The organism is Streptomyces sp. NPDC101227, assembly GCF_044767545.1.
Classification (GTDB): Bacteria; Actinomycetota; Actinomycetes; order Streptomycetales; family Streptomycetaceae; genus Streptomyces.
In genome coordinates this window covers 182448-239299 of sequence record NZ_JBIWOD010000003.1, presented here as the reverse complement: position 1 = coordinate 239299, position 56852 = coordinate 182448, and the positions used below count along the sequence as shown (strand labels likewise).

Here is a 56852-nt window from a genome sequence, read left to right as displayed (position 1 = left end):
GAGCTGCGTCCGCATCCGAAGGATCTCGTTGGCGGCGATCTCCAGGTCGGAGACCTGACCGCGACCGGTCTCGCTGTAGGGCTGGTGGATCAGGACGCGGGCGTTGGGCAGCGCCATGCGCTTGCCGGGCGTGCCGGCGGCGAGCAGCACCGCGGCGGCCGAGGCGGCCTGGCCCATGCAGACCGTCTGGATGTCCGGCTTGACGAACTGCATGGTGTCGTAGATCGCCGTGAGCGCCGTGAAGGAGCCGCCGGGCGAGTTGATGTAGATGGAGATGTCGCGGTCCGGGTCCATCGACTCCAGGCACAGCAGCTGCGCCATGACGTCATTGGCCGAGGCGTCGTCGATCTGCACGCCGAGGAAGATCACGCGCTCCTCGAAGAGCTTCGCGTACGGGTCGTACTCGCGCACGCCCTGCGAGGTGCGCTCGACGAAGCGCGGCACGATGTAGCGGGACTCGGCACGCGGGCCGGAAAACTCGGACTGCGCGCCCTGGTACAGGCCGCTGCCGGGGAAGTTGTTCATCGTGGTGTTCACCGTCCTGGTGGCGATCAAGTGGGCTGGGGTGGCTGTGGGGCGAGTGGTACGGGGCTCAGGCCCCGGTGCCGCCCCCGCCCGGAACGCCGGTGGCGGAGCCCATCACATCGTCGATGAGGCCGTACTCCTTGGCCTCGTCGGCGGAGAACCAGCGGTCGCGGTCCGAGTCATGGGTGATGCGCTCGACGGTCTGACCGGTGTGGAAGGCGGTCAGCTCGGCCATGCGCTTCTTGGTGTGCAGCAGCCGCTCGGCGTGGATCTTGATGTCCGAGGCGGAGCCGGCGAGGCCCGCGGAGGGCTGGTGGATGAGGATCTCGGCGTTCGGCAGCGCGAAGCGCTTGCCCGGGGTGCCGGCGCTCAGCAGGAACTGGCCCATGGAGGCGGCCAGGCCCATCGCGATCGTCACCACGTCGTTCTTGATGTACTGCATGGTGTCGTAGATCGCGAGGCCGGCCGAGATCGAGCCGCCCGGGGAATTGATGTAGAGGAAAATGTCCTTGTCCGGGTCCGCGGCCAGGAGAAGCAGCTGCGCGGTGATCTTGTTGGCGATGTCGTCGTCGACCGGCTGGCCGAGGAAGATGATCCGCTCGCCGAGCAGCCGGTTGTAGACCTGGTCGCCGAGGCCACCAAAGGTCGGCTCAGCGGCGGCGGAAGGCATCGGGATCGTCACGTGTCCACCTGCTCGTTGTCGGACGGTTCGCGACCGTCTCAGCGTCGTCTGCCGGGGCGCGGGGATCTGCGCCGTATCGTGCGCGGCGCGGTTTCAGGGACTCCCCTGCCCTCGTATCTACGGACCCTAACGCGCAGGTCGGACAACGCCATCCCGCATTGAGAACTGTTCGCTGTGAGCGCAGGCTCACCGGTCCGGTATGACTTCCGTACTGCGCGGGGACGACCACGGGCCCGAACACGCGGACGTGCGTGTTCGGGCCCGTGGTCAGGAATGCCGTGGGACGGCGGAAGCTCAGGCCTCGGGCTTCTCGTCGGCGGCGGCCTCGTCGGCGCCCTCGGCGGCCGCGACGACCTCCTCGGCAACCGTCTCGGCGGTCTCGTCCTCGTCGTCCAGGTCGATGACCACGCCGTTGGTGTCCTTGACCGTGGCGGCCTCGACGACCACCGCGAGCGCCTTGCCGCGGGCGACCTCGCCGACGAGCATCGGCACCTGGCCACCCTCGACGACGGCCTGGGCGAACTGGTCGGGGGACATGCCGGAGGACTGCGCGCGGCGCATGAGGTGCTCGGTGAGCTCCTCCTGGCTGACGTTCAGCTTCTCCTTGTTGACCAGCTCATCGAGGATGAACTGGGTCTTGATGCCCTTCTCCGCCTGCTCCTTGGTCTCGGCGTCGAACTCTTCCTCGGTCTTGCCCTGGATCTCCAGGTACTTGGCGAGGTCGAGACCCATCTGGGCGAGCTGGTGGTTGACCAGGTTGTGCTTGCGGGTCTGGATCTCGTCCGCGAGCAGCTTCTCCGGCATCGGCACCTCGACGAGCTTGAGCAGCTCGTCCAGGACCTTCTCCTGCGCCTGGGTGGCCTGGTCGTACGTCTTCATCTGCGCGAGGCGCTTGCGGCTGTCCTCGCGGAGCTCCTCGAGGGTGTCGAACTCGCTGGCCAGCTGCGCGAACTCGTCGTCCAGCTCGGGAAGTTCGCGGGACTTGACCTCGGTGACCTCGACCTTGACCTCGGCCTCCTTGCCCTCGGCGGAGCCGCCCTTGAGCTCGGAGGTGAAGGTGGCCTCGCCGCCGGCCTCGAGGCCCTTGACGGCGTCGTCGATGCCGTCGAGGAGCTCACCGGAGCCGACGGTGTAGGTGACGCCCTGGGCGACGCCGTCCTCCAGGACCTCGCCGTCCACCTTGGCCTCGAGGTTCACCGTCAGGACGTCGCCGTCCTCGGCGGCGCGCTCGACCGGGGAGGTCGAGGCGAAGCGCTCGCGCAGCTGCTCGACGGACTTGTCGATGTCCTCTTCCGACACCTCGACGGCGTCGACCTCGACCTCGATGCCGGAGTAGTCCGGGATCTCGAGGGCCGGGCGGATGTCGACCTCGGCGGTGAAGGCCAGCAGCTCGCCGTCCTTCAGCTCGGTGATGTCGACCTCGGGCTGGCCGAGGACGTTCAGCTCACCCTCGTTGACCGCCTCGGTGTAGAACTTCGGGAGCGCGTCGTTGACGGCCTCCTCCAGCACGGCGCCACGACCGAACCGCTGGTCGATGACGCGGGCAGGGATCTTGCCCTTGCGGAAGCCCTTCACCGTGACCTGCTGGTTGATCTTCTTGTACGCCGCGTCGAGGCTGTCCTTGAGCTCCTCGAAGGGCACCTCGACAGTGAGCCGAACCCGGGTCGGGTTCAGGGTCTCCACGGCGCTCTTCACGGTTCGGTCTCCTTGGGGGCTGACTTCTGGGGTTTTGCCTGAGATCTTCCGTGCCCGCTCTTTCGGGGCCCGGTCGATCGCGCCCGGATACAGAGACACACGGGCACGCAGCTTGCATAGTAACCGCAGGGAGGATGACGCCCACAATGCGATCTTGAAAGGGTCGCCGATGGCCCGTCGTCGCGCGGGCGTGCTGCCGTGAGGCCGAAGGTTCTTACCGAAGGTTCGGCTGGATCATGCTGGTCGGGGTGGCCGGATTCGAACCGACGACCTTCCGCTCCCAAAGCGGACGCGCTACCAAGCTGCGCCACACCCCGTCGGTGCGAGACGTAGGGTACATGGCTACAGGCCGTACGGCTGCCAGTTATTCGGGATACCGGATCCGGCCGACGGATGATCGATGCGCCACGGCGGGCGATGCGCGACGTGGTGTGCGGCGGACCCCCGTGACCCGCTACGATGCAGTGCGTGCCGCGGTCCGACGACCGACCGGCGGCGCTTGCGGGCGTAGCTCAATGGTAGAGCCCTAGTCTTCCAAACTAGCTACGCGGGTTCGATTCCCGTCGCCCGCTCCATACGACTCAGGGCCAGGTCGGAGGGTCACCCCTCCCATCTGGCCCTGAAGCGTTTTCCGGGGCCGGTGGGCCGATCGTCAGGGCCGTTCGTGCCTCGTGGGAAGGCGCGGGCGCCTGGTACGTCTCCGTCGAGGGCCCGGAAGCTCGGAGGGGCGGCCGGTGAGGGGGCTGCCCGGTTAGGTGGTGCCGGTGAGGTGGCTGCCGTTCACTGCCATGGCCGGGCGCGCGGTCCGTGCTTCGGCGGCGCTGCCGGCTTACCTAAGGTGGCGGCATGGAGATCTGGATCAATCCCGCGTGTTCCAAGTGCCGTTCCGCCGTGAACATCCTCGACGCGGAGGGCGCGCAGTACACCGTGCGGCGCTATCTGGAGGAGCCGCCGACCGCGGATGAGCTCCGTGCCGTACTGGAGCGGCTGGGCCTGGAGCCGTGGGACATCACCCGGACACAGGAGGCCGAGGCCAAGGAGCTGGGAGTCGGGTCCTGGGAGCGTACGGACGCCGAGCGTGGGCGGTGGATCGAGGCCCTGGCCGCGCACCCCCGGCTGATTCAGCGGCCGATCATCACCGCGGACGACGGATCGGCGCTGGTGGGACGAAGCGAGGCGGCCGTACGTGACGCGCTGGCGCGGAACGGGGACGGAGAGCCCGCCTAGAAGGTGATGTGGTTGATCGTGTCCGCGAGGGAGTTGAGGAACCGGTTGATCGACGGCGCCATCCCCGTGGAGGCGAGGAAGAAGCCGAAGAGTATGGCGATGATCGCCGGACCCGCCTTGATCGCCTTCTGTCTGACCAGTACGACGAGGATGATCCCCAACAGCAGCACCACTGACAGTGAAAGAGCCACAACAGATCACACCCTTGGTCGGAACGCCTCACCGGCCCGGGAGCACGCCGCGCACACCCCCTGGCCCCATCGTGCCACCAACTCCTTTCCCAGCGCAGGCGGGTGACGAATCATCGGCCAACGCTTTGCCCGATTCCTGCCCCTTGCTGCGGCGCGGTCCGGCCAGGGGGCGGCGGCCGAGGGCGAGCGGGCGACATCCGGGGGCGTCGGGGCGGGGCAATTCAGGGTCCGATCGCAATAGGCGCCCCGCTCCGGTAATTCCGGCGATCATTTTCGCGCACCGATCCCGGCGCCGCATCGCTAAGCCCGATCGCCAATCGATGCGGTGAATTCCTCATTCATGGCGTGCGTCACGGCGATTCCATGGGCATCACGGGCATATCGGCCATGAAGTGGACATTCCTTCCAAGACGCCTGCGGGGTATATCGACCCGTTTGGGATACCTATTCGGGACAAATCGGAGCGGAGGGGCGACCGTTACCGAGGAGCGGGGAGGGGGCGCGGCGGGGCTCTGCGAGAAATCTCACGGGTGATTGCGGGCTTTATCCGCAACGTATGCACGGCCGCACCTGGGGAAATACCGAATATCGCCGATGCGGTTTTACGCATTCGCCGTGCGCCGCTATCGTGCCTCAGATGTTTCCCGCTGCCCCCACACCGCGACGCGAGCTCCCTCCGGCCACGGAGGCGGCCGCCGCGGAGGACACACCGGCACCGGCGCCGGCACCGTCATCGTCACCCAAGACCGGCCGGGACGCGTTCTTCGACAACGCGAAGTACCTGGCCATCGTGCTGGTGGCGATGGGGCACGCATGGGAACCGCTGACCGACGGCAGCCGCGCCGCCGAGGCGCTGTACATGACCGTCTACACGTTCCACATGCCGGCGTTCATCATCATCTCCGGCTACTTCTCGCGCAGCTTCGACATGCGCAAGGACCGGCTGCAACGGCTGGTCACCGGGGTCGTGGTCCCGTACGTCCTCTTCGAGACGGCGTATGCCTTCTTCAAGCGCTGGGCGGACGACGACCCGGGGCATCCGATCAGCCTGCTGGACCCCTGGTTCCTGACGTGGTTCCTGATCGCGCTGTTCATCTGGCGGCTGACCACGCCGCTGTGGAAGGTCGTGCGCTGGCCGATTCCGCTGGCGCTGGCCATCGCGGTGATGGCGTCCGTGTCCCCGGACATCGGTGACGATCTGGACCTCCAGCGGGTGCTGCAGTTCCTGCCGTTCTTCGTGCTGGGGCTGAATCTGCGGCCGGAGCACTTCAAGCTGGTGCAGCGACGGTGGGTGCGGATCGCGTCCGTGCCGATTTTCGCGGCCGCGGTGTTGATGGCCTACTGGGCGGCGCCCCGGATGACCTCGGCGTGGTTCTACCACCGGGACAGCGCCCAGGAGTTGGGCACCACCTGGTGGATCGGCGTGATCATGACGCTGGCCCTGTTCGGCTGCTCGCTGGTGATGACGGCTTGCTTCTACGCCTGGGTGCCCCGGCGGAAGATGTGGTTCACGGTGCTGGGCGCGGGGACGCTGTACGGCTATCTGCTGCACGGCTTCCTGGCCAAGGGCTCGCGGTTCTGGGGCTGGTTCGACGACTACAAGTGGCTGCACACTCCGCTCGGTGAGATCGCGGTCACGCTGATCGCCGCGGCCGTGGTGACGGCGCTGTGCACCCCGCCGGTGCAGCGGGCGTTCCGGTGGGCGATGGAGCCGAAGATGGCCTGGGCGTTCAAGAAGGACCCGGCGGATACGGCGCGGGTGCGGGCCGGCGCCTAGAGGGGAACCCGGAGGGGGCGGTCGAACAAGCCCCCTAGGGGTCGCGAGGGCCCCCTGCAGGGCCACAACGAGGCGGGGGCGAGGGGTATTCCCGTGGGGCGGGCGGCCGGTTCGTGGGGCGAGCGGCGGTCGGACTGCAGCCGGCGGGCGGCAGATGGCAGTCGGTTGGCAGCGGACGGCAGACGGCAGATGGCAGTCGGTTGGCAGCGGACGGCAGACGGCAGACGGCAGCGGACCAACGTCGGTCGGTCGGCAGCAGGCAGCTAGAAGCACTCCTGTAGGGCCACGGTCTGGTTCCAGTCGCCGTCGCGTAGTGCCTTGGCGGGGAGGACGAAATGGAGGTAGCTGCCGTCGCCGCACATGTCGTAGTGGCCGATGGTGATGATGTGGCGGTACGGCTCGTCGGGTGAGAGGTCCTTGAGGGGGAAGGTGCAGCCCTCCAGGTGGGGCCAGCCGAAGGCCTGGTCGGGCGAGAAGCAGACGTCGTCGTAGGTGTAGAGGCCCTGTTCCTTCGCGCAGTACGACTTCCAGGCATCGCCGAGGCGGGTCGACAGCAGCCAGCCGGGCGACGACCGGTAGTAGGTCAGCCAGTCGTCCGTCTCGGGCTCCTCGGAGTAGTCCAGCGTGTCCAGCACCGGGTCGTAGTCGACCCCGAACGGTGATGGGAGGGTCACCACCGGGACGGCGTAGAGGTCCGTACGCGGGAAGAGCGAGGCCGGGGCGGGGGCTTCGACCGCCACCGCCCGGGCGGGGTCGGCGGGGATGATCCGGCAGCGGCGCGGATCCTCGAAATCGATGTGGCGGGCCGCCTCGGGCATGTCCCCACGCTGCGGGTGGTCCTCGAAGCAGAAGATGTTCAGCAGGCCGCCCCCGCCCGGCGGGCGTTCGGTGCCGAGCCACGGGCCCAGCGCATCGACGTCCAGGACGGCGAAGAGGCTCAGCGGGGCGCCCTCGCACTCCGGCCACGGGGTGCCGGGGTCCAGAAGGGCCGGGCCGCCCCAGCGGGTGTGGCCGGCCGGGGCAATGCCGTCCTTGACCGGGCGGAGACCGAAGCCGGGGCGGGCCAGCGCGGCCATCTGCGTCCCGAGGTGCTCCCCCAGGTGCTGCACGCACAGTGCGCGTACCTTCGCTACTTCGTCCCCGTAGTCCATCCGGGCATCAAAGCAGGTGCCGGGTTAAGTTTTCAGGCGTCCCGGCAGATCAGCAGCAGGGCGCGGTCGTCGTTGACGTCCTTGGCGACGGCCTCGATCAGATGCCAGGCGGCGCCGGCGAAGCCGGTGGTGACGTAGCGGTCGGCCTCGCCGGTGAGGCGGTCGATGCCCTCGGAGATATCGCGGTCGGCCGCTTCGACGAGGCCGTCGGTGAAGAGCATCAGGACGTCGCCGGGGCGCAGCGTGCCCTTGACCGGGTCGAACTGGGCGCCGTCGTAGACCCCTAGCAGCGGTCCCTCGCCCGACTTCTCCTCCCAGCGGCCGGAGCCGGCGCTGAGCTGGAGGGCGGGCAGATGGCCCGCGGAGAGCAGTTCGTAGTCGCCGGATTCCAGGTCGAGGACGAGATGGATGGAGGTGGCGAAGCCCTCGTCCCAGTCCTGGCGGAGGAGATAGCCGTTGGCGGCGGAGAGGAAGCCGTGCGGCGGCAGCGAGCCGAGGAGGCCGCCGAAGGCGCCGGAGAGGAGGAGGGCGCGGGAGGCGGCGTCCATGCCCTTGCCGGAGACGTCGGTGAGGACGACTTCGAGGATGGTGCCGCCGTGGGTGCGGGAGGCGACGACGAAGTCGCCGGAGAAGGACTGGCCGCCGGCCGGGCGCAGCGCCATCTCGTGGTGCCAGCCCGGCGGCAGTTTGGGCAGTGAACTCTGTACCCGGATCCGTTCGCGCAGGTCGAAGAGCATGGTGCCGCCGCGCCTCCAGGGCACCCCGACCCGGCTGCGGAACTGGGCGATGAGCAGGCCGAAGAATCCGACGGCGGCCACCACCAGGACCGTGCCGGGGGTGATCCGGTCGGGCCCCTCGTCGTACGGGCCGAAGAGCGCGGACTCGACGACCAGGGCGGCGGCCGAGGTGCCGTAGAGGACGAGGAGGTTGGCGGGGCGGAGGAGGAGGCCGCCGGCGATGACGGGGAGGACCAGGGCGGTCGGGGCGAGCCACTCGGGGCACCAGAGGGTGCCCGCGGCGATGGCGGGGATGGCCAGGAGCAGGGCGGCGAGCGCGAAGCGGTCGGAGCCGTCGCCGCGGAAGTAGTCGACCCCGGCCTTGCGCACGCCGATGCGGGCCCGGTGCAGGCCTCTGTGCATCCGGGCCGTCAGTGGTTCCGTTCGGGGTTCCGTTCCCGGGCCGCTTGTCATTGCTCTGGGACCTTATCCACCCGTTCGGCGGTGCGTCGATTCGCCGCACGTCACCCTCGGGAATTGCCGGGAAACGGCGTTCGAAATACGGTCGCGCGGCCGGAGAGTGTCCTGCTAGTGATGGGTTTATGGCGACAGAGACAGTGGAGTTGCGTGCGCTGCGGGCGGACGAATGGGACGCATGGTTCGACATGGTGGATGTGGCGTTCGGCGGGGTGCCCGAGACCCCGGAGCAGCGCGCCGCGTGGCGGGACGTGACGGACTTCGGCCGGATGTTCGGCGCCTGGGACGGTGCGGGCTGGGTCGGCACCGCCGGGGCGTTCTCGTTCGGGCTGACCGTGCCGGGCGGGGCGGAGGTGGCGGCGGCCGGGGTCACCGCGGTCAGCGTGCTGCCCACGCATCGCCGGCGCGGGGTGCTGCGTTCGATGATGCGGCACCAGCTGGACGAGGTCCGTGCGCGGGGTGAGGCGCTGGCGGTGCTGACGGCGTCGGAGCCGGCGATCTACGGGCGGTTCGGGTACGGCGCGGCGACGCTGGAGATGCGGCTGGACGTCGACACGGTCCGGCTGGCCGCGCCCGCGCTGCCGGGGGTGGACGGCGTACGGCTGCGGCTGGTGGATCCGGTGGCGGGGCTGGCGGAGTGTGAGCAGGTCTACGGGCGGCTGGTGCCGACGCGGCCGGGGATGCTGGCGCGGCGGCCGCACTGGGATCGCTTCATGCTGGTCGATCCGCCGAGCGAGCGGAACGGTGCCGGGGAGTTGCAGTGTGTGCTGGCCGAGGTGGACGGCGAGGTGCTGGGGTATGCGCGCTATGCCGTGAAGCCGGAGTCGAATGCCGCCGGGCCGTGCGGGACGGTGCTGGTGCGCGATGTCCAGGCGCTGGATCCGGTGGTGTACGCGGCGCTGTGGCGGTATCTGTTCGGGATCGATCTGACGTCGGCGGTGTCGGTGCGGTCGCGTCCGGTGGACGATGCGCTGCCGCATCTGGTGGCGGATATGCGGCGCTGTGGGATCGGTCTGCGGGAGTCGCTGTTCGTCCGGCCGGTGGAGGTGGGCACGGCGCTCGCGGCGCGGACGTACCGGGCGCCGGTCGATGTGGTGCTGGAGGTCTCGGACGCGTTCTGCCCGTGGAACGAGGGGCGGTGGCGGCTGTCGGGTGACGAGAAGGGCGCGAGCTGCACGCGGACCACGGACCGGGCCGAACTGGCGCTGTCCGTAAGGGAGCTGGGGTCCGCCTATCTGGGCGGCTTCACGCTGTCGGCGCTGGCGGCGGCGGGCCGGGTGCGGGAGCTGCGTCCCGGCGCGCTCGCGGCGGCCTCGGGGGCGTTCGGGTCGGATGTGGCGCCGTGGCTGTCGCACGGCTTCTAGCGGCACGGCCGGTGGCGGCCCCGGGAGCGGTCAGCTCCGGGGCGCGCCGGTAGCCGGCTGGCAGGTGGGGCACCAGAAGAGGTTGCGGGCGGCGAGACCGGCGGTGCGGATCTCGCTGCCGCAGATGTGGCAGCCCAGATGGGCGCGGCGGTAGACGTAGACCTCGCCGCCGTGGTCGTCGACCCGCGGCGGGCGGCCCATGGCCTCGGGCAGGTGCTCGGGCCGTACGGTGTCGATGCGGTTGTGGCGGACGCCCTCGGCCATCAGGTACACCAGGTCGGCCCAGATGGCGTCCCATTGGGCGCGGGTGAGATCGCGGCCGGGGAGGTACGGGTCGATGCCGTGGCGGAAGAGGACCTCGGCGCGGTAGACGTTGCCGACGCCGGCGATGATCTTCTGGTCCAGCAGCAGGGCCGCGATGGTCGTACGGCTGCGGGAGATCCGCTGCCAGGCGCGGGCGCCGTCGTCCTGGGGGCGCAGCGGGTCGGGCCCGAGGCGGTCGTGTATCGCCTGCTTCTCGGCGTCGGTGATCAGCGCGCAGGTGGTGGGGCCGCGGAGGTCCGCGTGCGCGGAGGGGCTCGCGATGCGCAGCCGCACGGTGTCGGTGGGGGGCGGGGCCGGGGCGCCGCCGAAGCCGAGTTTGCCGAAGAGGCCGAGGTGGATGTGGATCCAGCGATGGGGGTCCCCCCTGGACTGGAGCTCGTCGGAGGTCCTTGAGGGAGTGCCGAAGCCGAGGAAAAGGTGCTTTCCGTGGGCCTCGGTGTCGGCCAGCACCTGGTTGTCGACGAGGGCCGCGCCGTCCGCGAACTTGCCCTGCGGGCTGGTGGCCCGGATCGTGCGCCCCAGGAAACGTTCGCCGTAGTCGGCGGCGAGGCGGTGGATGGTGTGGCCCTCGGGCATGGGGTGTTCTCCGGTGGACGCGCCCCGCCCTCCCCGGTTGCCGGGGAGGGCGGGCGACGGCTGCTGCGACGGCGGGGGGCGGCGGTCAGCCCTGCGGGTGGTGCGCGGGGATGGCCGGGAGGTCGCCGGTGGTCTCGTAGGCCGAGAGCATGTCGATGCGGCGGGTGTGGCGTTCCTCGTTGGAGTACGGGGTGTTGAGGAAGACGTCGATGAAGCTCGTGGCCTCGTCCCGGGTGTGCATGCGGCCGCCGACGGAGATGACGTTGGCGTTGTTGTGCTCGCGGCCCAGCTTGGCGGTTTCCTCGCTCCAGGCCAGCGCGGCCCGTACGCCCTTGACCTTGTTGGCGGCGATCTGCTCGCCGTTGCCGGAGCCGCCGATCACGACGCCGAGGCTCTCCGGGTCGGCGGCGGTCCGCTCCGCGGCGCGGAGGCAGAACGGGGGGTAGTCGTCCTGGGCGTCGTAGATGTGGGGGCCGCAGTCGACGGGGTCGTGGCCGTGGGCCTTGAGCCACTCGACGAGGTGGTTCTTGAGTTCAAAGCCGGCATGGTCGGAACCGAGGTACACGCGCATGCGATGAGTGTGCCACGGGCGTTTCCGGGCAGGCTCTGCCGGGTCAGTTGCGGTGCGTCGCCTCTGAGGCATCTGGCCGGTGTTTCACGCAACGATCCCGCTTCAGACCTTCCAATCGATGGGTTAACGCGGTTCTAATGCTCTGGTTCCAATCCGTGAACCACTCGAGGGACGGTGCATATGAGCGCGCACCCGCCTACCACCAAAGCGGTCCCCGGCGCCGGCGAACCCGGCAGCGGACCCACCGGGGGGCAGCCGCAGGACGGGCTGCAGGCAGGACTGAAGAACCGCCATTTGTCGATGATTGCCATCGGCGGCGTGATCGGAGCGGGGCTGTTCGTCGGCTCCGGTGCCGGCATTGCGGCCGCCGGGCCCGGAATTCTGCTGTCGTACGCGCTGACCGGGCTGCTGGTCGTGCTGGTGATGCGGATGCTCGGCGAGATGGCCGCGGCGTCCCCGACGTCCGGGTCGTTCTCCGCGTACGCCGACCGGGCACTGGGGCGCTGGGCCGGCTTCACCATCGGCTGGCTGTACTGGTTCTTCTGGTCGGTGGTGCTGGCCGTAGAGGCGACCGCCGCGGCCGGGATCCTGACCGGCTGGGTCCCGGCCGTCCCGCAGTGGGCCTGGGCGCTGCTGGTGATGATCGTGCTGACGGGTACGAACCTGGTGTCGGTCGGGTCGTTCGGTGAATTCGAGTTCTGGTTCGCCGGGATCAAGGTCGTGGCGATCGTCGTCTTCATCGTCGTCGGGGCGCTGGCGATATTCGGGCTGCCGCCGGGTGATCATGCGGTGGGCCTGTCGAATCTGACCGGGCACGGCGGGTTCCTGCCGCACGGTCCGGGCGCGATCCTCTCCGGCATGCTGCTGGTGGTCTTCTCCTTCATGGGCAGCGAGATCGTCACGCTGGCGGCCAGCGAGTCGCCCAATCCGGTGCTGGCCGTGCGCAAGGCCGTCAACAGCGTCATCTGGCGGATCGCGATCTTCTACATCGGGTCGATCGGGGTGATCGTGACGCTGCTGCCGTGGAACGATTCCGCGGTGCTCAAGAGCCCGTATGTGGCGGTGCTGAAGTCGCTGGACATTCCGTACGCGGGCACGGTCATGGATGTGGTGGTGCTGACCGCGGTGCTGTCGTGTCTGAACTCCGGGCTGTACACCGCCTCGCGGATGGCGTTCTCGCTCGGTGAGCGGGGGGATGCGCCGAAGTCGTTCGCGACGGTCAACCGCGGTGGCGTTCCGGCGGTCGCCATCTACGCCTCGGTGGCCTTCGGGTTCATTGCGACGATCTTCAGCTATACGTCGAAGGACACCATTTTCCAGTTCCTGCTGAATTCGTCGGGTGCGGTGGCCCTGTTCGTGTGGCTGGTGATCTGCTTCTCCCAGCTGCGGATGCGGCGGGTCATCGAGCGGGAGGCTCCGGAGCGGCTGACCGTGCGGATGTGGCTGTATCCGTGGCTGACGTACGCGACGATCGGGCTGATCGTGTTCGTCGTGGGCTATATGTTCTACGCCCCGGACGGGCGGAAGCAGATGGTGCTGTCGGTGGTCGCGGCGGTGGTGGTGCTGGCCGTGGGGCTGGTGCTGGACCGGCGGCGGCCGCGGGAAGCAGCCGAGGAGGGCACCGCCGCCGTCGCCGGGTCGCGGACCGCGGGCCGGTAGAGAGCGCGACGGGCCCCGTCTCACCTTGCGGTGGGGCGGGGCCCGTTGGCGTCTGCGGTGGGGTCAGCGGCGGTTCGCCAGCTTCCAGGCGGCGGGCAGGGCGCCCATGGCCAGCACGGCCTTGAGGGCGTCGCCGATCAGGAACGGGACGAGGCCGACGGCCACGGCCTGGCCGAAGCCCATGCCGGTGCTGAGGGCGAGGTAGGGGACGCCGACGGCGTAGATCAGGGCCGTGCCCGCGGCCATCGTGCCGGCCGTACGCAGGACCCCGCGGTCGCCGCCGCGGCGGGCCAGGGCGCCCACGGCCGTGGCGGCGAGCAGCATGCCCAGGACGTAGCCGAAGGTGGCGCCGCCCGCGCCCGAGGCGCCGCCGGCGAACCACGGCATACCGGCCATGCCCGCCAGGGCGTACAGCGCGAGGGAGAGCAGGCCGCGGCGCGCGCCGAGCGAGGCGCCGACCAGGAGGGCGGCGAAGGTCTGGCCGGTGACCGGGACCGGGGTGCCGGGGATGGGAACGGCGATCTGGGCCGCGATGCCGGTGAGCGCGGCGCCGCCGATGACCAGCGCGGCGTCGCGGACGCGGGCACGGGAGGCCGTGGCCGCGGGCAGCAGGTCGGCGAGGACCGCACCGGGACGGGGGAAGGTTGCAGTGCTCATCGGGGCTCCGCGAGGTGAGGGGTCGGGACAGTCGGGACGCGTTGACGTTAGCCGAGGGAGCCGGTGGCGATCATCGTGTGGCGGTGACAAAGCCGTACCGGCCCGCTTGGAGAGTTCTGCCCAACGTCCAGGACCGTCAGACCCGTTGGGGCGGTGGCCGTCTTCCCAGGTCACGTGATGCTCGTCACGGCCGCTGCCGCGGCGGGGCGCCGGTTTTGTGGTAGCGCGCGGCGGGCGGGGAAACTGGGGCCGCCCCCGCAATGACCTGTGGGGTTCCACCAAAGCGGGGCCGTCGCAGTACCCCTTCGACGCACCGCGCCCTTGCGAGAGTACGAGCCCATGCGCGACGCAACGACCCCCACGGGAACCGCACCGCCCGGTGCGGGTACCGGCGAACGAGAGCCGCTGAACGGCGGGCTCAAGCAACGCCATCTGACGATGCTGGGTCTGGGCGGGGTGATCGGCGCGGGGCTGTTCGTGGGCTCCGGCGCGGGGATCGCGGTGGCCGGGCCCGGGATCGTGGTGTCGTATCTGATCGCGGGCGCGCTGGCGATGCTGGTCATGCGGATGCTCGGGGAGATGTCGGCGGCGATGCCGTCCTCGGGCGCGTTCTCGGTGCATGCGGAGCGGGCGCTGGGGCGCTGGGCGGGCTTCAGCGTCGGCTGGCTGTACTGGTTCCTGCTGGTCGTGGTGCTCGCCGTGGAGGCGACCGGCGCGGCGGGGATCGCCGCCGGCTGGGTGCCCGGCGTTCCGCAGTGGGCCTGGGTGCTGATCTTCATGGTCGTGTTCACGGTGGCCAACCTGGCGGCGGTGAAGAACTTCGGCGAGTTCGAGTTCTGGTTCGCGGCGCTGAAGGTCACGGCGATCGTGCTGTTCCTGGGCTTGAGCCTGCTGGCGGTGTTCGGGGTGCTGCCGGACACGGATCCGGTGGGCATGGCGAACCTGACGGGTCAGGGCGGTTTCCTGCCCCACGGCTGGTCCGGCGTCATCTCCGGTGTGCTGGCCGTGGTCTTCGCCTTCGGCGGGCTGGAGGTCGTCACCATCGCGGCCGCCGAGTCGGACGATCCCGCGCGTGCGGTGGGGCGGGCGGTACGCAGCGCGGTCTGGCGGATCCTCTTCTTCTATGTGGGTTCGATGCTGCTCATCGTGACGCTGCTGCCGTGGTCGGCGATGCGGCCGGGCACGAGCCCGTATGTGGCGGTGCTGGACGCCATCGGCGTTCCGGGGGCCGGGCAGATCATGAACATCGTCGTTTTCGTGGCGCTGCTGTCCGCCCTGAACGCCAATCTGTACGGGTCGTCGCGGATGGTGTTCTCGCTCGCCGAGCGGGGTGAGGCGCCGCGTGCGCTGCTGAAGGTGTCAAGCGGCGGGGTGCCGCGGCGGGCCGTACTCGCCTCGGTGGCCTTCGGGTTCGTCTCCGTGCTGCTGAATCTGAAGTGGCCGGATTCGGTGTTCCTGTACATGCTCAATGCGGTGGGGGCGGTGCTGCTGTTCGTCTGGGGGCTGATCGCCGTCTCCCAGCTGCGGCTGCGTCCGCGTATCGAACGCGAGGCGCCCGGGAAGCTGACGCTGCGTATGTGGGGGTTCCCCTGGCTGACCTGGGTGGCGCTGCTGGCGATGGGCGGCGTGCTGGTGCTGATGCTGACCGATGACGCGGCGCGGCCGCAGCTGCTCTGGTCGGCCGGGGCGACGGCGGCGGTGCTGGCCGTGGCGGGCGTGCGGGAGCTGCGGGCGCGGCGCGCGCGGGGCTGAAGCGGGCGTCCCGGGGGTCCCGGGGAGCCGAGTCGGAGGTCACAGCAGGTGGTAACTGACGATGAAACGGCCACGGGTAGTCACGATCTCGTCTGAATAGCGAACATTCGCTGCACAACTGTTGCCCTCAGCGGACACCGGCACTCAAACTGAGCGCGTTTTACCGCAGGACCCCTGGAGTTGAGCCGTCGGCGGCCCCGGGAGAACGCAGTATCGCCCCGCTTCGCTCTCACATACTGGGACAGGTACGACATGAATCGGACACCCTCGTCCGCCACGCCGCTGCGCAAGCAGACCGATGCGGTCCAGGGCGCCGGCCAGGATGGCGGCCCCGCGCTGTCCAACGGCCTCAAGCAGCGCCATCTTTCGATGATCGCCCTGGGCGGCGTGATCGGCGCCGGCCTGTTCGTCGGCTCCCGCGAAGGCATCGCCGCCGCGGGCCCCTCGATCGTGCTGGCCTATGCGGTCTCCGGCGCGCTGGTCATGCTGATCATGCGGATGCTCGGCGAGATGGCCGCGGCCAATCCGTCCTCCGGCTCCTTCTCCGTGCACGCCGAGCGCTCCATAGGCTCGTGGGCCGGCTTCACGGCGGGCTGGATGTTCACCGCGCTGCTGTGTGTGGCGGTGGCCGCCGAGGCGCTGGGCGCCGCGGGCATCATGACCCAGTGGTTCCCGGCCACCGAGCCGTGGATGTGGGTACTGCTGTTCATGGTGATCTTCACCGCCACCAACCTGGCGGCGGTCAGCAACTTCGGCGAGTTCGAGTTCTGGTTCGCCGCGCTGAAGGTCGCCGCGATCGCCCTCTTCCTGGTCCTCGGCGTGCTCGCCATCTTCGGCGTGCTGCCGGGCGCCGACGCGCCGGGCACCGCGCATCTGACCGGTGACGGCGGGTTCCTGCCGCATGGCGCGAACGGCCTGATGGTCGGTCTGCTGGCCTCGGTATTCGCGTACGGCGGGCTGGAGACGGTGACCATCGCGGCGGCCGAGTCCAAGGACCCGGTGCGCGGGGTCGCGAGCGCGGTGCGCACCGCGATGTGGCGGATCGCCCTCTTCTACGTCGGCTCGATGGCCATCATCGTCACCGTCATCCCCTGGAGCGCCCCGTCGATCGCCAAGAGCGGTCCCTACGTCGCCGTCCTGGACTACCTCAAGATCCCGGCGGCCGGCCAGATCATGAACGTCGTCATCCTGGTCGCGCTGCTCTCCGCGGTGAACGCCAACCTCTACGGCTCCTCGCGGATGGCGTACTCCCTCATCTCCCGCGGCCAGGGCCCGGCCTTCCTCGGCAAGGTCAGCGGCGGCGTGCCGCGCCGCGCCGTGCTGATGTGCTCCGCCTTCGGGTTCCTCGCGGTCCTCTTCAGCTTCCTGTGGCCGGACACGCTCTTCAAGTGGCTGCTGAACATGGTCGGCGCGGCCGTCCTGGTGGTGTGGGCCTTCATCGCGGTGGCCCAGCTGCGGATGCGGCGCAAGCTGGAGCGCGAGGCGCCGGAGAAGCTCGTCGTGAAGATGTGGGCCTTCCCCTTCCTGACGGTGGTGGCGCTGGTGGGCATCATCGGCGTGCTGCTGCTGATGCTGCGGGACGAGAACCAGCGCATCCAGCTGCTGTTCACCGGCGGCTTCGGAGTGGTGCTGGCCGCCATCGGACTGGTGCGGCAGCGGAGCGTCGCCAAGAGCGCGGAGTAACGCGCCGGCGGACACCCCTGTGAGGCGGGGCGGGATCTCCTACGGAGGTCCCGCCCCGCCTCCGTCTTTGGGACCAGGCCGGTCCCCGCGCCCGGCCCGTGATCACTCCTGCTGGTAGCGTGCTCTTGCACATTGTTTGCAACTACTGCATGTACGCAGCTTGGAGGCGGGATCGGCATGGCGACCTACACACTTCCGGAACTCCCCTACGACTACGCGGCGCTGGCCCCGGTCATCAGCCCCGAGATCATCGAGCTGCACCACGACAAGCACCACGCGGCGTATGTGAAGGGCGCGAACGACACGCTGGAGCAGCTTGCCGAGGCGCGCGACAAGGAAGCCTGGGGCAACATCAACGGCCTCGAGAAGAACCTCGCGTTCCATCTCTCCGGGCACATCCTGCACAGCATCTACTGGCACAACATGACCGGCGACGGCGGCGGCGAGCCGCACGAGAAGGACGGCGTGGGCGAGCTGGCCGACGCCATCGCGGAGAGCTTCGGGTCGTACGCCGGGTTCAAGGCGCAGCTGACCAAGGCCGCCGCCACCACCCAGGGCTCCGGCTGGGGCGTCCTCGCCTACGAGCCGGTGACCGGCCGGCTGATCGTCGAGCAGATCTACGACCACCAGGGCAACGTCGGCCAGGGCTCGGTGCCGATCCTGGTCTTCGACGCCTGGGAGCACGCCTTCTACCTCCAGTACAAGAACCAGAAGGTCGACTTCATCGAGGCGATGTGGCAGGTCGTCAACTGGCAGGACGTCGCCAAGCGGTACGCGTCCGCCAAGCAGCGCGCGAACAACCTGCTGCTGGCGCCGTGACGGCGTAACGCCACCGGTCGTCCTGCCTCGTGATCGTCTTCTCACCCTTCACCCGGCAGGCGGAATGACGGAAGGCCCCCGGACGTCCGATACGTCCGGGGGCCTTCCCATGCCGGTGGGGCGGCGCGGGCGCCGCGCGGCGGTCAGTCGAAGATCGGGCCCTGCGTCCGGGTCCGCTTGATCTCGTAGAAGCCGGGGATGGACGCCACCATCAGCGTGCCGTCCCAGAGCTTGGCCGCCTCCTCGCCCTTGGGGGCCGGAGTGACGACCGGGCCGAAGAAGGCGATCTGGTCGCCGTCGGAACCGGGCACCGCGATGACCGGGGTGCCGACCTCCTGGCCGACGAGGTCGATGCCCGCCTTGTGCGAGGCACGCAGCTCGTCGTCGTAGGTGTCCTTGTCGGCGTACTCGATCAGCTCGGCGGGCAGCCCGGCGTCCTCGATCGCGGCCGCGATCGACTCGCGGCTGATCCCCTCGCCGGCGTTGTGGAAGCGCGTGCCGAGCGCCGTGTAGAGCTTGCCGACGACCTCGTCGCCGTGCAGCTGCTGGGCGGCGATCACCACCCGGACCGGGCCCCAGGCCTTGCCGCCGGGGCGCATGTTCTCCGCGTACTCCTCGGGCAGCTGGTCGAGCTTGTCCTCGTTGAGCACCGCCAGGCTCATCACATGCCAGCGCACCTCGACCGGGCGGACCTTCTCCACCTCCAGCATCCAGCGGGAGGTCATCCACGCCCACGGGCACAGCGGGTCGAACCAGAAGTCGGCGGGGGTCTTCGCGGTCTGGGACACGGGATCTCCTCTTGCGAGCTGCGCGGTGGTGTTCCGGGGACGGTTCGCACGGTTCAACAACCCCGCACCGTGCCATGATTCCCAGTGTTCGATATTCGAGACGAGGACGAGGGAGTCACGTCGTGCCAGGTGAGAATCTGTCCCGGGACGAGGCCCGCACGCGGGGGCAACTGCTGAGCGTCGACGGGTACGACGTGGCGCTGGATGTCCGCTCAGCGGTGCAGCGCGGCGAGGCCGCCGCCACCTTCCGCTCCCGGACCACCATCCGCTTCCGCTGCGCCGAGCCCGGAGCGTCGACGTTCGCGGATCTGCTCGCCCCCTCCGTCACCTCCGTCACCCTCAACGGCCGCGAGCTGGACCCGGCCGCGGTCTTCGACGGCACCCGGATCGCGCTCGAGGGGCTGGCCGCCGAGAACACCCTGGTCGTCGACGCGCAGTGCGCCTACAGCCGTACCGGCGAGGGGCTGCACCGCTTCGTCGACCCCGAGGACGGCGAGGTCTACCTCTACACCCAGTACGAACCGGCCGACGCCCGCCGGGTCTTCGCGAATTTCGAACAGCCGGATCTGAAGGCTCCGTTCAGCTTCGAGGTGACCGCCCCGGAGGGGTGGGTCGTGCTCAGCAACGGCGCCGAGGAGGGCGAGCCCGAGGACGGCCGCCACCGGTTCGCCACGACCCGGCCGATCTCGACGTACATCACGGCCGTGGTCGCCGGCCCGTACCACTACGTCACCGACAGCTACCACCGCACCCTGGAGGACGGCAGCGAGCTGGAGATCCCGCTGGGTGCGCTGTGCCGAAAGGGGCTGGCGCGGCATTTCGACGCGGACGACATCTTCACCGTCACCAAGCAGGGCCTGGATTTCTTCCACGACCACTTCGACTACCCCTATCCGTTCGGGAAGTACGACCAGGCCTTCGTGCCGGAATACAACCTCGGCGCCATGGAGAACCCGGGGTGTGTGACCTTCCGGGAGGAATTCATTTTCCGGGGGAAGGTCACCGAGGCCTCGTACGAGGGCCGGGCCAACGTCATCCTGCACGAGATGGCGCATATGTGGTTCGGCGACCTGGTGACCATGCAGTGGTGGGACGATCTGTGGCTCAAGGAGTCGTTCGCGGACTTCATGGGGGCGTTCTCGCTGGTGGGGGCGACGCGCTTCCGCAACGGCTGGATCACCTTCGCCAACCGGCGTAAGTCGTGGGCCTATCGCGCCGATCAGCTGCCGTCCACCCACCCGGTCACCGCGGATATCCGTGACCTGGAGGACGCCAAGCTGAATTTCGACGGCATTACGTATGCCAAGGGCGCCTCGGTGCTCAAGCAGCTGGTGGCGTATGCGGGGCAGGACGCGTTCCTCGAGGGCGCGCGGCGGTATTTCAAGCGGCATGCGTACGGGAACACCCGGCTGACGGATCTGCTGGCGGTGCTGGAGGAGACCTCGGGGCGGGACATGGCCGCCTGGTCGCGGGCCTGGCTGGAGACGGCGGGGGTCAACTCCCTCACGCCGCAGGCCACTTATGACGCCCAGGACCGGATCACCGAGCTGAGCATCTTCCAGGAGGCCCCGGCCGCACACCCGCAGCTGCGGCCGCACCGTGTCGCGGTGGGCCTCTACCGGCGCCAGGAGGACGGCGCGCTGGTGCGCTACGCCCGCGCCGAGGCGGATGTCGCGGGACCGCGTACGGTCGTCACGGAGCTGGCCGGGACCGAGCGGCCCGAGCTGATCCTGGTCAACGACGACGATCTGACGTACTGCAAGACCCGGTTCGACGCGGAATCGCTGGCCACCCTGCGGGCCCGGCTCGGTGAGCTCGTCGACCCGCTGGCGCGGGCCCTGTGCTGGGCCGCGCTGTGGGGCCTGACCCGCGACGGGCTGATGCCGGCCCGCGACTACCTGGACCTGGTGCTGCGCTTCGCGGGCCGGGAGACCGAGATCGGCGTGCTCCAGTCGCTGCACACCCAGGCCCGTACGGCGCTGGAGCTCTACTCCGCCCCCGAGCGCCGCGCGGAAGCCACCCGGGAGCTGGCCGAGGGCGCGCTGCGCGAGCTGCGGCCGGCCGAGCCGGGCAGCGGCCATCAGCTGGCCTGGGCCCGGCACTTCGCGTCGATCGCCTCCAGCCCGGCCGATCTGCAGCTGCTGCGCGGCCTGCTGGACGGCAGCGCGAAGATCGACGGCCTGGAGGTGGACCAGGAGCTGCGCTGGACGTTCCTGGAGCCGCTGGCCGCGCACGGCGCAGCGGACGAGGCCGTCATCGCCGCCGAGCTGGCCCGCGACGACACCGCCTCGGGCCGGCGCCACCAGATCCGCTGCCTGGCCGCCCGGCCGGCCGCCGAGGTCAAGGCGCAGGCCTGGGCCGATGTCGTCGACTCCGATGCGCTCTCGAACGCCCTGGTGGAGGCCACCATCAGCGGGTTCGTGCAGTTCGGGCAGCGGGAGCTGCTGGCGCCGTACGCGCCGCGCTACTTCGCGGCGATCGAGCGGGTGTGGCAGGAGCGGTCCATCGAGATCGCGATGTCGGTGGTGCGGGGGCTGTTCCCGTCCTGGCTGGTGGCGCAGTCCACGCTGGACGCCGCGGACGCCTGGCTGGACGGGCACGCGGACGCGGCGCCGGCGCTGCGCCGGATGGTCTCGGAGGAGCGGGACGATCTTGCCCGCGCGCTGCGCGCACAGGCTTGTGACGAGGCGGCCGCGCCCAGGCCGTAACCCCCGCCCCGACCAGCCCTTCTCGGCAGTCGAACGCCCGTACTTTAGGACAGGGTTGTCCGGTTTGTGGTACGGGCGTGTAACAGCGGTTAGCGGGCGGAGCGGGCGCGGGAAAGTGCGGGGTCATGAACCACGACACACCGCTCTCCCCGCTCCCCCTCCGCCACCTCGCCGACGTCCAGTGCCGGGTGCTGACCACCCGGCAGCTGCGTGAGCACGGCGTGCTGCCCGCGGAGATCACCGAACGGTGCCGGCCCGGCGGCCCCTGGCAGCCGGTCCTGCCCGGTGTGTATCTGCTGCACCCGGGAGCGCCCACCAGCGAGGAACGGCTGCACGCGGTGCTGCTGTACGCCCGCCACCGGGGGCCGACCGTGCCCTGCCAGGGCGGGCAGCCCGACGCCCCGGCGGCGATGATCACCGGGCTGGCGGCGCTCGCCCTGTACGGCTTCACCACCGCTCCCCCGCTGCTCGCGCTCGACCGCATCGAGGTGCTGGTCGCCCGCACCCGGCGGCTGCGCTCGACCGGCTTCGCCAAGATCGTCCGGACGGTGGAGATGCCGACGCCGCAGGACGTCACCGGCGTCCCGACCGCGCCGGTCGCCCGCGCGCTCGCGGACGCGGTCGCCGAACTCACCGACGCCTCCTCGGTCCGCCGGCTGCTGACCGAGGCGGTACGCGGCGGGCACTGCGAAGCGGCCGCGCTGGTACGGGAGCTGAGCCGGGCGCGGCTGCTGACCCGGCCGCATGTGGTGGACGCGGTGGACACCCTGATGGCCGAGGGCCGGGCGCTGGCCGAACAGCGGCTGTACGCGATGGTGCACCACCACGGCCTGCCCGACCCGCTCTGGAACGTCGATCTGCGGCTGCCGGGCGGACCCCACCTGGGCGGCGTGGACGCGTACTGGCCCGAGCACTCGGTGGCCCTGGAGATCGACACCCGCGCCCAGCGCCCCGATGAGGACCCGCTGCACTCCCCGTACGACCACAAGCGCGAGCACCTGGAGCGGCTGGGCATCACGGTGGTGCGCTGCCTGCCGCGCGCCCTGCGCGATGCCCCCGGCCAGCAGGCCGCGGTGGTCCGTACGGCCCTGATGGCGGCCGCCGACCGGGAGCCGAGCGCGTATGTGGTCGTGCTGCCCCGTTAGCGGGGCCCCGGCCCGGACACCCCGGCTATCAGCCCACCAATCACCGCAACCCACAACGGCTCCTGCCCCGGTCCACCACGCCGTACGGCGCTAGAAGCGCTTCAGCAGCAGCTCGACGTTGCGGTCCCGGGCCGTGCCCGCCAGGTCCGTACGGGCCTCGGGCGCGTTGAACGACAGCTCCCGGTAGAGGGCCGCCAGTCCCGTCTGGGAGAGGTCGGTGAAGTCCGTACGGTGCGGGGCCGCCGACTCGACCAGCGTCGTGAACAGCGAGAGCGTGCCGTCGTGGTTGTCCACCAGCTCGATGACCCGGGCCAGCTGCGGGAAGTCGATGTGCGAGGCGGTGGACACCTCCCAGAAGCTGCCGTGCGCGGTGATGTCGTTCTTGTGGCTGTGGCCGTTGATCCAGCCGACGACGGAGGGGTGGGCGGCCAGCAGCTCGACCAGCTCCGCGCCGCCGTGCCGCTTCTCGTGCGGGTGGGCCGGGTCGGGCCGGGTGTTGTTCATGGTCTTGCTGGTGTGGTGGCTGAAGACCAGGACGTGGCGGCCCGCGCCCTTCTTCTCCTCCTTCAGCACCCGCTGGAGCCAGCGCAGCTGGCCGTCGCCGATGGAGCCGGTGTAGTGGCCGCCGGGGTCGGTGGTGTCCAGGCTGATGCCCAGGACGTGGTCGGAGACGGGGAAGGTGTAGTAGAGCCGGTCCTCGGCGAGATGGGCGGCGGTGTAGCCGTGGCCGTGCGGGCCGGGGCCGGTGCGGGCCGGGTCGAGGTGGGCCTTGAGGTACTCCGCGCGGGTGAAGGGGGCGCGCCGCTCGTCGGGGGTGACCGGGCGGGCCTGCTTCGCATGCGCCTTGAGCAGCCGCTTGAAGTCCTCCCCCTTGGGGTCGAGGCCGTTCTTGACCGCCTTCCACACCTTCGCGGCCTCGGCGGACGGCAGCGCCTCCAGCTTGCGGCCGCCGGTGGCGATCTCGGTCCAGAAGGGGTCGCCGGGCGCGTAGCAGCCGCCGGGCAGCGAGTCGTGGTTGCCGACCGTGGAGTACCAGGGCAGCCGCAGTCCCGGGCTGTGGACGGTGCGGATCGCGGCGTCGAGGAACCCGTCGAGCCGCGGGAACCCCAGCTTCTTGTCGGCGTCGCGCAGGGCGCTGTCCGGCTGCCAGTACAGGGTCAGGCCGCTGTCCTGGACGCCTTCGTAGCGGCGCGGGTTGCCGGAGTTCGGGGTGATCCGGCCGCCGCTCATGGCCGTCAGGAACCACTCCAGCTCCAGCTTGGAGTTGTTGTCGGTGTTGTCCCCGGTGGTCATCACGAAGGACAGCGGTGCGCCGGTGGCGGGCCCGCCCGGCAGCGCGTTGACCCGCTCGATCAGCGAGATCACCCCGGCGACGGAGAGCGCCTCCTGAGGCCGCCAGGCGCTCGCGGTCTCGGCGCGCAGGTACTCGTAGCGCAGCGGGCTCTGCACGTCGACCAGATGCAGGTCGGTGAACTGGACGAAGGAGGCCAGCGCGGTGCGGCGCCGGTCGCGCCCGGCGCGGGCGCCGGCCAGCTCGGCGCGCACGACCCGGTTCCAGGCGGGGCCGTCGGCGAGCCGGCGGTAGCCGGAGGTGCCGCGCGGGGTGGCCACCCCGCCGAGGGTGGTGCCCTTGGTGTACGGGGCGTGGGGGACGGCGGGGGCGACGACCGGGACGGGGGCGGCGGGGGCCGGGCCCGGGGCGACGGTGGCGGCCGCGGCGGGCCGGTCGCCGCCGGGGCCGAGGGTCAGCCCGAGCCCGGCGGCGGCGCCGACGGCGCCGGTGGCGGCGAGGAAGGTACGGCGATCGAGAGTGGCGGCGGCGGACCGTATGCGGGACATGCGCGAACTCCCCGGGTGCGAACGCGAAGGCGGCCGGGCAGCACAACTGCCCTGTCACCTGGGATCGTTGGCATCGGGGATGACCTGCGAGTGAACGGCACCGCAACGTCGTTTGCCCATCACCGCACAGGGATCACCGACCGCCGTGGCCGTCATCGACCGGCCATCGCGATCGGCCCGCGGCAACGCATGACGGTCATCCGGTGTTCATGTACCGGGGTAACCCGGCCGGCCCCACCCCGACAGACAGCCGCCATCCCAGTCGCCGCCACAGCCACCACGGCCACCACGGCCGTCACCATCAGCCGCCCAGCGGTCACCCTCCGTGAGGACTGCCGCCCGTCCGGCCGTACCGGACCCGCTCCGGATCCGCCTGCCCACGCTCCACAGAATGGAACGGATTGGACAAGGCGACGGGTGTCACACACATGATGGGAGCACTACTGAGCAGGTGTTCCCAGCAGACATCTCCATCAGGTCGCGAAAGAAGGAGTCCCATGAGGATCGGAATCGTCGGAGCCACCGGACAGGTCGGCGGCGTGATGCGGGGCATTCTCGCCGAGCGGAGCTTCCCGGTCGAGCAGCTGCGCCTGTTCGCTTCGGCCCGGTCCGCCGGACGCACGCTGCCCTGGCAGGACACCGAGATCACGGTCGAGGACGCGGCCACCGCCGACTACTCGGGCCTGGACATCGTGCTCTTCTCCGCCGGTGGCGCCACCTCCAAGGCGCTGGCGGAGAAGGTCGCCAACGCCGGCCCCGTCGTGATCGACAACTCCTCGGCCTGGCGCCGTGACCCCGACGTCCCGCTCGTCGTCTCCGAGGTGAACCCGCAGGCGATCACGGACCGCCCCAAGGGCATCATCGCCAACCCGAACTGCACGACGATGGCCGCGATGCCGGTGCTGCGTCCGCTGCACGACGAGGCCGGCCTCGTCTCGCTGGTCGTCGCCACCTACCAGGCGGTGTCCGGCAGCGGGCTGGCCGGCGTGGCGGAGCTGGAGGGGCAGGCCCGTAAGGTCATCGACCAGGAGGCCACCAAGCTGGTGCACGACGGCGCGGCGGTGGAGTTCCCCAAGCCCGACACCTACGTCGCCCCGATCGCCTTCAATGTGCTGCCGATGGCCGGCTCCATCGTCGACGACGGTCTGAACGAGACCGACGAGGAGCAGAAGCTCCGCAACGAGAGCCGCAAGATCCTGGAGATCGCGGACCTGAAGGTCTCCGGCACCTGCGTCCGGGTCCCCGTCTTCACCGGCCACTCCCTCCAGATCAACGCCCGCTTCGCGCGTCCGCTGAGCCCCGCCCGCGCCCAGGAGCTGCTGGCCGGCGCCCCCGGCGTCACCCTCTCCGACGTGCCGACCCCGCTCGAGGCGGCCGGCCAGGACGCGTCCTTCGTGGGCCGCATCCGCGCCGACGAGACCGCCGAGAACGGCCTGTCGCTGTTCGTCTCCAACGACAACCTCCGCAAGGGCGCGGCGCTGAACGCCGTCCAGATCGCGGAGCTGGTCGCGGCGGAGCTGCGCGGCTGATGTAGCCGAAGAGGGCCCGTACGGAGACTCGTACGGGCCCTCGCCGTTTCATGGCACCACCGGACCCGTCTCAGGGGCGCCGTACCTCGAACTGGAAGCAGCCGTATTCCAGTGCCCGGACGTGCACGAGCGCCACGTCCGGGTCGGCGAAGGCCTCGGCGAAGACGGCGTCGAACCCTGCGTCGGCGTCCTCCGGGACCTCGAAGAACCGGCCGCCGATGATCTGCCCTTCGGCGTTGTAGCGGCGGATCGTCCGCAGTGCGCCCGGCCGCGCGAACGGATACCCCTCGGCGGCCGCGTCCGGCCCGCCGCATGCCTCGGCGTGGATGAACACCGGCCCCAGCTCGCAGTACGCGCCTGGCTCGGCCCCGGTGGCCGCCGCCCATCGCCGCAACGGCGCATAGGAGACGAGCGCGACCCGCTCACCGGCCTCGATGTCCCGCAGACAGCAGCGGAGCGGACTGCCGAGGCAGTCCGGGCCGCCGTCCTCGCCCGCGGTGAACGGTTCGAGCGGCCGGCCGGCGTCGTCGGCGTCCTGGAGTTCCTTGAGCGTGAGGGGAGGGATGGGACAGGGGGTGTAGCGAAGGGCGGAGCCCGGGATGCGCTTGATCATGTGGCCAGTTTGCGACTTTTGCTCGCCCGGTGCTGGCGGGATTCGGACGGGACGATCGGCCGCTCCTTCAGAGCGCCAGATGCCGGCGCAGCGCCACGTCGATCTCCGTCATGCGCTGCCGGGGCACCGAGCCGACCCTCTGGACCATGCGCTCCGGAGTGACGGCGCGGACCTGTTCGCACTGAGCCTTCGAGTCCTTGGGCAGACGACACTCATCGGCGCGGAGAAAGACCTGGAAGGTGAGGACACGCGAGGTGTTGGACGTCAGGGGAATCACCGTGAGCACACCCCGGCCGTTGCGCTCGACCGACTGATTGGCGCCATTGTTGGACACGATCACGACCGGGCGGATCTTGTTGGCCTCGCTGCCGCGCGCCGGCTCCAGGTCGGCCATGTAGATGTCACCACGCCTCATTGGCAAGCCCATCCTTGGTCGTCCGGTCCCACAGCGCCGCGTCCTCGCTCGCGTCCCACTCCTCGAAGGCCTCCGTGTACTCCGCTTCGAGCTCCGCCGCACGCAACAGCTCAATGGCGGCGTGTATCACTGCGGACCGCGACTCGGCTTCCGTTCTCGTCGCGTACTCGTCGACGAAGGCGAGATCCTCCTGCGGCAGGCTCACACTAATCTTCATACCCTGATGCTACCCAGATAGCTACCGATGCACTACTTCAATTACTACCCCTCGCCCATCCAGGTGATCGTGGAAGGATGGCCGAAGAGTCCCATGCGATGACGAATGCGAAGGAGATGGCCGGGTGCCTGGCACGAATCTGACCCGCGACGAGGCGCAGCAGCGGGCGCGGCAGCTGAGCGTGGACGCGTATGAGATCGATCTCGACCTCTCCGGTGCGCAGGAGGGCGGGACCTACCGGTCCGTCACGACGGTGCGCTTCGATGCGGCCGAGGCGGGCACGGAGACCTTCATCGATCTGGTGGCGCCGGCCGTGCACGAGGTCGTGCTCAACGGTGAAGCGCTGGATGCGGCCGCGGTGTTCAAGGATTCGCGGATCGCGCTGGCGGGGCTGCGGGCGGGACGCAACGAGCTGAAGGTCGTCGCCGACTGTGCGTACACCAACACCGGGGAGGGGCTGCACCGGTTCGTCGACCCGGTGGATCAGCAGGCCTACCTCTACACGCAGTTCGAGGTGCCGGACGCGCGCCGGGTGTTCGCCTCCTTCGAGCAGCCGGACCTGAAGGCGACGTTCCAGTTCACGGTGAAGGCGCCCGCGGGCTGGACGGTGATCTCCAACTCGCCGACCCCGGAGCCGGGCGGCGCCGACGGGACCGTATGGCGCTTCGAGCCGACGCCGCGGATCTCCACGTACATCACGGCGCTGATCGTCGGCCCGTACCACAGCGTGCACAGCACCTACGAGGAAGACGGGCGGTCGGTGCCGCTGGGCATCTACTGCCGGCCCTCCCTCGCCGAGCACCTGGACGCGGACGCGATCTTCGAGGTCACCCGGCAGGGCTTCGCGTGGTTCCAGGAGAAGTTCGACTACGCCTACCCGTTCGCCAAGTACGACCAGCTCTTCGTGCCGGAGTTCAACGCCGGCGCGATGGAGAACGCGGGCGCGGTCACCATCCGCGACCAGTACGTCTTCCGCTCGAAGGTGACGGACGCGGCGTACGAGGTGCGCGCGGAGACGATCCTGCACGAGCTGGCGCACATGTGGTTCGGCGACCTGGTCACCATGGAGTGGTGGAACGACCTGTGGCTGAACGAGTCGTTCGCCACCTACACCTCGATCGCCTGCCAGGCCTACGCGCCGGGCTCGAAGTGGCCGCACTCGTGGACGACGTTCGCCAACTCCATGAAGACCTGGGCGTACCGGCAGGACCAGCTGCCGTCCACCCACCCGATCATGGCCGAGATCCGCGACCTCGACGACGTCCTCGTGAACTTCGACGGGATCACCTACGCCAAGGGCGCGTCCGTCCTCAAGCAGCTCGTGGCGTACGTCGGCATGGATGAGTTCTTCCGGGGCGTGCAGGCCTACTTCAAGGCGCATGCGTACGGGAACACCCGGCTGAGCGATCTGCTGGGCGCGCTGGAGGAGACCTCCGGCCGCGATCTGAAGACCTGGTCGAAGAAGTGGCTGGAGACGGCGGGCATCAACATCCTGCGGCCGGAGATCGAGGTGGACGCGAGCGGCGTCGTCACCTCCTTCGCGGTGCGGCAGGAGGCCCCGGCGCTGCCGGCCGGCGCGAAGGGCGAGCCCGTACTGCGCCCGCACCGGATCGCGATCGGCTGCTACGACCACCAGGACGGCAAGCTCGTCCGCACGAGCCGGATCGAGCTGGACGTGGACGGTGAGCTGACCGAGGTGCCGTTCCCGGAGAACACCAAGCGGCCGGCCGTCGTCCTCCTCAACGACGACGACCTGTCGTATGCGAAGGTCCGCCTGGACGAGGAGTCGCTGAAGGTCGTCACCGAGCACCTCGGCGACTTCACCGAGTCGCTGCCGCGCGCGCTGTCGTGGGCGTCGGCCTGGGACATGACGCGGGACGCCGAACTGCCCACCCGCGACTATCTGTCGCTGGTGATGTCCGGCATCGGCAAGGAGTCGGACATCGGCGTCGTCCAGTCGCTGCACCGTCAGGTGAAGCTGGCGCTGGAGCTGTACGCGGACCCCGCGTGGCGCGAGACGGGCCTGGCGGCCTGGACCGAGTTCGCCCACGAGCAGCTCAAGGCCGCCGCGCCCGGCAGCGACCACCAGCTGGCCTGGGCCCGCACGTTCGCCGCCGCGGCCCGTACGACCGGTCAACTCGACGTAGTTCAGGGGCTGTTGGACGGCACCGAGACCATCGAGGGCCTGGTCGTGGACACCGAGCTGCGGTGGTCGCTGCTGCAGCGGCTGGCGGGCACCGGGCGCGCGGACGAGAAGGCCATCGCGGCGGAGCTGGAGCGGGACAAGACCTCGGCGGGCGAGCGTCATGCGACCACGGCCCGCGCGGCGCGGCCGACGGCGGAGGCCAAGGCGGAGGCCTGGAGCTCGGTCGTGGAGTCCGACAAGCTCCCCAACGCCGTCCAGGAGGCCGTCATCGGCGGCTTCATCCAGACCGATCAGCGGGAGCTGCTGGCGCCCTACACCGCGAAGTACTTCGACGTGGTCAAGAGCGTCTGGGACGCGCGCAGCCATGAGATGGCGCAGCAGATCGCCGTCGGGCTCTACCCGGCGCTCCAGGTCTCCCAGGAGACCCTGGACGCCACGGACGCCTGGCTGGCCTCGGCCGGTCCGAGCCCGGCCCTGCGCCGCCTGATGACCGAGTCGCGCTCGGGCATCGAGCGGGCGCTGAAGGCACAGGCGGCGGATGCTGCGGCTGCCTGATCCATCGGCTGATACCGGCACCGGGGTGGTGATCCGCCCCGGTGCCGGGCATTTCCGGATTCCTTCCGGGGTCGATGAAGGGCGTGTTGCAGGCGTCTGAACTGCCGCCCGCTGCCCATACAGAACGCGCCAACACTCAGGCCGACCGTCAACTCCACTCACTCGAAAGCGTTACGCTACGAAACCGTAAGGTGATCGTCGGCCGCGTTACGGGAGTTGCAGTGCAGAGGGTGAGCGCGGGGACGTCCCCGGGAAATCCCAAGTCCCCCTTCCCTTTGTGGCTGTTGCCGCCCGCCGCCCTCACGGTGGCCACCGCCGCGACTGCGGCGCTGGGCCCGGCCTCCGCGTGTGCGACGGTCGCCGTCCTCGGTGTGGTGGCTGTCGCCCTCACCGCCGTCGCCTGCGGCGAGGCCCACCGCAGGGCCCGCCGAATAGCCGAGCTGGAGGCCACGGCCGCCGCCCAACAGGAGGCCCTCGCCCATCAGGAGGCCGAAACCGTACGGCTCGCCGAGCAGTTGCTACCCGACGTGGTCGGCAGACTGCGGGCCGGGGAGTTCCCCGAAGAGGTGCTGACCGGACTCGACGCCCCGGCCGCCCACCTCGCGGTGCTGCGCTCGGTGCTCGACGCGGTGGCCGCCGAGGAGGACCTGCGCGACTCCGCGCAGCGCGCCTTCGTGAACATCGCCCGCCGGGTTCAGGCCATCGTGCACCAACAGGCCCAGGAACTGCGGGAAATGGAGGACCGGCACGGGCAGCGCCCGGATGTCTTCGGCGATCTGCTCCGGCTCGACCACGGCACCGCGCTGATCGGCCGGCTCGCCGACTCCATCGCCGTCCTCGGTGGCGCCCGCCCGGGCCGCCAGTGGTCGAAGGCCGTGCCCCTCTACTCCGTGCTCCGTGGCGCAATGTCCCGGATCATCGACTACCAGCGCGTCGAGCTGCATTCGGTCTCCGACATCGCCGTCGTCGGCACCGCCGTCGAACCGCTGATCCACGCCCTTGCCGAGCTGCTCGACAACGCCACCCGCTACTCGCCGCCCACCACTCGTGTCCATCTCACCGCCGTCGACGTCCAGTCGGGGATCGCCATCGAGATCGAGGACGGCGGCGTCTCGATGAGCGAGGAGGCGCGCGCCCGCGCCGAGCGGATGCTGCTCCAGGCCCAGCAGGGCATCGACGTCAACGACCTCGGTGAGACCCCGCGCCTCGGCCTCGCCGTGGTCGGGCGGCTGGCCCAGGTGTACGGCTTCCAGGTGTCACTGCGGCCGTCGGCGTACGGCGGTGTGCGGGCCGTGCTGATCGTCCCGCAGGGGCTCATCACCACGACGGCCGGCGCCACGGGACGCGCGCACGGCATCGGTACGTCGTCCGGGCCGCGGCTCGCCGCGGAAGCCCCTTCGGCGCGGATGCCGGCGGAGCGTGCCGTCACCGGCCCGACCATGGACCCGGAGGCGCCCGTGGTCACCGAACGCACGGCGAACGGCCTGCCGCAACGCCGCCGCAAGAACCCGGTCGCCCCGCCGCAGTCGGCGTCGGCCCCGGCCGGGCCGACTCCCACGACCGACTCCGCGAGCGCCGTCCAGCCCGGCATGTGGCTCGCCGCGTTCCAGAACGCCGTGTCGGGCGAGAGCACGAAGAACGTCGAGACCACGCCGGATCAGGATCACGACCGCGACGTCGCCGCCTCGGCGCCCGCGTCGGCAAGCAAGGGGAACGAGCAGTGATGCAGCAGCAGGACCACCTGGGTTACGCCGGCAGCGCCGGCACCATGGACTGGATGCTCAAGGACCTGGCCGACAGCGTCCCGCAGACCCGCCAGGTGGTGGTGCTCTCCGCGGACGGCCTGCGCATGGCACAGCACGGCGGGGACACCGACGCGGCTGACCGCCTCGCCGCGGCCTGCGCGGGACTGCAGAGCCTCGCGGGCGCGGTCGCGGCCGAACTCCCGCACAGCGAGGGGCGGATGCGGCTCGTCGTCATCGAGATGGACGGCGGTTTCTTCTATCTGATGGCGGCGGGCGCGGGCGCGTATCTCGCGGTGCTGGCCGACGACGGCGTGGACGCGGGCCTGATGGGGCAGCGCATGCGTGACCTCGTACTGCGGATCGGAGAGCACCTCAGCAGCCCGCCGCGGCAGGACGGGCAGGCCGCCAGGTGACCCAGCCCTCCGGCCAGGGATGGGACGAGAACGGGCCCGAGCGGCTCTATGTGATCACCGGAGGGCGCAGCGGTTCGTCGGCGCCCACCGAGCTCGACCTGGTCACCCTGATCGTGGCCAGGTCGGGGCCGCGGCCAGGGATGCAGCCGGAGCAGGCGGCGATCGTCCGCATCAGCCACCGGCCGCTGTCCGTCGCGGAGATCTCCGCGCATCTGGGCCTGCCGGTCAGTGTGGTGACCGTGCTGCTCAGCGATCTGCTCGCCGAGCAGCGGGTCATCGCCCGGCCGCCGGTGCCCCCCGCACGACTCCCCGACATCGCGTTGATTGAGGCAGTGATCGATGGACTTCAAAAGCTCTGAGCCGGCCACCGGGCAGCAGCTTGCCGGGCCGCGGAGCGAGGACGTGCTGCCCGAGACCGCGGCCGCCGCGGTCAAGGTGGTGATCGTCGGTGGTTTCGGGGTCGGCAAGACGACCCTGGTCGGGTCGGTCAGCGAAATCCGGCCACTGACCACCGAGGAGACGATGACCCAGGCCGGGGTGGGCGTCGATGACACGGCCGGGGTCGCGGGCAAGTCCACGACCACGGTGGCGATGGATTTCGGCCGCATCAGCATCAACGAGCAGCTGGTGCTCTATCTGTTCGGCACACCGGGGCAGGAGCGTTTCTGGTTCCTGTGGCGCGGCCTGTTCGAGGGCGCGCTCGGTGCGGTGGTGCTCGTCGACACCCGCCGCCTCGAGGTGAGCTTCGATGTGATCGGGCGCCTGGAGGAGCGCGGGGTGCCGTTCGTGGTGGCCGTCAACACCTTCCCCGGTGCGCCGGGTTACCCGCTCGAGGAGCTGCGCAGCGCCCTCGACCTGCCCGCGTCCGTCCCGATCGTCGAGTGCGACGCACGCCTGCGGGCGTCGAGCCGTGACGTCCTGATGACCCTGATGCGCTATCTGCATTCCCTGGCCGTGCCCACGGAGGCCTCGTGAACACCCCCGACCCGTCCCCCGCCCCGCCCCCGGGCTGCCCCGCACACGGGCTCGGCGCCGAGGGGATCCGCAGGCTTTACGGCCCCGAGGCGGAGGCGGATCCGCGCGGCCTGTACGAGAAGCTGCGGGCCGAACACGGCACCGTTGCCCCGGTGCTGGTCCACGGCGACCTGCCGGCCTGGCTGGTCCTGGGCCACCGCGAAAACCTCGACGTGGCCCGTACGCCGTCCCGCTTCTCCCGCGACTCCCGGCGCTGGCGCGACCTGCGCGAGGGCCGGGTCCCGGCCGACCATCCGCTCACCCCCGTCGCCGCCTGGCAGCCGGTGTGCAACTTCGCGGACGGCACCGAGCACGAGCGGCTGCGCGGCGCGGTCACCGAGTCTCTCGAGCGCTTCGACCGGCGGGGCATCCGCCGCTACGTCACCCGCTTCGCGAACCAGCTTATCGACCAGTTCGCACAGAACGGCCGCGCCGACCTGGTCCAGGACTTCGCCGAGCAGCTCCCCATGCTGGTGATGACCCAGCTCGTCGGCATGCCCGAGTCCTACGGCCCGCGGATCGTGGAGGCGGCCCGCGACATGCTCAAGGGGACGGACACGGCCGTCCGGTCGAACGAGTACATCACCCAGGCGCTGCGCCGGCTGGTCGAGCGCAAGCGGGAGCAGCCCGGCCGGGACTTCACGTCCTGGCTCCTGGAAGTGGGGGTGCAGCGGGGCGGCACGGTCGGGCAGGAAGCGGCGCTTTCGGACGAGGAGATTCTCGAGCATGTCCGTCTCGTCCTCATCGCCGCGTTCGAGACGACGGCCAACCTGATCGCGAACACCCTCCGCATGGTCCTCACGGACCGCCGCTTTCGGACCAGCCTGTCCGGCGGCCATATGACGCTGCCGGACGCCCTTGAACAGGTGCTGTGGGACGAGCCGCCGCTCACCACCATCCTGGGCCGGTGGGCGACGGGCGACACGGTGCTCGGCGGCACGGCGATCCGCGAGGGCGACATGGTGCTCCTCGGGCTCGCGGCGGGCAACGTGGACCCCGAGATCCGCCCGGACCTCACCTCCCCCGTGCACGGCAACCGCTCGCACCTCGCCTTCAGCGGCGGGCCGCACGAGTGCCCCGGGCAGGACATCGGACGGGCGATCGCGGACACCGGGATCGACACCCTGCTGACCCGGCTGCCCGATCTGGAACTGGCCGTCCCCGAAAGCTCCTTGACGCGTTCCGCCTCACTGATGTCGCATCAGCTGGTGAGCCTGCCGGTGACGTTCACCCCCCGCGGGTCCGAGGTGACGGGTTCGACCCCTGTGCGGCCCCAGTCGTCACCGCTGCCCGCGGCGGCTGAGATGCCCAGGCCCCCGTCGCCTGCCAAGGCGCCGGCTCGCCGGTCGTGGTGGTCGCGGTTGCTCCGCTGACACACGCCGGGCGGGCCGAGCCACCGGCCCGCCCGGCATCAACCGGCAGGATGCGGCCCCTCCGGCCTGCGAGGCCAGGGACGGGGCCGAGTGAGGGGCGGTCAGGGAGCTAATCCCTGAGCACGTCCCACCACCAGGCGATGGCCGGAATACCGGGCGCGGCCACCTCCGGGTCCCGGGGAACCGAGCTCCACGCAACGTCGTACGACGCCCCCTCCACCGGGAGCGCATTGCGGTTCCGCGGACTCGTGTACCGTGGCGCCGCGTTCTGCCATTCGATACACCCGCTCACGTAGTGGGCCAGCGAATCCAGATACCGCCGCAGCTCCGCGGAAGCTCCCCGCGCAACCCGCTCGTGCCCCCGGATGAACAGCGTCATCACCCGGTCCCGCAGTGCCACCGCGGGACCCATCGCCTCCCGCGGCGAACATCCCGACGCGGCCGCCACCACATTCAGCAGGTTCTGCTCACGGGGTGACTGGTGGTCCTCCTTGTTGTACGAGAACAGGTCGTTGTCGCACGACACGATGAACCCCGCCGCATCCGTCAACGCCTGCACGGGAGCCGAGTACAGCTCATCGGCCGGCACCGAGATCCCGTTCGCCGCATCGCACCAGGTGAGCGTGAACCGCGTCCCGTTCACCGACACCCGCATCGCGCAGAAGTCGTTCAGGGAGGGCATGACGCCACGCTCGGCGTTGGCGGTCTGCCAGCCCGCCCCGAGCAGCCAGTCCCGCGTCCCCTCGGCGAACCGCCGCAGCTGGAAGGGGCCGAGCATGGCCCGCGTTCGTCCGACCAGGTCATCCAGCGCGGCGGTGAGCGGCGAGGGCGGCAGCAGCGCGGAGCCGGGCGCCTCGATGGCCTTGATCAGCCGGACACTGTGGTCGGCGATCGCCGCCGTGCTGACCGCCGTGGAGCCGGAGTCCTGCCAGTCGTCGACGGCATTGGCCCAGTAGTTCCACTGCACGAACAGCAGCATCGGCTCGACCTCGCCGTAGGGAATGATCCGCGCGGTGAAGTCGGCACTGTGCGTGGCGAGCCCCCAGGCCCGCTCGGTGGGATCGGGGTAGATCCCAAAGCGGTCGATCCACTCGATGGCCCCGGCCTCGAGGTCTTTGGCCTTGGGGTGGACCAGCGAGGCGTTGAACGGACAGTAGAACGGCGGGAGTTCCCAGCCGATCCGGGACGGCGCGCTGCCGGTCGCGTACACGGGGGGCATCGGCTCAGCGGTCCCCGTTCGTGAGGCGGAACATCAGCAGGCGTGTCTCCAGCGCATGATCCCGCCAGATCCTGAAGAGCTTGCCGTGTGTGATGGCGGACTCGGTGAGCCGCTCCCGCGACCATGCGGCCGGCGCCTCGCCGCGCTCGACCCGCTCCAGCTCCGCCGTGTTCCACGCCATGGACTGCACCCAGAACTCGGCGACCCGGTCGGTCACGTCCTCGTCCTGCTCCAGTTCAAAGCCCGCCTTCTCGGCCGCGCGGATGTACTCGGTGAGCGTCCCGAGCCTGGTCTTGTAGTAGCCGTCGATGAACTCGGTCCACTCCGGCCGGCAGATGAAGTGTTCCTGGATCCCGAACCAGCCACCGGGCTTCAACGACTGGGCCACCACCTCGAAGAGGCGCTCGCGGTCCATGTAGCCGGAGCTCTCATTGGCGTACGCGGCGTCGTAGGTGCGGTCGGCGGCATACGTGTGGACATCCGCGAGCACCGGGGTGACGTGCTGGGCCACCCCGGCAGCGGCGGCGAAGTCCCGGATGACCGGGAGGTGGTCGCCCGCGACGGTGAGTGCGGTGACGTCCGTGCCGTGCTCCTGCGCCCAGTAGATCGAGCCACCGCCCACACCGCAGCCGATGTCGAGCAGCGTGCCGGGCGGGGTGGCATATGCGCCCCAGGTGCGGGCCGCGTGGTTGACTATCGCTTCCTGGGAGTCCACGATGCGGCGCTGCAACACCCGTTGGGAGACGGTGGTGTTGGGCGTATGCCCCGGCTCGAAGAGCCCCATGTGGAAGTGGACGCGCGGCCCTGGTCCGTATTTGTGGAGGATGCCGGCAGTCTTGCGCGAGTAGTACAGAGGTACTCGTGTCTCGTCGAAGGCGAGGAGACTGGGGTTCATCGGATCTCCGGTTGCGTGACGGGGGGTGATCAGGCGGATCAACCTTGCCCGAAAGTGATCGAACCTGCCATGTCACCCTCGTTAAATGAGTGACAGCCGCGCGCCAAGAGCAGCGAACATCCCTCGCGAACGGCCGGTGTCTGAAGCGGCGTCACATAGGAACGCCCGGCGGACGGGCGCCAGTTGCGTTGCCGTCTGCCGGGCGTGGTAGGGATTCGCCGGGTCCCGCCCCCTCCTCGGGGCCCGGCGAAAGAGGGGGCGGTCAGCCGTTGAGTTCGGAGAAACGGCGGCCGAGTTCGGCGCGGCCGGCTTCGGTGAGGGTGCCGTGGACGCGCATCCGGGCGAGGCCGCCGTCGGGGAAGACGTCGAGCCGTACGTGGGTGGCCGTGACGGTCTCCGGCAGCTTGAAGCGGTGCGGGGTGTCCGGCTGGAGCTTCGTCTTGGGGAGGATCTCGAACCAGGAGGACTCGTCGGCGGGGTCGCCGTTGCAGCCGGACAGGGCCGCCCAGCCGGCGGAGTTGCCCTTGAGGTACGCGGTGTCGATCTCGACGGCGCGGATCTCGCCCTGGGCGGCGAGGCGGAAGCGGACCCAGTCGTTGGTGCCCTTGACCCGGCGGCGGCGGTTCTCCCAGCCGTCGTCCATCTTGCGGGAGAGGTCGGGCTGGATGATCTGGGTGGGCGAGGAGTAGAAGCGGTCGGAGGCGTCCTCGACGGTGCCGCCGTGCATGACGGAGGCCAGGTCGAGGGTGCCCAGGACGTCGAGCCACTCCGGGTCCGGCACGACCTCGCCGTAGACGCGGAGGCGGGCTATGCCGCCGTCGGGGTGCTGCTTGAGGCGGAGGTGGGTGAAGCGGCGCTCGGCGGTGACCTCGAAGCCGTTGGCGGCGTGGCCGCGTACGGGCGTGCGCGGGACCAGCTCCTCCCACTTCACGTCGGCGGCGAGGAGGTCGTCGGGGCTGGGGCTGCCGGGCAGGGACGTCGCCTCGACGGTGACCTGCTGGGGGTAGTTGCCGCGGAAGTGCGCGGTGTCGACGATGACGCCACGGATCACGCCGGGGGCGGCGAGGCGGATCAGCGCCCAGTCGTGCTCGTCGTCGGTCGGGAAGGGGTGGTCGCCGTCGGCGCCGCGGCGGCGCCGGGTCTCCCAGCCGTCCATGATCTTGCCCTTGTGGCCGAAGTGCTCGGGGTCGAAGACCGCCGGAGTCGGCTTCAGCAGGTTCTCGCGCTCGGCGAAGAACTCGTCGTTCGCGGCGATGACGCCGGCGCCGAAGCGGCGGTCGGCGAGGTCGACCAGCGAGGTGAAGGGGAAGTCCCCGCCGCGGTAGTCGGCGTAGGGGTCTCCGCCGCCGTACGGGCTGGCGTCGTTGGCGTGCGGATCGGTGGAGTCGGCGGCCGGGGTGGCGGTCATCGTTGCCCTTCGGTGGGGAGGGGAGTGCGGACCGCTCCACGGTCGCAGAGCCGGAACCCCCAGGTCCATCGAAAGTTCTTTAGGGTTATGTTCAGCAGGATTGAATGGTCCCGGCGGTTAAACCGTCAGCGGATGTGAGCTTCGCCCTGCGCCTGGCCCGTCGCCGCCTGCCGCAGCGCCGCCAGCACCCGGGACAGCCCCGGCGCCCCTTCGGAGCCCCGGCGGGCGGCCGCCACCACATGGCGGCGCGGCTGGTCGGCGTGCAGCACCCGGAGCGCGACCCCGGCGCCGCCGCGTTCCGCGCGGGGCACGGCGCCGCCCGCCATCGCCATCCGGGGCACCAGCGCCACCCCCATCCCCGCCGCGACCATCGCCAGGATCGCGCCCCAGTCCGCGGCGGCATGCGCCTGCTCGGGCACAAAACCGGCGCTCTCGCACGCGGTGGTGGTGATCTGCGACCAGGGGCCGCTGCTGCCGAAGATCCAGGGCTCGTTCGCCAGATCCGCCAGCCGCAGCCCCGGCTCGGCCGCCAGCGGATGGCCGGCCGGCAGCGCCACGTCCAGCGGATCGGCCAGCAGCGAGACCCGGCTGAACTTCGGGTCGCGCGGGGTGGGCGCGTGCGCGGCCAGCGACAGCGCGAGATCGACGCTGCCCTCGGCGAGCAGCTCGTAGGCGGCCTCCGCCTCCGCCTCCCGTACGACCACGGCCAGGCCCGGATGCGTACGGCGCAGCTCCTGCACGGCGGGCACCACCAGCGCGGGGATGGCCGTGGAGAACGCGCCGACCCGTACCTGGCCGGCCTCTCCCTGGAGGTAGCCGAGCAGCTCCGCGTCCGCCCGTTCGAGCTGGGCGAAGACGGCCTCGGCGTGCCGCAGCACCAGGTGCGCGGCGTCGGTCAGCCGCACCCGCCGCCCGTGCGCCTCCAGAAGCGTGACCCCGAGCTGCCTGGCGAGCCCCGTCAGCTGCTGCGAGACCGCCGAGGGCGTCATGTGCAGCGCCTCGGCGGTCGCGGTGACCGTGCCCAGCTCTTGGAGCGTGCGCAGGATACGCAGCTTTTTGATGTCCCAGTCGGCCATGCGGGCAGCGTATGCGTACCCGGTCAGCGCCTGCTCCCGGCGCCGAGGGCGACCCCCGCGACGATCAGGATCATGCAGACCACCTGGACGGTGCCCACCGCCTCGCCGAGCGCCGCGAACGACAGCAGTGCGACGCAGACCGGCTGGAGGTAGTAGACGACCCCGGCGCGGGTGGCGCCGACCAGCGCGATGGCCTTGTTCCAGGTGAAGTAGGCGACGGCGGAGGAGAAGATCCCGATGTAGAGGAGCGGGCCGACGGTTCCGGCGCCGGGCTCGAAGCCGCCCTGGAGGGCGAGGCTGACGCGGTACGCGGGGGCCAGCATCGCCGCTCCCAGCGCAAAGGTCATGAACAGGAACGACAGGCCGCCGATCTCCTTGGGGCGGCGCCGCAGCAGCGCGCTGTAGCCGGCGAAGGTGGCGGTGGCGGCCACCATCCACAGGTCGCCGGGGGCGAGGTCCAGCCGCAGTACGGCGGCCGGCGAGCCCTTGCCGACCAGCGTCACCACGCCCGCCAGCGCGATCACCATCCCGGCGATCCGCCGTGCGCCGAGCTTCTCGCCACCCCGGGCGAACAGGGCGATCATGGCCGGTGAGGCGGCCGCGATCATGGCCATGTTGGTGGCCGAAGTGCTGCGCCCCGCTTGGTAGATGAGGGTGTTGAAGAGGGCGACGCCGAGCAGCGCGGCCACCGCCAGGAATCCGAGGCGCCGGCGGATGGCCGGCCACTGGCGGCGGACCTCGGGCAGGGCGAGCGGGGCGACCGCGAGCAGGGCGATGATCCAGCGCCAGAAGGCGGTCTGGACGGGTGGCACGGTGTCGTGCAGGGCGCGGGCGATGACGAAGTTGCCGGACCAGATGACGGTCGCGGTCAAGGCGAGCGCCAGGCCGGCGGACGATGTCCGGCCGCCCTTCGTCGATGCGATGCGGTGTGCGCGGACCCTCTCCAGGACTGCCACGGTTTCCTCTCCCTCGGTGGTGTGTGGGATCCACCGTGGCAGTCCGCAAACATCAGGTCTAGCGAATAATTTCGCTCAATTCATTCAGTTCAACTGAACAATTCCGCTTCAGGACGCCGCCTTGGCGGCCCGCCGGGCCTGAATGGCCGCCTGGCGCTCGTCGAACTTCCGCGCCTGTCCGTCCAGGCCATTCATGTACAGCCCCAGCTCTTCCTGGGCGCGCAGCCCGGCGGGGCCCAGGCCGCCGATCTCCAGCACCTTGAGGAAGCGCAGCACGGGCTGGAGCACGTCGTCGTGGTGGATGCGGAGGTTGTAGATCCCGCCGATGGCCATCCGGGCGGCGGCCCGCTCGAAGCCGGGCATGCCGTGGCCGGGCATCCGGAAGCCGGTGACGACGTCGCGCACGGCACACATGGTCTGGTCGGGCGCCATCTCGAAGGCCGCGCCGAGCAGGTTGCGGTAGAAGACCATGTGGAGGTTCTCGTCGGTGGCGATCCGGGCGAGCATCCGGTCGCAGACGGGGTCACCGGAGTGGTGGCCGGTGTTGCGGTGCGAGATGCGGGTGGCCAGCTCCTGGAAGGCGACGTACGCCACCGAGTGCAGCATGCTGTGCGAGTTGTCGGACTCGAAGCCCTCCGACATGTGCGCCATCCGGAACCGCTCCAGCTCGACCGGGTCGACGGCGCGGCTGGTGAGCAGGTAGTCGCGCATCACGATGCCGTGCCGGCCCTCCTCCGCGGTCCAGCGGTGCACCCAGGTGCCCCAGGCGCCGTCGCGACCGAAGAGCGTGGCGATCTCGTGGTGGTAGCTGGGGAGGTTGTCCTCGGTCAGGAGGTTGACCACGAGCGCGATCCGGCCGATGTCGGTGACCTTGGACTGCTCGGGGGACCAGGCCTCGCCGCCCATCACGCCGTCGAAGTTCCGGCCGTCGCTCCACGGCACGTACTCGTGCGGCATCCATTCCTTGGCGACCTTCAGGTGCCGGTTGAGCTCTTTCTCGACGACCTCTTCGAGCGCGTACAGAAGCTGGGCGTCGGTCCAGGCGGCCTGGCCGCGCTCTCCGGCATGGCGGGCGGTGGCGATGGTCACGGGGGAACTCCGGGGGACGACGAAACCTACGGGACCGTAGGCGGGGACCTACGGAGCCGTAGGTTACGTCATCGTAGGTTGGGTCCAGTTAAACGTGCCTCCCTCCACAAACCGGTCGAAAACCGCCCGATAGCCGCCCCGCAACCCCTTTTTCACCTGCGGAAACGCCTCGCCATGTCAGGGGGCATACAAAAGGGCGCCCACCGGTTCGTATGAACCGGTGGGCGCCCTCACGGCGTCACCGGGGCGCTCGCGCGCCCCCTGGTATCAACCCGTAAACCAGGCTTACCCGGCCCTACTGGGCCTGCTTGCGGGACTTGTCGCCGGCCATGACCAGCCCGGCGATGACAAGGAAGAGCACGATGGGTGCGGCGACGTAGAGGCCGAGCGTCTCGATCACGCTCAGGCCCGGACCCGGGTCGTCGCCGTCGTCGGGGATGGCCACCGCGAAGGCGGGGGACGACATCAGCAGCATCAGCGCGGTGCCGGCCGTGATGGTTCCGGCGCGCAGGGCATTCTTCTTGACCTTGTTGCTCACGCACTCAACGTAGCGGACGCCCCGGCGCCCCGCGCGCCCGGGGTGGCACAGGTGTTCACCGTCAGCGGGCCGGGTCCACGCCACGGTGCAGGGTGACCGGTTCGAGCCGGATCCGGCCCCGCGCCTGCTCCACCACGACCCGCACGGCGTCCGCGGTCACCGGCTTCGGCAGGGCCAGGATCCGCCGGTGACCGATGGTGGTGCCGCGGGCGACCGTCACCCATTGCCCGCCGGTCCGCGCCCGGACGGCGAACCGCTCGACCCGCTGCCCGTACCGGATGTCCTCGGCCAGGCCGATCCGGTCGAAGGTCCACGGCCCGGGTCCGGCGGCCCGCAGGTCCCTTCCGTACGTCGCGCGCACGGCGGTCCCGAAGGCCGTCAGCGAGGCGACGTCCTCGGGGGCGATCCGGCCGCCCTTGGCGGGCGGGACGTTCAGCAGAAGCGAGGCATTGCGGCCCACGCTCCTCTCGTACAGGTCCATCAGCTGCGCCGGCGTCTTGGGCCGTTCGCCGGGGTGGTGGAACCAGCCGGCGCGCAGCGAGACATCGGCCTCGGCCGGGTACCACTGGAGGTACTTGGTGGTGGGCGCGAGGAGCCGGGCACGGGAGCCGATGTCCGGGTCGGTGGAGTCGTTGGGCAGCCCGCCGGCCATCACGGTCCACGGGTCCCGGGCGGAGGGGGTGACGCTCCACTCCGTCTCGCGCGCGATGCCGTTCTCGTTGCCGACCCAGCGGGCGCCCTGCGGCCCGGCGAAGACGACGGTGTCCGGGGAGAGCCGGTGGATCACCTTGAACCACTGGGCGACGTTGTACTTCTGGGTGATGCCGGAGTCGCTCCAGGGGTTCGCGCCGTCCAGCCACAGCTCGTCGATCGGGCCGTACTGGGTGAACAGCTCGTAGACCTGGTTGAGGTAGTAGGCGTCGTAGTCGTCGGCCTGAACGTGGAAGACGGGCAGCCGGCCGCTGCGGACGGCGGCGGCGCGGCTGTCGCCGGGCACGAGGGTGGGGAGGGTGCGTCCGGTGACCTTGCTGCCGTTGCCGAAGCGGCCGAGGCCGCGCGGCGCGTGGCCGGCGTCCTCCAGGGCGACGCGTTCGGGCAGGCTGAGCGGCTTGCCCTCCTGCTGCTTCTTACGGATCTCCTCGACCCACCGGGCGTGCCAGGCGTGCGGGAGCTCGGCGCCGTCGGAGGGCGAGAGATAGATGCCCACCTTGAGCCCGGCCCGGCGGGCGGCCCTGACGTACGCGCCGACGACATCGGGGCGGCCTGGGGCGGCCGCGACCGAGTGCGGGGTGTAGCGGCTGGGGTAGAGGACGAAGCCGTCGTGGTGCTTGGTGGTGAGCATCACCTGCTCGGCGCCGGCCGCCTTGTAGGCGCGCATCCACTGGTCCACGTCGATGGCCGAGGGCGCGAAGAGCTTCTCGTCCTCGGTGCCGGAGCCCCATTCGCGGCCCGTGAAGGTGTTCATGCCGAAGTGCGTGAAGGCCGTCACTTCCCGTTGCTGCCAGGCCAGTTGGCCCTTCGTGGGGATGGTGTGAGCGGCCTTGTCGATGATGCGGGCCGGGGTGTCGCAGGGCTCGACCGCCATCTGGGACGCGGGTCGTACGGGCCGGTCGCAGGGGCCGGCCGGGGACGGCCGGGCCAGGGAGCTCTGGACGGGGACGAGCGCGGCGGCCGCGGTGAGCGCGAGCGCGCACAGTATCCGGCGGGTACTGCGGAGTGCCATGGTCCCTCCAACTCGCCGGCCATGAACGGTGCGGGGTGAAGGATGAATGGCGAATCGCGAAACATGAATCGCGAACAGGGAGCAGGGAGCAGGGAGCAGTGCACCGTGAATGGTCGGATGTCTGGGTGACGTCCAGGGCATAGTGCCGGACGGTACGGCGTACCGGAAGGGGGTGTGCGGGCCCTTGGGTCAGCGCTGTCCGTTCGACAATTCCCGCATCAGGGCGTGCAGTCGCGGCGATGCGGCCAGTTCTTCCAGGGTCTGCGGGCGGCCGTCGGGGCCGGCGATCGGCAGGCGCCAGTTCGGGTATTCATCCCATGTACCGGGGAGGTTCTGCGGGCGGCGGTCCCCCACCGCGTCCGGGAGCCACACCCCGACCAGCCGCGCGGGGGTGCGCAGCAGAAAGCGGTGGACGGCGCGGACCGCCGCCTCCTCGTCGCCCGGGCCCTCGGGGAGCAGGCCGCGCAGCGTCAACTCCCTTAGCCATTCGGCCAGTTCGTTCCTGGCGCGGCTGCGTTCGCGCTCCGGTGGGCCGGCGAGCAGGCCGAGGCGTTCGCGCAGCGCGACGTCCTCGCCGGCGAGCCGGGCGGCGGTGGTCGGCAGGTCGTGGGTGGTGACGGTGGCCAGGCAGCTCTCGCGCCATTCCTCGGGGGCGAGGATGCGGGCCTCGGCATCGCCCGCGGCGTCGCCCGCGGCTTCATCCGCCGCCGCACCGTCCCGGTAGTCCCGCTCGAACCACAGCACGGACGTGCCCAGCACCCCCCGCTCGGCCAGCGCGGTCCGTACGCCGGGCTCGACGGTCCCCAGGTCCTCCCCGATGACCGCGGCGCCCGCCCGGTGCGCCTCCAGGGCCAGCAGCGAGAGCATCGCCTCGCCGTCGTAGCGGACGTAGGCGCCCTCCGTCGGGGGCCGGCCCTGCGGCACCCACCACAGCCGGAACAGGCCCATGACGTGGTCGATGCGCAGCGCCCCGGCGTGCCGCAGCAGGCCGCGCAGCAGATCGCGGTACGGGGCATAGCCGGCGGCGGCGAGCGCGTCGGGGCGCCAGGGCGGCAGGCCCCAGTCCTGGCCGCGGGCGTTGAAGGCGTCGGGCGGCGCGCCGATGGACATGCCCGCGGCGAAGGCGTCCCGCTGCGCCCAGGTGTCGGCTCCGGCGGGGTGGACGCCGACGGCGAGGTCGTGGACGAGGCCGATGTCCATCCCGGCGTCCCGCGCGGCGCGCTGCGCGGCGGCCAGCTGCTGGTCGGTGAGCCAGGCGAGGCGGCAGTGGAAGTCGATGCGGTCCAGGAGCCGGGCGCGCAGCCGGGCGGTGGCCGCGGAGCGCGGGTCGCGCAGCCGGTCGGGCCAGACGTGCCAGTCGGGTCCGTGCCGCTCGGCGATGGCGCACCAGGTGGCGTGGTCCTCCAGGGGCGCGCCCTGTTCCGCGAGGAAGTCGCAGTAGGTGGCGCGCCGCCCCGGCGAGAGCGGGACCGCGCACACCAGCTCCAGGGCCTCGCGCTTCAGGGCCCAGACGGCGTCGCGGTCGATCAGCGCGCCGCGTTCGAGGACGTCCTCGCGCAGCGCGTCGGCCCGGGCGGCCAGTTCGTCGGCCCGGGTGCGCGCGGCGCCGGAGAGCTGGGCGTACTCGGGGATGTGGGCGATCCGCAGATGCACCGGGTCGGGGAAGCGGCGCGAGGAGGGGCGGTAGGGCGAGGGATCGGTGGGCGGGCCGGGGACGGCCGCGTGCAGCGGGTTGAGCTGGACGAAGCCGGCGCCGAGGGTGCGGCCGGACCAGGCGGCGAGGTCGGCGAGGTCTCCGAGGTCTCCCATGCCCCAGGAGCGGCGGGAGAGGAGGGAGTAGAGCTGGACCATGAAGCCGTGGCTGCGGCCGGGCGGAACGGGGACCCGGTCGGGGGCGACGATCAGCCGGGCGCGGGCGGTGCGGCCGTCGGGGCTGTGCGCATGGAGGGTGTGGACTCCCAGGGGGAGGTCCGGAGGGAGGGCCGGGGGGCCGGACGCCGCCGGGTCCTGGGGCCCGGTGTCCGTGGCCGGGCCGTCCTCGTTCGCCACCCGCAGGACGGTGCCCTCGGGCAGGCCGCTGAGGTCGGGCGGCCGGCCGGGGCGGGCGACGACGGTGCCGGGGAGCAGGCTGCGGCCCGCTTCGTCCTCGTACGCGGCCAGGGCGGCGCGTACGGCGTCGGGCGTCGAGGCATCGACCCCTAAGGCGGCGAGCACGGCGACAACGGTGTCGTCGCCGATGTGGAGGATGGTGCCCGGCGAGGGTTCGTAGCACGTGGCGATGCCGTGCAGCCGGGCGAGCCGCGCGCGGCCCATGGGCCCTCAGACCTCCATGGACTCCGTGCCCAGACCGGTGGCCGTCGGCTCGCTGGTCAGCGGCAGCTCGGCGGAGATCGGGACCTCGCTGGTCAGCGGCGCGGCGTCGGCGAGCGGCGGCTCGCTGGTGAGCGGCGGCTCGGCGAAGCTGAAGGATCCGGAGCCGTCCAGCCCCGCGTCGGGGTCGGTGACGCCGTCGAAGACGTCGGGCTCCATCGGCGCGTCGCCCGGTTTGGCGGACAGCGCATCAAGCAGAAGCTGAGCGGATGCGGCCACGAGGGCCTCCCGTTCATCGGTAATGGGACAGGTCTGCCCTACCCACTCGACACGATCGCAGACGCCTTTCCACACTAAACGTGACTCAGCTCACAGCGCATCCGCAGGCGATTTCGCGGTTCAGGCGTTCGGGTGACGCAGGGAGTCCTGACAAACCGGGTATCGCGGCGGAAGTTCTGCGGGCGAGGGGACCCCGACCGCCCGGTTGACGCCCTTACCGACACAATGGTGAGCTCCAAGCCGAAGGTCTGTCCGAACGGACATCGCGGCACACAGGGGGGCCGGTGCGAACCGGCGCGCAGATGACGGGGACGAGGAGCGGCCGTGCGGGTCCGGGGCGTATGGGGCGTCGGGAGAGTCGGTAGGGCGAACAGGAACGGCGCGGGCGCCCGCGCGCGCGTGGCGGGGACCACCGCGCTGGCCGCCGCGGTCATCTCGGGGCTGCTCGGCGGGGCGCCCGGCGCCCAGGCGGCGGAGCACCCCGCGGATCCGTCCCTCGGCACGCCCGACCGGCCGGCGGACGCGGGCACGCCGCCCGCCGTCTGGCCGCGCCCCCAGTCGATGCGGGAGCTGTCCGCCGCCGTACCGCTCGGCGGCGAGGCCGCGCTCGTGGCGGCGCCGGACACCGACCCGTACGCCCTGGACGTGGTGCGCGGCCTGCTGCGGGACGCGGGCGTGCGGAAGGTGCACGCGGTGGCGCCGGGTGAGCGGACGCCCGCCGGCGGGCCCGTGATCTACCTCGGCGGGGCGCCGGCCGGGGACGCACTGCGGGCCCTGAAGGTGCCCGCCCGCGGGGATCTGCCCGCCGGCGGCTACCGCCTCGCCGTCGGCCAGGTCGCCGGCCGCGACACGGTCGCGCTGGACGGCGTCGGCCCGGACGGCCTCTTCCACGCCGCGCAGACGCTGCGGCAGCTGGTCACGGACGGGCCGGACGGCGGCCGTCAGCTGGCGTCGGTCGTCGTACGGGACTGGCCCGGCACGGCGGTACGGGGCACCGCCGAGGGGTTCTTCGGGCAGCCCTGGAGCCGGGCGCAGCGGCTCGCCCAGCTCGACTTCATGGGCCGCACCAAGCAGAACCGCTACCTCTACGCGGCGGGCGACGACCCCTACCGCCAGGCCCGGTGGCGCGACCCCTACCCGGCCGGGCAGCGCGCCGACTTCCGGGCGCTGGCGGAGCGGGCCCGCGCCAACCACGTCACGCTCGGCTGGGCGATCGCCCCCGGCCAGGCCATGTGCATGTCGTCCGAGGAGGACCTGCGGGCGCTGCGGCGCAAGGTGGACGCGATGTGGGCGCTGGGGTTCCGCTCCTTCCAGCTGCAGTTCCAGGACGTCAGCTACAGCGAATGGCACTGCGACGCCGACGAGGATGCCTTCGGCAAGGGGCCGGAGGCCGCCGCCAAGGCGCAGGCCAGGGTCGCGGACGCGCTCGCCGACCATCTCGCGGAACGCCATCCGGGCGCCGCGCCGCTGTCGCTGATGCCGACCGAGTACTACCAGGACGGCGCGACCGCCTACCGCGAGGCGCTGGCCGGGGCGCTCGGCGACCGGGTCGAGGTGGCCTGGACCGGCGTCGGCGTGATTCCGCGCACCATCACCGGCGGCGAACTGTCCACCGCCCGCCAGGTATTCGGCCGCCCCCTGGTCACCATGGACAACTACCCGGTCAACGACTACGCCCAGGACCGGCTCTTCCTCGGCCCCTACAGCGGCCGCGAACCGGCCGTCGCCACCGGCTCCGCGGCGCTGCTCGCCAACGCCATGGAACAGCCGGTGGCGTCCCGCATCCCCCTCTTCACGGCCGCCGACTACGCCTGGAACCCGCACGCCTACCGTCCCTCGGAATCGTGGGAGGCGGCCGTCGACGACTTGGCGGGCGGCGACCGGAAGGCCCGCGCCGCGCTGCGCGCACTGGCCGGAAACGACGCCTCCTCCGTCCTCGGAGCCGACGAGTCGGCCTATCTGCGGCCCCTCATGGACCGCTTCTGGAAGGCCCGCGAGAGCGCCGTCAACCACGGCCGGCCCGGCGAGGACGCGGACCTCGCCAAGGCGGCCGAGGCGCTGGCGTCCGCGTTCCGCACGATGAGCACCGCGCGGGCGCATCTGACCCCGGACCTGGCGGCCGAAGTGGGGCCCTGGGCCGAGCAGTTGGGCCGCTACGGCCGGGCGGGCGAGGCGGCCGTGAAGACCCTGATGGCGCAGGCGCGGGGCGACGGCGACGCCGCCTGGACGGCCCAGCGCACCACGCAGCGGCTGCGCAAGGAGATCGGGCGGAGCCCGGCGACGGTCGGCAAGGGGGTGCTCGCGCCGTTCCTCGAGCGGACGATGGCGGAGGCCGATGCCTGGACCGGGGTGCGGGCCGGCGCGCCGCGGCCCACCGAGGCCGCCGACCCCACCTCCCTGACGGTGCCCTTCGAGCGGGCCCGCCCGCTCACCGCGGTCACCGCGCTGACCGAGCCGGGGCACTCGACGGGCGTCGTCTCCCTCGAGGCCCACGTCCCCGGCGAGGGCTGGCGCCGCCTGGAGCGGATCTCCGCCACCGGCTGGACCGAGGCCCACACCTCCGGCCTGCGCGCCGACGCCGTACGGCTGTCCTGGCCCGGCGGCACCGCCGCGCCCTCCGTCCACGCCGTCACCCCCTGGTTCGGCGACACCCCGGAAGCCGGCCTGGAACTGTCCCGCAAGGAGTCGGACGCGCAGACGGGCGGCCGGGCCACGGTGGACGCCCGCATCTTCTCCCGCCGCCCCGGCGACGTCCGGGAGAAGCTGACGGTCAAGGCGCCCCGGGGCTTCACCGTGCACGCGCCGCGGCAGGTCACCGCCCCGCGCGGCGGCACGGCCACGGTCCGTATCGCGGTCGACATCCCCGAGGACGCCCCGTCCGGTGCGTACGAGATCCCCGTCACCTACGCCGGCCGGCACGAGACACTGACCGTACGGGCCTATCCGCGCACCGGCGGCCCGGACCTGGCGCGCGGCGCCGCGGCCACCTCGTCCGGCGACGAGACCGCCGACTTCCCCGCCTCGGCGGCCACCGACGGCGACCCCACGACCCGTTGGTCCTCCCGCGCCGAGGACGGCGCCTGGCTGCAGTTCCCGCTGCCGCGCCCCACCCGTCTGGGCCAGGTCGTCCTGAACTGGCAGGACGCCCACGCCGCCCGCTACCGCATCCAGGTCTCACCGGACGGCCGCACCTGGCGCACCGCCGCCGTGGTCAGGGACGGCAAGGGCGGCCGCGAGTCCGTGCGGATGGACGCCAAGGACACCCGCTACGTCCGTATCCAGGGGGAGCGGCGGGCGACCCGCTTCGGGTATTCGCTGTGGTCGGTGGAGGCGTACGCGGTCCACCGGTAGCCGGGGCAGGCCTGCGCCCCGGAATACGCGAGTAGCCGCGGCCCTGAACGGGGCGCGGCTACTCGAGCAAAAGACCCGGATCTACGCCGATACGGCATCGATCCGGGCCAGCGCGTCGTCCGCGCCGTACGGCTGCAAATACGGCAGCCAGCGCGGATCGCGATGACCAGTGCCGATGATCCGCCACGCCAGTCCTGACGGCGGAGCGGGCTGATGGCGGAGCCGCCAGCCGATCTCGGCGACATGGCGGTCGGCCTTGACGTGGTTGCAGCGGCGGCACGCGGCGACCACGTTTTCCCAGGTGTGCTGACCTCCCCGGCTGCGCGGGATGACGTGGTCGACGCTGGTTGCGACGCCACCGCAGTACATACAACGCCCGCCGTCACGGGCGAACAGCGCCCGGCGGGTCAGGGGCACGGGGCCACGAAAGGGCACCCGCACAAACCGCTTCAAGCGGACCACGCTCGGAGCCGGTATCACGCGGGTTGCGCTGTGCATCAGGGCGCCGGATTCCTCAAGACTCACAGCTTTCTCATTGAGTACGAGGATGAGCGCGCGGCGGAGCGGTACGACGCCGAGCGGCTCGTACGACGCGTTGAGGACCAGGACATGCGGCACGGGTGCCTCCTTGTACGCCGGCGGCGCGTGGCTCGCGCCGGGACGATCTCCCCCAGTGTCCCCCGGTGCCTGGTCGGAGCGCCACCATGACCGAGTAACGGGCCGGAGGTGTTTTCCACCACACCGCCGCACTTCCCTCCAGAAGGACCTCTTTCCGGCCGTCCTGGGACCCTCCCGACTCGAACAGGGGCACGGGCCGCCCCCGTTGCCCCGTTAGTGTGGTTGGTCTGCCCGGTCCGCGGGGACCCCGCCGAGGCCCGGGTCTGCTGTCCCACACGGAAGGTTCTGCTGTGTACTGGTCCGCTACGACGGCCGCCACCTCATCCCTGGGCGCCGCGACACCCGGCGCAACCGGTTCCGCCTCGCTCGACGAGGCCACCCAGAAGGCCACCAACGCCGCCGGCTGGGTGGAGGAGAACTGGGGGACGTGGGTCGCGTCCGGCCTGCAGATCTTGCTGATCATCGTGATCGCGGTGGTACTGCGGCATGTGATACGCCGCACCATCACCAAGCTCATCGAGCGGATGAACCGCACCGCGGCAGCCGCGCAGGGCACCGCGCTCGGCGGCCTGCTCGTCAACGCCGAACGCCGCCGTCAGCGCTCCGAGGCCATCGGCTCGGTCCTGCGCAGCGTCGCCTCCTTTGTGATCATGGGCACGGCGGCCCTGACGGTGCTCTCCGTCCTGAACATCAACCTGGCGCCGCTGCTGGCGAGCGCCGGTGTCGCCGGTGTGGCGATCGGTTTCGGCGCCCGCAACCTCGTCACCGACTTCCTCTCCGGCGTCTTCATGATCCTCGAGGACCAGTACGGCGTCGGCGACGAGATCGACGCGGGCGTGGCCACCGGTACGGTCATCGAGGTCGGCCTGCGGGTCACCAAGCTGCGCGGCCCCAACGGCGCCATCTGGTACATCCGCAACGGTGAGGTCAAGCGGATCGGCAACCTCAGCCAGGGCTGGTCGACGGCCGCCGTGGACGTGGTGATCGCCGCCGACCAGGACCTGCGGCGCGCCCGGGACATCATCACCGCCGCCGGCGAGGCGATGTCCAAGGCCGAGCCCTGGAACGAACTGCTGTGGGAGCCGGTCCAGGTCCTGGGCCTGAGCGAGGTCCACCTCGACACCGTCACCATCGGCGTCTCGGCCAAGACCATGCCCGGCAAGGCCATCGGCGTCGAACGCGAACTGCGCTGGCGCATCAAGCACGCCCTCGACGACGCCGGCATCCACCTCGCCCCCCGCCCGGCCCCCGAGGAGGAAGAGGAAGAGCTTGCCGACCCGGCCGCCGCAATGGCCGCCCCGTCGGCGCTCAACAATCCCCTCTCCCCGCAGTCGGTGGCCACGGAGCCGCTGTCTGCGCCGAGGATGGGGAAGTAGCCCGGCCGGGCCGCGTAGGACACCGGGCCCCCGGCACCGCGATCTCCCGCGGTGCCGGGGGCCTTTGCCGTGTCCGGCACCCGCTGCCGGCGCCCCTGAGCCGCCGCGCGAGGCCGCGGGCAAACTCGCCGCGCCCTACCCATTGACGAGGCCCCGGCGCGCGACCTAACTTCCTCCACACCGATTGGAAAGTTTCCTAACAGAAACTGTCGCCGAGCAATCGCCGAGAAGACGGGGTGAACGGTCATGGCCGCAGCAGGACAGGGCCCCCAAGGGACCCGCAGCACCCCCGGCACACCGCGGGTGCTGCGGGCGATGAACGACCGGGCCGCACTCGATCTGCTCGTGTCCCAGGGCCCGCTGACGCGCACCCAGATCGGGGAACTGACCGGGCTGTCGAAGCCGACCGCCTCGCAGCTGCTGGCGCGGCTGGAAGCGGCCAGACTGGTGCGGACCACCGGAAATGTGACCGGCCGGCCGGGGCCCAACGCGCAGCTGTACGAGGTCGATCCGACGGCCGCCCATGTCGCCGCGCTGGCCGTGGACCAGCTGGGCATCACCGCGGCCGTCGCCGACATCACCGGCCGGGTGCTCGGCGAGGCACGGGTGGGCGCCGACGCCGTCGACGAGGCGCTGGGGGCACCTCCCGCTCGAGCACGGCCGAGAGTGGGGGAGAACCGGACGGCGCGGCTGGTGGCGACGGCCGTGGACGGGGCGCTGGCCAAGGCCAGGCTGGGGCGGGAACAGCTGCACGGGGCGGTGATCGGCACCCCCGGCGCGCTGGACCCGGTGACCGGCGAGCTGCGGTACGCGCCGCATCTGCCGGGCTGGCACTCGCGGACCCTGAAGGAAGAGCTGGCGGAGGTGCTGGGCACGCCGATCGTCATCGAGAACGACGTGAACCTGGCGGCCGTCGCCGAGCAGCACGACGGCGCGGCGCAGGACTTCGACGACTTCGTTCTGGTGTGGGTCGACGAGGGGGTCGGCGCCGCGATCGTGCTGGGCGGGCAGCTGCTGCGCGGCGCCACCGGGGGTGCGGGCGAGATCGGCTATATGCCGCTGCCCGGGGCTCCGCTGTCCCGGGGCGGCGACCGCAGCGCCGCGCGGCCGGACGCCGGCGGCGGGTTCCAGCGGCTGGTCGGATCGCCGAGCGTGGTGGCCCTGGCGCGGGAGTACGGCGCGCCCGGGGCCCGTACCGTCGAGGAGGCGCTGGCGCGCGACGACGTACGGGCGGAGGTGGCCAGGCGCCTGGCCACCGGGCTGGCGGCGGTGGTCGCGGTGGTCGATCCGCGGCTGGTGGTGCTCTCCGGCGAGGTGCCGCAGGCCGGCGGGGAGAACCTGCGGGCGCTGGTCGAGGAGGAGTTCACCGGGCTGGCGCTGCCGCGGCCCGAACTGCGGATCAGCGATATCGCCGGAAACCCGATTCTCATCGGCGCGCTGCGGACGGCGCTCGCCGAGGCACGCGAGGCCGTCTTCCACACCGGGTGACGGCGCCCCGCGCCGGTGGCCCTTCGCCTTCCCCCTCCCCCGCTTCCGCTTCCTCCCCCGCATCCGCTTCCTCCCCCGCTTCCGCCCCCGCCGTAAAGGAAGTCCGCCATGCCGCACTCGTCCCTGCGCGTCCGGCTCTCCCTGGCGCTGGCCGGCGCCGGGCTGCTCCTCTCGGGATGCGCCCGTCCGAGTACCGGCAGCGATCGCGACGATCCGACGCGACCGGTGACGCTGACGTTCTGGCACGGGTGGTCCCAACAGGGCGAGGTGCGTGCCCTCGACGACAGCATCGCCCGGTTCGAGAAGCTGCACCCCAATATCACCGTGAAGACCGTCTCCGATGTCACCGACGAGACCGTGAACCAGGCGCTGCGGGCCGGCGGGGACGACGCCCCGGACGTGGTGTCGTCGTTCACCACCAGCAATGTCGGCCAGTACTGCTCCTCTGGCATGTGGGCGGATCTCGACCCGTTCATGAGAAAGACGGGGATGGACAAGAAGAAGGTCTTCCCCAAGTCCTTCCTCGACTACACGAGTTACCGGGGAAAGCAGTGCGCCCTGCCACTGCTCGCCGATTCCTACGGGCTGTACTACAACAAGGACGCGTTCCGGAAGGCCGGGATCACCCGGCCGCCGCGGACGATGTCGGAGCTGACCCGGGACGCCGCGAAACTCACCGAACGGACCACGGACGGTTCCTACACAAGAGTGGGCTTCATGCCCAATTTCCGGCTCTACCAGAACAGCCCGGACCGGATGTTCGCGCAGTGGGGGCCGACGTACTTCGACCGGCACGGCAAGGCGCGGCTGGCCAGGGACCCGCGGACGAAGCAGTTCTTCGCCGCCGACCGCGCACTCATCGAGGCGCAGGGCGGCTACCGGGCGCTGGAGGAATTCCGTACCCGGTTCGGCGACGAGATGTCCTCGCAGAACGCCTTCCTCAAGCAGAAGCTGGCGATGCATATGGACGGCGAATGGCGAGGGCTGATGCTCAAGGACCAAAAGGCACCCTTCGCCTGGGGTACGGCGCCGATGCCGGTACCGGACGACCAGGCCGATACCTACGGCCGGGGCTATCTGACGGGTACGGTCGCGGGAATCGCCCACAGCAGCCGGCATCAGAACGCGGCGTGGGAGCTGGTGAAGTTCCTGACCGCGGACACGGATCAGGTGGTGCGGTTCGCCAACGCGATCCACAACGTGCCGTCGACGAACGCCGCGCTCACCTCGCCGAAGCTGGACGCCGATCCGGCGTTCCGCACATTCCTCGATATCGCCCGGAACCCGCACAGCGCCGCGATTCCGCCGTCCGACAACGGCGCGCAGTACATCGTCGCGCTGCAGGACTTTTCGTATGACGTCGAGGCAGGAAGGATCCCCGATCTGGACAAGGGCCTGCGCGGGCTCGATAGGCAGATCGACGCCGACAACCTTCAGTCCCAGAACTGACGGAGGGCCGCCATGGCATTCACCCCCGCGCCCGCGCTGCGGCGAAAGCGGAACCGCGAGCGGCTGCGCACCCTCGGCTTTCTCTCACCGTGGCTGGTCGGCTTCTCGGTGTTCTTCGGCTATCCGCTGATCGCCACCGTCTACTTCTCCTTCATGCACTACAACCAGATCGAGCCGCCGGATTTCGTGGGGCTGCGGAACTGGAAATACGTGCTGACGCAGATGCCGCTGTTCGGGCCCGCGCTGGGGAACACGCTGTGGCTGGTGACCGTGATGGTCGCGCTGCGGGTCGTCTTCGGACTGGGCATCGGGATGCTCGTCACCAAAATCAAAACGGGGGCCGGCCTCTTCCGTACGGCGTTCTATCTGCCGTATCTGGCGCCGCCGGTGGCCGCCACCGTGGCGTTCGTCTTTCTCCTCAGCCCCGGCACCGGGCCGGTCAACGAAATCCTCGGCGCGGCCGGTATCCCGGCGCCCTCCTGGTTCAACGACCCCCACTGGGCCAAACCGTCGCTGGTCCTGCTGTCCCTGTGGGGCATCGGCGACCTGATGGTGATCTTCATGGCGGCGCTGCTGGACGTCCCCAGGGAGCAGTACGAGGCCGCGGAGCTGGACGGCGCGGGCGCCTGGGGGAAGTTCCGGTACGTCACCTGGCCCTCGATCACGCCGATCGTGATGTTCGCGGTGGTCACCGGCGTCGTGCAGACCATGCAGTACTACACGCAGGCCCTGGTCGCCGGAAAGCTCGCCTCCGGCGTCTCCGTCGGCCCCGGCACCGTCATCCAGCCCGGCTACCCGGACCACTCCACCCTGACCGTCCCCCAGCTCGTCTACTCCCTCGGCTTCCAGAACTTCAACACCGGCGCGGCGTGCGCGCTCTCCCTCGTGCTCTTCGCCCTCGCGATGGCCGTCACCACCCTGCTGATGCGCAAGCGCGCGGGCCTGCTACCGGCGGAGGACTGAACCGGCATGACCACCACCCTGAGCGCCCCGAGCGCACCGGCCCCCGCCCGCACCACCGGCCGCGGCCCGGCGGCGCGCGCCCGGCCGGCGCGCGCCCGGCGCACGCGGCTGCTGCACTGGATCGCCGTACACGCCGTGGGCGTCGCCGCCGCCCTCTTCTTCGTCCTGCCCTTCGTGTTCGTCTTCCTGACGTCCGTGATGGGCGACGACCAGGCGATGAGCGGCGAGCTGTGGCCGGCCGAATGGCACTGGTCCAACTACCTCACGGTCTTCCACACCCCCGGCTTCCTGGACTGGTGGAAGAACTCCCTGACGTACGCGGGGCTGGGCACCGCGCTCACGGTGTGCTCGGCGGTCCCGGTGGCGTACGCGCTGGCAAAGTTCCGCTTCCGCGGCCGCCGCACGGCCATGATCCTGGTCATCTCGACGATGATGCTGCCGCCCCAGGTCGTCGTCGTGCCCATGTATCTGGTCTGGGCCCAGCAGCTCCATCTGTCCGGATCGCTCTGGCCGCTGATCATCCCCATGGCCTTCGGCGACGCCTACTCCATCTTTCTGCTGCGCCAGTTCCTGCTCACCATCCCCCGCGAGTACCTCGAATCCGCCAAGGTCGACGGCTGCGGCGAGGTGCGCACCCTGCTGCGCATCGTCGTCCCGATGGCCCGGCCGGGCATCGCCGCCGTGGCCCTCTTCCAGTTCTTCTTCTGCTGGAACGACTACTTCGGCCCGCAGATCTACACCGCGCAGAACCCCGCCTCCTGGACGCTCTCGTACGGCCTGGAGTCGTTCAAGAGCGCCCACAGCGTCAACTGGAACCTCACCATGGCCGCGACGCTGCTGGTCATGGCGCCGGTCATCCTCATCTTCTTCTTCGCACAGAAGGCCTTCGTCGAAGGCGTCACGCTCACCGGAGTGAAGGGCTGATCCAGAAAAATGAAGCTCGCAGTGGTCGGCGGAGGCTCGACCTACACCCCCGAACTCATCGACGGCTTCGCACGGTTGCGCACTGTCCTGCCCGTGGACGAGCTCGTCCTCATCGACCCGGCCGCCGACCGGCTGGAGCTGGTGGGCGGGCTGGCCCGGCGGATCTTCGCCCGGCAGGGTCATGGGGGCCGCATCTCCTGGACCGGCGACCTCGACGCCGGCGTCGACGGCGCCGATGCCGTGCTGCTGCAACTGCGCGTCGGCGGGCAGGACGCCCGCAACCAGGACGAGACCTGGCCGCTGGAGTGCGGCTGCGTCGGCCAGGAGACCACCGGGGCGGGCGGGCTCGCCAAGGCGCTGCGTACCGTCCCCGTCGTCCTCGACATCGCCGAGCGCGTCCGGCGCCGCAACCCCGGCGCCTGGATCGTGGACTTCACCAACCCCGTCGGCATCGTGACGCGCGCGCTGCTCACCCACGGCCACAAGGCCGTCGGGCTGTGCAATGTCGCGATCGGCTTCCAGCGGAAGTTCGCGAAACTGCTGGGCGTGGCCCCGGAGGACGTCGAGCTCGAACACATCGGCCTCAACCACCTCACCTGGGAACGGGCCGTACGCATCGGCGGCGAGGACGTCCTGCCCAAGCTGCTCGCCGAACACGGTGACGCCGTCGCCGGCGACCTGCGCATGCCACGCTCACTGCTGGACCGCCTCGGCGTCGTGCCCTCCTATTACCTCCGCTACTACTACCAACACGACGAAGTGGTGAGGGAGTTGCGCAGCAAACCCTCCCGGGCGGCGGAGGTCGCGGCCATCGAACGGCAGCTGCTGGAGATGTACGGCGATC

48 protein-coding genes and 2 tRNA genes (2 of these 50 cut by a window edge) are annotated in these 56852 nt (G+C 70.9%); 24 read left to right on the top strand and 26 right to left on the bottom strand.

Annotated features, from left to right (window positions below):
- From ACIRPT_RS07885 to ACIRPT_RS07870, 4 genes are all read right to left on the bottom strand, one after another.
- Window positions 1-525, bottom strand: the 5' portion of a protein-coding gene (locus ACIRPT_RS07885) for an ATP-dependent Clp protease proteolytic subunit (RefSeq protein ID WP_403506872.1). The gene continues 153 nt to the left of window position 1, outside the view; 525 of the gene's 678 nt are visible here — the first part of the coding sequence; the start codon lies at window positions 523-525; its stop codon lies off the left edge, out of view.
- Between the two features lie 67 nt (window positions 526-592).
- Window positions 593-1195, bottom strand: a complete 603-nt coding sequence (locus ACIRPT_RS07880; RefSeq protein ID WP_403506871.1) for an ATP-dependent Clp protease proteolytic subunit — start codon at window positions 1193-1195, stop codon at window positions 593-595.
- Window positions 1196-1501: 306 nt separating this feature from the next.
- Window positions 1502-2902 carry a trigger factor gene (gene tig / locus ACIRPT_RS07875; RefSeq protein ID WP_403823879.1) on the bottom strand — a complete coding sequence of 467 codons (1401 nt, stop codon included), beginning with the start codon at window positions 2900-2902 and terminating at the stop codon, window positions 1502-1504.
- A 240-nt stretch (window positions 2903-3142) separates the two neighbouring features.
- Window positions 3143-3219, bottom strand: a tRNA-Pro gene (locus ACIRPT_RS07870).
- A gap of 184 nt (window positions 3220-3403) precedes the next feature.
- On the opposite strand from ACIRPT_RS07870, the gene ACIRPT_RS07865 reads away from it, so the two are divergent.
- Window positions 3404-3477 (top strand) — tRNA-Gly (locus tag ACIRPT_RS07865).
- 271 nt (window positions 3478-3748) lie between these two features.
- A complete protein-coding gene (locus tag ACIRPT_RS07860) occupies window positions 3749-4129 on the top strand; it encodes an arsenate reductase family protein (RefSeq protein ID WP_403823876.1) in 381 nt (126 codons plus the stop codon).
- Here the strand turns inward: ACIRPT_RS07860 and ACIRPT_RS07855 are convergent.
- Entirely contained in the window at window positions 4126-4320 is a 195-nt protein-coding gene (locus tag ACIRPT_RS07855) for a hypothetical protein (RefSeq protein ID WP_400061447.1), read from the bottom strand. The two genes, ACIRPT_RS07860 and ACIRPT_RS07855, sit on opposite strands and share 4 nt — an antisense overlap.
- A 637-nt stretch (window positions 4321-4957) precedes the next feature.
- Between ACIRPT_RS07855 and ACIRPT_RS07850 the strand changes: the two genes are divergently transcribed.
- Window positions 4958-6097 (top strand): acyltransferase family protein, encoded by a 1140-nt coding sequence (locus ACIRPT_RS07850; protein ID WP_403823874.1) that lies wholly within the window; start codon window positions 4958-4960, stop codon window positions 6095-6097.
- Window positions 6098-6360: 263 nt separating this feature from the next.
- Here ACIRPT_RS07850 and ACIRPT_RS07845 read toward each other — a convergent pair whose 3' ends face one another.
- On the bottom strand, window positions 6361-7248 hold the full coding sequence (locus ACIRPT_RS07845) for a DUF1963 domain-containing protein (RefSeq protein WP_403823871.1): 888 nt from the start codon (window positions 7246-7248) through the stop codon (window positions 6361-6363).
- A 32-nt stretch (window positions 7249-7280) separates the two neighbouring features.
- Window positions 7281-8387, bottom strand: coding sequence for a PP2C family protein-serine/threonine phosphatase (locus ACIRPT_RS07840; RefSeq protein ID WP_403506489.1), 1107 nt, complete (start codon window positions 8385-8387; stop codon window positions 7281-7283).
- A 179-nt stretch (window positions 8388-8566) separates the two neighbouring features.
- On the opposite strand from ACIRPT_RS07840, the gene ACIRPT_RS07835 reads away from it, so the two are divergent.
- On the top strand, window positions 8567-9805 hold the full coding sequence (locus ACIRPT_RS07835; RefSeq protein WP_403823868.1) for a GNAT family N-acetyltransferase: 1239 nt from the start codon (window positions 8567-8569) through the stop codon (window positions 9803-9805).
- Between the two features lie 30 nt (window positions 9806-9835).
- Here ACIRPT_RS07835 and ACIRPT_RS07830 read toward each other — a convergent pair whose 3' ends face one another.
- Together ACIRPT_RS07830 and ACIRPT_RS07825 are read right to left on the bottom strand one after the other, a co-directional pair.
- Window positions 9836-10705 (bottom strand): Fpg/Nei family DNA glycosylase, encoded by an 870-nt coding sequence (locus ACIRPT_RS07830; protein WP_403823865.1) that lies wholly within the window; start codon window positions 10703-10705, stop codon window positions 9836-9838.
- An 85-nt stretch (window positions 10706-10790) separates the two neighbouring features.
- Entirely contained in the window at window positions 10791-11276 is a 486-nt protein-coding gene (locus tag ACIRPT_RS07825) for a ribose-5-phosphate isomerase (RefSeq protein WP_403506481.1), read from the bottom strand.
- A 180-nt stretch (window positions 11277-11456) separates the two neighbouring features.
- Here ACIRPT_RS07825 and ACIRPT_RS07820 point away from each other — a divergent pair, with 180 nt between their 5' ends.
- The gene (locus ACIRPT_RS07820) at window positions 11457-12935 is read left to right on the top strand and encodes an amino acid permease (protein WP_403823862.1); all 1479 of its coding nucleotides are present in this window, start codon (window positions 11457-11459) and stop codon (window positions 12933-12935) included.
- A 63-nt stretch (window positions 12936-12998) separates the two neighbouring features.
- Here ACIRPT_RS07820 and ACIRPT_RS07815 read toward each other — a convergent pair whose 3' ends face one another.
- A complete protein-coding gene (locus ACIRPT_RS07815; RefSeq protein WP_403823859.1) occupies window positions 12999-13592 on the bottom strand; it encodes a biotin transporter BioY in 594 nt (197 codons plus the stop codon).
- A gap of 339 nt (window positions 13593-13931) precedes the next feature.
- Here ACIRPT_RS07815 and ACIRPT_RS07810 point away from each other — a divergent pair, with 339 nt between their 5' ends.
- The 3 genes from ACIRPT_RS07810 (at window position 13932) to ACIRPT_RS07800 (ending at window position 17846) form a co-directional block, all read left to right on the top strand.
- Window positions 13932-15344, top strand: a complete 1413-nt coding sequence (locus tag ACIRPT_RS07810; RefSeq protein ID WP_403506472.1) for an amino acid permease — start codon at window positions 13932-13934, stop codon at window positions 15342-15344.
- A 252-nt stretch (window positions 15345-15596) separates the two neighbouring features.
- Window positions 15597-17027 carry an amino acid permease gene (locus tag ACIRPT_RS07805; RefSeq protein WP_403823856.1) on the top strand — a complete coding sequence of 477 codons (1431 nt, stop codon included), beginning with the start codon at window positions 15597-15599 and terminating at the stop codon, window positions 17025-17027.
- A gap of 177 nt (window positions 17028-17204) precedes the next feature.
- A complete protein-coding gene (locus ACIRPT_RS07800) occupies window positions 17205-17846 on the top strand; it encodes a superoxide dismutase (protein WP_340484056.1) in 642 nt (213 codons plus the stop codon).
- 143 nt (window positions 17847-17989) lie between these two features.
- Here ACIRPT_RS07800 and ACIRPT_RS07795 read toward each other — a convergent pair whose 3' ends face one another.
- A complete protein-coding gene (locus tag ACIRPT_RS07795) occupies window positions 17990-18634 on the bottom strand; it encodes a DsbA family protein (RefSeq protein ID WP_403823853.1) in 645 nt (214 codons plus the stop codon).
- Between the two features lie 122 nt (window positions 18635-18756).
- Here ACIRPT_RS07795 and pepN (ACIRPT_RS07790) point away from each other — a divergent pair, with 122 nt between their 5' ends.
- Both pepN (ACIRPT_RS07790) and ACIRPT_RS07785 read left to right on the top strand, forming a co-directional pair.
- Window positions 18757-21342, top strand: coding sequence for an aminopeptidase N (pepN, locus tag ACIRPT_RS07790; RefSeq protein ID WP_403823851.1), 2586 nt, complete (start codon window positions 18757-18759; stop codon window positions 21340-21342).
- Between the two features lie 125 nt (window positions 21343-21467).
- A complete protein-coding gene (locus tag ACIRPT_RS07785; protein ID WP_403823849.1) occupies window positions 21468-22487 on the top strand; it encodes a hypothetical protein in 1020 nt (339 codons plus the stop codon).
- 90 nt (window positions 22488-22577) lie between these two features.
- On the opposite strand, the gene ACIRPT_RS07780 is transcribed toward ACIRPT_RS07785, so the two are convergent.
- On the bottom strand, window positions 22578-24326 hold the full coding sequence (locus ACIRPT_RS07780; RefSeq protein WP_403823846.1) for a TIGR03767 family metallophosphoesterase: 1749 nt from the start codon (window positions 24324-24326) through the stop codon (window positions 22578-22580).
- Window positions 24327-24823: 497 nt separating this feature from the next.
- Between ACIRPT_RS07780 and ACIRPT_RS07775 the strand changes: the two genes are divergently transcribed.
- A complete protein-coding gene (locus tag ACIRPT_RS07775) occupies window positions 24824-25855 on the top strand; it encodes an aspartate-semialdehyde dehydrogenase (RefSeq protein WP_403823843.1) in 1032 nt (343 codons plus the stop codon).
- 70 nt (window positions 25856-25925) lie between these two features.
- On the opposite strand, the gene ACIRPT_RS07770 is transcribed toward ACIRPT_RS07775, so the two are convergent.
- From ACIRPT_RS07770 to ACIRPT_RS07760, 3 genes are all read right to left on the bottom strand, one after another.
- Entirely contained in the window at window positions 25926-26468 is a 543-nt protein-coding gene (locus ACIRPT_RS07770) for a DUF1203 domain-containing protein (protein ID WP_403823840.1), read from the bottom strand.
- 67 nt (window positions 26469-26535) lie between these two features.
- Window positions 26536-26883: a type II toxin-antitoxin system PemK/MazF family toxin gene (locus tag ACIRPT_RS07765; RefSeq protein WP_403823838.1), complete on the bottom strand. Its 348-nt coding sequence runs from the start codon at window positions 26881-26883 to the stop codon at window positions 26536-26538.
- Window positions 26870-27100: a ribbon-helix-helix domain-containing protein gene (locus tag ACIRPT_RS07760; RefSeq protein ID WP_403823835.1), complete on the bottom strand. Its 231-nt coding sequence runs from the start codon at window positions 27098-27100 to the stop codon at window positions 26870-26872. Before ACIRPT_RS07760 ends, ACIRPT_RS07765 begins: the two co-directional genes overlap by 14 nt.
- A 124-nt stretch (window positions 27101-27224) precedes the next feature.
- On the opposite strand from ACIRPT_RS07760, the gene pepN (ACIRPT_RS07755) reads away from it, so the two are divergent.
- From pepN (ACIRPT_RS07755) to ACIRPT_RS07730, 6 genes are all read left to right on the top strand, one after another.
- On the top strand, window positions 27225-29801 hold the full coding sequence (gene pepN / locus ACIRPT_RS07755) for an aminopeptidase N (protein ID WP_403823832.1): 2577 nt from the start codon (window positions 27225-27227) through the stop codon (window positions 29799-29801).
- A 221-nt stretch (window positions 29802-30022) separates the two neighbouring features.
- Window positions 30023-31525 carry a sensor histidine kinase gene (locus tag ACIRPT_RS07750; protein ID WP_403823829.1) on the top strand — a complete coding sequence of 501 codons (1503 nt, stop codon included), beginning with the start codon at window positions 30023-30025 and terminating at the stop codon, window positions 31523-31525.
- A gap of 44 nt (window positions 31526-31569) precedes the next feature.
- Window positions 31570-31959, top strand: coding sequence for a roadblock/LC7 domain-containing protein (locus ACIRPT_RS07745; RefSeq protein WP_403824615.1), 390 nt, complete (start codon window positions 31570-31572; stop codon window positions 31957-31959).
- The gene (locus tag ACIRPT_RS07740; RefSeq protein ID WP_403823826.1) at window positions 31956-32318 is read left to right on the top strand and encodes a DUF742 domain-containing protein; all 363 of its coding nucleotides are present in this window, start codon (window positions 31956-31958) and stop codon (window positions 32316-32318) included. The genes ACIRPT_RS07745 and ACIRPT_RS07740 overlap by 4 nt, the downstream gene beginning before the upstream one ends.
- On the top strand, window positions 32299-32934 hold the full coding sequence (locus tag ACIRPT_RS07735; RefSeq protein WP_403823823.1) for a GTP-binding protein: 636 nt from the start codon (window positions 32299-32301) through the stop codon (window positions 32932-32934). Before ACIRPT_RS07740 ends, ACIRPT_RS07735 begins: the two co-directional genes overlap by 20 nt.
- Window positions 32931-34346 (top strand): cytochrome P450, encoded by a 1416-nt coding sequence (locus ACIRPT_RS07730; protein ID WP_403823820.1) that lies wholly within the window; start codon window positions 32931-32933, stop codon window positions 34344-34346. Before ACIRPT_RS07735 ends, ACIRPT_RS07730 begins: the two co-directional genes overlap by 4 nt.
- Before the next feature lie 109 nt (window positions 34347-34455).
- On the opposite strand, the gene ACIRPT_RS07725 is transcribed toward ACIRPT_RS07730, so the two are convergent.
- The 10 genes from ACIRPT_RS07725 to ACIRPT_RS07680 all read right to left on the bottom strand — a co-directional run bounded on the left by ACIRPT_RS07725 (window position 34456) and on the right by ACIRPT_RS07680 (window position 45839).
- Entirely contained in the window at window positions 34456-35565 is a 1110-nt protein-coding gene (locus tag ACIRPT_RS07725) for a hypothetical protein (RefSeq protein ID WP_403823818.1), read from the bottom strand.
- Between the two features lie 4 nt (window positions 35566-35569).
- Window positions 35570-36460, bottom strand: a complete 891-nt coding sequence (locus ACIRPT_RS07720; protein ID WP_403823815.1) for an SAM-dependent methyltransferase — start codon at window positions 36458-36460, stop codon at window positions 35570-35572.
- A gap of 262 nt (window positions 36461-36722) precedes the next feature.
- Window positions 36723-37868 (bottom strand): allantoicase, encoded by a 1146-nt coding sequence (gene alc / locus ACIRPT_RS07715; RefSeq protein WP_403823813.1) that lies wholly within the window; start codon window positions 37866-37868, stop codon window positions 36723-36725.
- Window positions 37869-37993: 125 nt separating this feature from the next.
- Window positions 37994-38944, bottom strand: coding sequence for a LysR family transcriptional regulator (locus ACIRPT_RS07710; protein WP_403823810.1), 951 nt, complete (start codon window positions 38942-38944; stop codon window positions 37994-37996).
- Window positions 38945-38967: 23 nt separating this feature from the next.
- Complete coding sequence (locus ACIRPT_RS07705; RefSeq protein ID WP_403824612.1) at window positions 38968-39891, bottom strand: DMT family transporter; 924 nt, start codon at window positions 39889-39891, stop codon at window positions 38968-38970.
- A gap of 117 nt (window positions 39892-40008) precedes the next feature.
- Complete coding sequence (locus ACIRPT_RS07700; RefSeq protein WP_403506438.1) at window positions 40009-40989, bottom strand: acyl-ACP desaturase; 981 nt, start codon at window positions 40987-40989, stop codon at window positions 40009-40011.
- Window positions 40990-41284: 295 nt separating this feature from the next.
- The gene (locus tag ACIRPT_RS07695; protein WP_403506436.1) at window positions 41285-41527 is read right to left on the bottom strand and encodes a hypothetical protein; all 243 of its coding nucleotides are present in this window, start codon (window positions 41525-41527) and stop codon (window positions 41285-41287) included.
- Window positions 41528-41588: 61 nt separating this feature from the next.
- Window positions 41589-43250 (bottom strand): alpha-L-fucosidase, encoded by a 1662-nt coding sequence (locus ACIRPT_RS07690; protein ID WP_403823806.1) that lies wholly within the window; start codon window positions 43248-43250, stop codon window positions 41589-41591.
- A gap of 189 nt (window positions 43251-43439) precedes the next feature.
- The gene (malQ, locus tag ACIRPT_RS07685; protein ID WP_403823803.1) at window positions 43440-45563 is read right to left on the bottom strand and encodes a 4-alpha-glucanotransferase; all 2124 of its coding nucleotides are present in this window, start codon (window positions 45561-45563) and stop codon (window positions 43440-43442) included.
- Window positions 45564-45569: 6 nt separating this feature from the next.
- Entirely contained in the window at window positions 45570-45839 is a 270-nt protein-coding gene (locus tag ACIRPT_RS07680) for a hypothetical protein (protein WP_403823801.1), read from the bottom strand.
- A gap of 399 nt (window positions 45840-46238) precedes the next feature.
- Between ACIRPT_RS07680 and ACIRPT_RS07675 the strand changes: the two genes are divergently transcribed.
- Window positions 46239-49190, top strand: coding sequence for a beta-N-acetylglucosaminidase domain-containing protein (locus tag ACIRPT_RS07675; protein WP_403823798.1), 2952 nt, complete (start codon window positions 46239-46241; stop codon window positions 49188-49190).
- 81 nt (window positions 49191-49271) lie between these two features.
- Here ACIRPT_RS07675 and ACIRPT_RS07670 read toward each other — a convergent pair whose 3' ends face one another.
- Window positions 49272-49808 (bottom strand): HNH endonuclease, encoded by a 537-nt coding sequence (locus tag ACIRPT_RS07670; protein WP_018088296.1) that lies wholly within the window; start codon window positions 49806-49808, stop codon window positions 49272-49274.
- Window positions 49809-50098: 290 nt separating this feature from the next.
- Between ACIRPT_RS07670 and ACIRPT_RS07665 the strand changes: the two genes are divergently transcribed.
- The 6 genes from ACIRPT_RS07665 to ACIRPT_RS07640 all read left to right on the top strand — a co-directional run.
- Complete coding sequence (locus ACIRPT_RS07665) at window positions 50099-51184, top strand: mechanosensitive ion channel family protein (RefSeq protein WP_403823795.1); 1086 nt, start codon at window positions 50099-50101, stop codon at window positions 51182-51184.
- 246 nt (window positions 51185-51430) lie between these two features.
- Complete coding sequence (locus ACIRPT_RS07660) at window positions 51431-52672, top strand: ROK family transcriptional regulator (RefSeq protein WP_403823792.1); 1242 nt, start codon at window positions 51431-51433, stop codon at window positions 52670-52672.
- A gap of 108 nt (window positions 52673-52780) precedes the next feature.
- A complete protein-coding gene (locus ACIRPT_RS07655) occupies window positions 52781-54121 on the top strand; it encodes an ABC transporter substrate-binding protein (RefSeq protein WP_403823789.1) in 1341 nt (446 codons plus the stop codon).
- A 12-nt stretch (window positions 54122-54133) separates the two neighbouring features.
- On the top strand, window positions 54134-55084 hold the full coding sequence (locus ACIRPT_RS07650; protein ID WP_403506414.1) for a carbohydrate ABC transporter permease: 951 nt from the start codon (window positions 54134-54136) through the stop codon (window positions 55082-55084).
- Between the two features lie 6 nt (window positions 55085-55090).
- Entirely contained in the window at window positions 55091-56008 is a 918-nt protein-coding gene (locus ACIRPT_RS07645) for a carbohydrate ABC transporter permease (RefSeq protein WP_403823786.1), read from the top strand.
- Window positions 56009-56017: 9 nt separating this feature from the next.
- Window positions 56018-56852 carry the 5' portion of a 6-phospho-beta-glucosidase gene (locus ACIRPT_RS07640; RefSeq protein WP_403823783.1) on the top strand. Its footprint extends 419 nt past the window's final position, so 835 of the gene's 1254 nt are visible here — the first part of the coding sequence; the start codon lies at window positions 56018-56020; its stop codon lies off the right edge, out of view.

What these genes read in the sequence shown, in the direction of transcription:
- ACIRPT_RS07735 (WP_403823823.1), top strand. Translation starts at nt 32,299, where the DNA reads ATGGACTTCAAAAGCTCTGAGCCGGCCACCGGGCAGCAGCTTGCCGGG.
- ACIRPT_RS07840 (WP_403506489.1), bottom strand. Translation starts at nt 8,387, where the DNA reads ATGCACAGAGGCCTGCACCGGGCCCGCATCGGCGTGCGCAAGGCCGGG.
- ACIRPT_RS07820 (WP_403823862.1), top strand. Translation starts at nt 11,457, where the DNA reads ATGAGCGCGCACCCGCCTACCACCAAAGCGGTCCCCGGCGCCGGCGAA.
- ACIRPT_RS07655 (WP_403823789.1), top strand. Translation starts at nt 52,781, where the DNA reads ATGCCGCACTCGTCCCTGCGCGTCCGGCTCTCCCTGGCGCTGGCCGGC.
- ACIRPT_RS07850 (WP_403823874.1), top strand. Translation starts at nt 4,958, where the DNA reads ATGTTTCCCGCTGCCCCCACACCGCGACGCGAGCTCCCTCCGGCCACG.
- ACIRPT_RS07880 (WP_403506871.1), bottom strand. Translation starts at nt 1,195, where the DNA reads ATGCCTTCCGCCGCCGCTGAGCCGACCTTTGGTGGCCTCGGCGACCAG.
- ACIRPT_RS07770 (WP_403823840.1), bottom strand. Translation starts at nt 26,468, where the DNA reads ATGATCAAGCGCATCCCGGGCTCCGCCCTTCGCTACACCCCCTGTCCC.
- ACIRPT_RS07710 (WP_403823810.1), bottom strand. Translation starts at nt 38,944, where the DNA reads ATGGCCGACTGGGACATCAAAAAGCTGCGTATCCTGCGCACGCTCCAA.
- ACIRPT_RS07765 (WP_403823838.1), bottom strand. Translation starts at nt 26,883, where the DNA reads ATGAGGCGTGGTGACATCTACATGGCCGACCTGGAGCCGGCGCGCGGC.
- ACIRPT_RS07810 (WP_403506472.1), top strand. Translation starts at nt 13,932, where the DNA reads ATGCGCGACGCAACGACCCCCACGGGAACCGCACCGCCCGGTGCGGGT.
- ACIRPT_RS07785 (WP_403823849.1), top strand. Translation starts at nt 21,468, where the DNA reads ATGAACCACGACACACCGCTCTCCCCGCTCCCCCTCCGCCACCTCGCC.
- ACIRPT_RS07645 (WP_403823786.1), top strand. Translation starts at nt 55,091, where the DNA reads ATGACCACCACCCTGAGCGCCCCGAGCGCACCGGCCCCCGCCCGCACC.
- ACIRPT_RS07720 (WP_403823815.1), bottom strand. Translation starts at nt 36,460, where the DNA reads ATGAACCCCAGTCTCCTCGCCTTCGACGAGACACGAGTACCTCTGTAC.
- ACIRPT_RS07825 (WP_403506481.1), bottom strand. Translation starts at nt 11,276, where the DNA reads ATGCGCGTGTACCTCGGTTCCGACCATGCCGGCTTTGAACTCAAGAAC.
- ACIRPT_RS07805 (WP_403823856.1), top strand. Translation starts at nt 15,597, where the DNA reads ATGAATCGGACACCCTCGTCCGCCACGCCGCTGCGCAAGCAGACCGAT.
- ACIRPT_RS07815 (WP_403823859.1), bottom strand. Translation starts at nt 13,592, where the DNA reads ATGAGCACTGCAACCTTCCCCCGTCCCGGTGCGGTCCTCGCCGACCTG.
- ACIRPT_RS07760 (WP_403823835.1), bottom strand. Translation starts at nt 27,100, where the DNA reads ATGAAGATTAGTGTGAGCCTGCCGCAGGAGGATCTCGCCTTCGTCGAC.
- ACIRPT_RS07650 (WP_403506414.1), top strand. Translation starts at nt 54,134, where the DNA reads ATGGCATTCACCCCCGCGCCCGCGCTGCGGCGAAAGCGGAACCGCGAG.
- ACIRPT_RS07860 (WP_403823876.1), top strand. Translation starts at nt 3,749, where the DNA reads ATGGAGATCTGGATCAATCCCGCGTGTTCCAAGTGCCGTTCCGCCGTG.
- alc (WP_403823813.1), bottom strand. Translation starts at nt 37,868, where the DNA reads ATGACCGCCACCCCGGCCGCCGACTCCACCGATCCGCACGCCAACGAC.
- ACIRPT_RS07775 (WP_403823843.1), top strand. Translation starts at nt 24,824, where the DNA reads ATGAGGATCGGAATCGTCGGAGCCACCGGACAGGTCGGCGGCGTGATG.
- ACIRPT_RS07800 (WP_340484056.1), top strand. Translation starts at nt 17,205, where the DNA reads ATGGCGACCTACACACTTCCGGAACTCCCCTACGACTACGCGGCGCTG.
- ACIRPT_RS07835 (WP_403823868.1), top strand. Translation starts at nt 8,567, where the DNA reads ATGGCGACAGAGACAGTGGAGTTGCGTGCGCTGCGGGCGGACGAATGG.
- ACIRPT_RS07830 (WP_403823865.1), bottom strand. Translation starts at nt 10,705, where the DNA reads ATGCCCGAGGGCCACACCATCCACCGCCTCGCCGCCGACTACGGCGAA.
- malQ (WP_403823803.1), bottom strand. Translation starts at nt 45,563, where the DNA reads ATGGGCCGCGCGCGGCTCGCCCGGCTGCACGGCATCGCCACGTGCTAC.
- ACIRPT_RS07725 (WP_403823818.1), bottom strand. Translation starts at nt 35,565, where the DNA reads ATGCCCCCCGTGTACGCGACCGGCAGCGCGCCGTCCCGGATCGGCTGG.
- ACIRPT_RS07660 (WP_403823792.1), top strand. Translation starts at nt 51,431, where the DNA reads ATGGCCGCAGCAGGACAGGGCCCCCAAGGGACCCGCAGCACCCCCGGC.
- ACIRPT_RS07745 (WP_403824615.1), top strand. Translation starts at nt 31,570, where the DNA reads ATGGACTGGATGCTCAAGGACCTGGCCGACAGCGTCCCGCAGACCCGC.
- ACIRPT_RS07845 (WP_403823871.1), bottom strand. Translation starts at nt 7,248, where the DNA reads ATGGACTACGGGGACGAAGTAGCGAAGGTACGCGCACTGTGCGTGCAG.
- ACIRPT_RS07690 (WP_403823806.1), bottom strand. Translation starts at nt 43,250, where the DNA reads ATGGCACTCCGCAGTACCCGCCGGATACTGTGCGCGCTCGCGCTCACC.
- ACIRPT_RS07780 (WP_403823846.1), bottom strand. Translation starts at nt 24,326, where the DNA reads ATGTCCCGCATACGGTCCGCCGCCGCCACTCTCGATCGCCGTACCTTC.